This is a genomic window from Picosynechococcus sp. PCC 73109, from assembly GCF_001521855.1.
Taxonomy (GTDB): domain Bacteria; phylum Cyanobacteriota; class Cyanobacteriia; order Cyanobacteriales; family MRBY01; genus MRBY01.
The window spans coordinates 1-57671 of the sequence record NZ_CP013998.1 but is presented as its reverse complement, the minus strand read 5'-3'; the positions used below and the strand labels follow the sequence as shown (position 1 = coordinate 57671).

The 57671-nt window shown below is 50.4% G+C and carries 49 protein-coding genes and 1 other RNA gene (1 of these 50 running past the window's edge); 22 read left to right on the top strand and 28 right to left on the bottom strand.

The window, feature by feature from the left end; genetic code table 11:
* From AWQ23_RS00255 to AWQ23_RS00235, 5 genes are all read right to left on the bottom strand, one after another.
* On the bottom strand, positions 1-621 hold the beginning of the coding sequence (locus AWQ23_RS00255; protein ID WP_062431581.1) for a hybrid sensor histidine kinase/response regulator. It extends 2514 nt beyond the left edge of the window; only the first 621 of its 3135 coding nucleotides appear in the window; its start codon is at positions 619-621; its stop codon lies beyond the left edge, outside the window.
* 120 nt (positions 622-741) lie between these two features.
* A complete protein-coding gene (locus AWQ23_RS00250) occupies positions 742-5139 on the bottom strand; it encodes a GAF domain-containing protein (protein ID WP_232308924.1) in 4398 nt (1465 codons plus the stop codon).
* A gap of 95 nt (positions 5140-5234) precedes the next feature.
* On the bottom strand, positions 5235-5726 hold the full coding sequence (locus tag AWQ23_RS00245) for a chemotaxis protein CheW (RefSeq protein WP_062431577.1): 492 nt from the start codon (positions 5724-5726) through the stop codon (positions 5235-5237).
* Positions 5727-5800: 74 nt separating this feature from the next.
* Positions 5801-6163 carry a response regulator transcription factor gene (locus AWQ23_RS00240; protein WP_030006793.1) on the bottom strand — a complete coding sequence of 121 codons (363 nt, stop codon included), beginning with the start codon at positions 6161-6163 and terminating at the stop codon, positions 5801-5803.
* A gap of 89 nt (positions 6164-6252) precedes the next feature.
* On the bottom strand, positions 6253-7461 hold the full coding sequence (locus tag AWQ23_RS00235; protein WP_030006794.1) for a response regulator: 1209 nt from the start codon (positions 7459-7461) through the stop codon (positions 6253-6255).
* Positions 7462-7940: 479 nt separating this feature from the next.
* Between AWQ23_RS00235 and AWQ23_RS00230 the strand changes: the two genes are divergently transcribed.
* Positions 7941-8618 carry a uracil-DNA glycosylase family protein gene (locus AWQ23_RS00230; protein WP_062431575.1) on the top strand — a complete coding sequence of 226 codons (678 nt, stop codon included), beginning with the start codon at positions 7941-7943 and terminating at the stop codon, positions 8616-8618.
* Positions 8619-8641: 23 nt separating this feature from the next.
* Here AWQ23_RS00230 and AWQ23_RS00225 read toward each other — a convergent pair whose 3' ends face one another.
* On the bottom strand, positions 8642-10183 hold the full coding sequence (locus tag AWQ23_RS00225; RefSeq protein ID WP_062431573.1) for a hypothetical protein: 1542 nt from the start codon (positions 10181-10183) through the stop codon (positions 8642-8644).
* A 268-nt stretch (positions 10184-10451) separates the two neighbouring features.
* Here AWQ23_RS00225 and AWQ23_RS00220 point away from each other — a divergent pair, with 268 nt between their 5' ends.
* The 3 genes from AWQ23_RS00220 to ftsH3 all read left to right on the top strand — a co-directional run bounded on the left by AWQ23_RS00220 (position 10452) and on the right by ftsH3 (position 18899).
* The gene (locus tag AWQ23_RS00220; RefSeq protein WP_062431571.1) at positions 10452-10793 is read left to right on the top strand and encodes a hypothetical protein; all 342 of its coding nucleotides are present in this window, start codon (positions 10452-10454) and stop codon (positions 10791-10793) included.
* Positions 10794-11099: 306 nt separating this feature from the next.
* A complete protein-coding gene (locus AWQ23_RS00215; RefSeq protein WP_062431569.1) occupies positions 11100-16895 on the top strand; it encodes a translocation/assembly module TamB in 5796 nt (1931 codons plus the stop codon).
* A gap of 141 nt (positions 16896-17036) precedes the next feature.
* Complete coding sequence (ftsH3, locus tag AWQ23_RS00210; protein WP_012305681.1) at positions 17037-18899, top strand: ATP-dependent zinc metalloprotease FtsH3; 1863 nt, start codon at positions 17037-17039, stop codon at positions 18897-18899.
* A gap of 79 nt (positions 18900-18978) precedes the next feature.
* Here the strand turns inward: ftsH3 and AWQ23_RS00205 are convergent, their stop codons facing one another.
* From AWQ23_RS00205 to trpS, 3 genes are read right to left on the bottom strand one after another with little or no spacing between them, the layout of a single operon-like run.
* Positions 18979-19881, bottom strand: a complete 903-nt coding sequence (locus AWQ23_RS00205; protein WP_062431567.1) for a PhzF family phenazine biosynthesis protein — start codon at positions 19879-19881, stop codon at positions 18979-18981.
* A 17-nt stretch (positions 19882-19898) separates the two neighbouring features.
* On the bottom strand, positions 19899-20810 hold the full coding sequence (locus AWQ23_RS00200; RefSeq protein ID WP_012305679.1) for a methylenetetrahydrofolate reductase: 912 nt from the start codon (positions 20808-20810) through the stop codon (positions 19899-19901).
* Between the two features lie 43 nt (positions 20811-20853).
* Positions 20854-21864: a tryptophan--tRNA ligase gene (trpS, locus tag AWQ23_RS00195; protein ID WP_062431565.1), complete on the bottom strand. Its 1011-nt coding sequence runs from the start codon at positions 21862-21864 to the stop codon at positions 20854-20856.
* Between the two features lie 209 nt (positions 21865-22073).
* Here trpS and AWQ23_RS00190 point away from each other — a divergent pair, with 209 nt between their 5' ends.
* From AWQ23_RS00190 to AWQ23_RS00175, 4 genes are all read left to right on the top strand, one after another.
* Entirely contained in the window at positions 22074-23072 is a 999-nt protein-coding gene (locus AWQ23_RS00190; protein WP_062431563.1) for a hypothetical protein, read from the top strand.
* An 88-nt stretch (positions 23073-23160) separates the two neighbouring features.
* Positions 23161-24777, top strand: coding sequence for a lysine--tRNA ligase (lysS, locus tag AWQ23_RS00185; RefSeq protein WP_062431561.1), 1617 nt, complete (start codon positions 23161-23163; stop codon positions 24775-24777).
* Positions 24778-24850: 73 nt separating this feature from the next.
* Positions 24851-25696, top strand: a complete 846-nt coding sequence (locus AWQ23_RS00180) for a 3'(2'),5'-bisphosphate nucleotidase CysQ (RefSeq protein ID WP_062431560.1) — start codon at positions 24851-24853, stop codon at positions 25694-25696.
* 210 nt (positions 25697-25906) lie between these two features.
* Positions 25907-27226, top strand: coding sequence for a hemolysin family protein (locus AWQ23_RS00175; RefSeq protein ID WP_062431559.1), 1320 nt, complete (start codon positions 25907-25909; stop codon positions 27224-27226).
* 75 nt (positions 27227-27301) lie between these two features.
* Here AWQ23_RS00175 and ssrA read toward each other — a convergent pair.
* The 3 genes from ssrA to csaB all read right to left on the bottom strand — a co-directional run bounded on the left by ssrA (position 27302) and on the right by csaB (position 29456).
* Positions 27302-27697, bottom strand: a transfer-messenger RNA (tmRNA) gene (gene ssrA / locus AWQ23_RS00170).
* Positions 27698-27795: 98 nt separating this feature from the next.
* Entirely contained in the window at positions 27796-28263 is a 468-nt protein-coding gene (locus AWQ23_RS00165; protein WP_369009151.1) for a Dps family protein, read from the bottom strand.
* 161 nt (positions 28264-28424) lie between these two features.
* Positions 28425-29456, bottom strand: a complete 1032-nt coding sequence (csaB, locus tag AWQ23_RS00160) for a polysaccharide pyruvyl transferase CsaB (protein ID WP_062431557.1) — start codon at positions 29454-29456, stop codon at positions 28425-28427.
* A gap of 131 nt (positions 29457-29587) precedes the next feature.
* On the opposite strand from csaB, the gene AWQ23_RS00155 reads away from it, so the two are divergent.
* On the top strand, positions 29588-30205 hold the full coding sequence (locus AWQ23_RS00155) for a LysE family translocator (RefSeq protein ID WP_062431556.1): 618 nt from the start codon (positions 29588-29590) through the stop codon (positions 30203-30205).
* 25 nt (positions 30206-30230) lie between these two features.
* Here AWQ23_RS00155 and AWQ23_RS00150 read toward each other — a convergent pair whose 3' ends face one another.
* Positions 30231-31310: a hypothetical protein gene (locus tag AWQ23_RS00150; protein ID WP_062431554.1), complete on the bottom strand. Its 1080-nt coding sequence runs from the start codon at positions 31308-31310 to the stop codon at positions 30231-30233.
* A gap of 98 nt (positions 31311-31408) precedes the next feature.
* Between AWQ23_RS00150 and AWQ23_RS00145 the strand changes: the two genes are divergently transcribed.
* Positions 31409-31924 carry a hypothetical protein gene (locus tag AWQ23_RS00145; protein WP_062431553.1) on the top strand — a complete coding sequence of 172 codons (516 nt, stop codon included), beginning with the start codon at positions 31409-31411 and terminating at the stop codon, positions 31922-31924.
* Positions 31925-32062: 138 nt separating this feature from the next.
* Here the strand turns inward: AWQ23_RS00145 and AWQ23_RS00140 are convergent, their stop codons facing one another.
* On the bottom strand, positions 32063-32242 hold the full coding sequence (locus AWQ23_RS00140) for a hypothetical protein (protein ID WP_062431552.1): 180 nt from the start codon (positions 32240-32242) through the stop codon (positions 32063-32065).
* A 153-nt stretch (positions 32243-32395) separates the two neighbouring features.
* Here AWQ23_RS00140 and AWQ23_RS00135 point away from each other — a divergent pair, with 153 nt between their 5' ends.
* A complete protein-coding gene (locus AWQ23_RS00135) occupies positions 32396-33748 on the top strand; it encodes a GTP-binding protein (RefSeq protein WP_062431551.1) in 1353 nt (450 codons plus the stop codon).
* Here the strand turns inward: AWQ23_RS00135 and thiD are convergent.
* From thiD to AWQ23_RS00120, 3 genes are all read right to left on the bottom strand, one after another.
* Positions 33745-34548, bottom strand: a complete 804-nt coding sequence (gene thiD, locus AWQ23_RS00130) for a bifunctional hydroxymethylpyrimidine kinase/phosphomethylpyrimidine kinase (protein WP_062431550.1) — start codon at positions 34546-34548, stop codon at positions 33745-33747. The genes AWQ23_RS00135 and thiD overlap by 4 nt on opposite strands.
* Before the next feature lie 4 nt (positions 34549-34552).
* A complete protein-coding gene (gene ftsZ / locus AWQ23_RS00125; RefSeq protein WP_232309009.1) occupies positions 34553-35701 on the bottom strand; it encodes a cell division protein FtsZ in 1149 nt (382 codons plus the stop codon).
* 259 nt (positions 35702-35960) lie between these two features.
* Entirely contained in the window at positions 35961-36809 is an 849-nt protein-coding gene (locus tag AWQ23_RS00120) for a cell division protein FtsQ/DivIB (RefSeq protein ID WP_071884885.1), read from the bottom strand.
* An 81-nt stretch (positions 36810-36890) separates the two neighbouring features.
* Between AWQ23_RS00120 and AWQ23_RS00115 the strand changes: the two genes are divergently transcribed.
* Both AWQ23_RS00115 and AWQ23_RS00110 read left to right on the top strand, forming a co-directional pair.
* Positions 36891-41045, top strand: a complete 4155-nt coding sequence (locus AWQ23_RS00115) for an eIF2A-related protein (RefSeq protein WP_062431546.1) — start codon at positions 36891-36893, stop codon at positions 41043-41045.
* Positions 41046-41107: 62 nt separating this feature from the next.
* Positions 41108-41995: an alpha/beta fold hydrolase gene (locus AWQ23_RS00110; protein ID WP_062431544.1), complete on the top strand. Its 888-nt coding sequence runs from the start codon at positions 41108-41110 to the stop codon at positions 41993-41995.
* Positions 41996-42084: 89 nt separating this feature from the next.
* Here AWQ23_RS00110 and AWQ23_RS00105 read toward each other — a convergent pair whose 3' ends face one another.
* The 5 genes from AWQ23_RS00105 to AWQ23_RS00085 form a co-directional block, all read right to left on the bottom strand.
* Positions 42085-43377, bottom strand: a complete 1293-nt coding sequence (locus AWQ23_RS00105) for an IS4 family transposase (RefSeq protein ID WP_062431542.1) — start codon at positions 43375-43377, stop codon at positions 42085-42087.
* 168 nt (positions 43378-43545) lie between these two features.
* On the bottom strand, positions 43546-44085 hold the full coding sequence (gene rsmD / locus AWQ23_RS00100) for a 16S rRNA (guanine(966)-N(2))-methyltransferase RsmD (protein WP_062431539.1): 540 nt from the start codon (positions 44083-44085) through the stop codon (positions 43546-43548).
* Between the two features lie 332 nt (positions 44086-44417).
* A complete protein-coding gene (locus tag AWQ23_RS16515) occupies positions 44418-44816 on the bottom strand; it encodes a PadR family transcriptional regulator (protein ID WP_071884883.1) in 399 nt (132 codons plus the stop codon).
* A gap of 216 nt (positions 44817-45032) precedes the next feature.
* The gene (locus AWQ23_RS00090; RefSeq protein WP_062431534.1) at positions 45033-46571 is read right to left on the bottom strand and encodes an AAA family ATPase; all 1539 of its coding nucleotides are present in this window, start codon (positions 46569-46571) and stop codon (positions 45033-45035) included.
* 26 nt (positions 46572-46597) lie between these two features.
* Positions 46598-46828, bottom strand: coding sequence for a hypothetical protein (locus tag AWQ23_RS00085; RefSeq protein WP_030006814.1), 231 nt, complete (start codon positions 46826-46828; stop codon positions 46598-46600).
* Between the two features lie 245 nt (positions 46829-47073).
* On the opposite strand from AWQ23_RS00085, the gene AWQ23_RS00080 reads away from it, so the two are divergent.
* Both AWQ23_RS00080 and AWQ23_RS00075 read left to right on the top strand, forming a co-directional pair.
* Entirely contained in the window at positions 47074-47376 is a 303-nt protein-coding gene (locus AWQ23_RS00080) for a hypothetical protein (protein WP_062431533.1), read from the top strand.
* 82 nt (positions 47377-47458) lie between these two features.
* Positions 47459-47824: a VOC family protein gene (locus AWQ23_RS00075; RefSeq protein WP_397428321.1), complete on the top strand. Its 366-nt coding sequence runs from the start codon at positions 47459-47461 to the stop codon at positions 47822-47824.
* Here AWQ23_RS00075 and AWQ23_RS00070 read toward each other — a convergent pair.
* Positions 47808-48722 carry a TIGR04168 family protein gene (locus tag AWQ23_RS00070; RefSeq protein WP_062431530.1) on the bottom strand — a complete coding sequence of 305 codons (915 nt, stop codon included), beginning with the start codon at positions 48720-48722 and terminating at the stop codon, positions 47808-47810. The genes AWQ23_RS00075 and AWQ23_RS00070 overlap by 17 nt on opposite strands.
* A gap of 19 nt (positions 48723-48741) precedes the next feature.
* Positions 48742-49497, bottom strand: a complete 756-nt coding sequence (locus AWQ23_RS00065; RefSeq protein ID WP_062431529.1) for a DUF1995 family protein — start codon at positions 49495-49497, stop codon at positions 48742-48744.
* A gap of 87 nt (positions 49498-49584) precedes the next feature.
* Between AWQ23_RS00065 and AWQ23_RS00060 the strand changes: the two genes are divergently transcribed.
* The gene (locus tag AWQ23_RS00060; protein WP_062431527.1) at positions 49585-50043 is read left to right on the top strand and encodes a hypothetical protein; all 459 of its coding nucleotides are present in this window, start codon (positions 49585-49587) and stop codon (positions 50041-50043) included.
* 7 nt (positions 50044-50050) lie between these two features.
* Here AWQ23_RS00060 and AWQ23_RS00055 read toward each other — a convergent pair whose 3' ends face one another.
* A complete protein-coding gene (locus AWQ23_RS00055) occupies positions 50051-50620 on the bottom strand; it encodes a Uma2 family endonuclease (protein WP_062431526.1) in 570 nt (189 codons plus the stop codon).
* A gap of 227 nt (positions 50621-50847) precedes the next feature.
* Positions 50848-51930 (bottom strand): class I fructose-bisphosphate aldolase, encoded by a 1083-nt coding sequence (locus AWQ23_RS00050; protein ID WP_198158704.1) that lies wholly within the window; start codon positions 51928-51930, stop codon positions 50848-50850.
* Positions 51931-52040: 110 nt separating this feature from the next.
* Here AWQ23_RS00050 and AWQ23_RS00045 point away from each other — a divergent pair, with 110 nt between their 5' ends.
* From AWQ23_RS00045 to nrtS2, 6 genes are all read left to right on the top strand, one after another.
* Positions 52041-52400, top strand: a complete 360-nt coding sequence (locus tag AWQ23_RS00045) for a Spx/MgsR family RNA polymerase-binding regulatory protein (RefSeq protein ID WP_062431523.1) — start codon at positions 52041-52043, stop codon at positions 52398-52400.
* A gap of 40 nt (positions 52401-52440) precedes the next feature.
* The gene (locus tag AWQ23_RS00040; RefSeq protein ID WP_045442496.1) at positions 52441-52782 is read left to right on the top strand and encodes a phosphomannose isomerase type II C-terminal cupin domain; all 342 of its coding nucleotides are present in this window, start codon (positions 52441-52443) and stop codon (positions 52780-52782) included.
* A gap of 92 nt (positions 52783-52874) precedes the next feature.
* Complete coding sequence (gene purN, locus AWQ23_RS00035) at positions 52875-53519, top strand: phosphoribosylglycinamide formyltransferase (RefSeq protein ID WP_062431519.1); 645 nt, start codon at positions 52875-52877, stop codon at positions 53517-53519.
* A gap of 18 nt (positions 53520-53537) precedes the next feature.
* Positions 53538-54230 carry an N-acetylmannosamine-6-phosphate 2-epimerase gene (locus tag AWQ23_RS00030; RefSeq protein ID WP_062431518.1) on the top strand — a complete coding sequence of 231 codons (693 nt, stop codon included), beginning with the start codon at positions 53538-53540 and terminating at the stop codon, positions 54228-54230.
* A gap of 34 nt (positions 54231-54264) precedes the next feature.
* Complete coding sequence (gene nrtS1 / locus AWQ23_RS00025; protein ID WP_062431516.1) at positions 54265-54519, top strand: nitrate/nitrite transporter NrtS1; 255 nt, start codon at positions 54265-54267, stop codon at positions 54517-54519.
* Positions 54520-54560: 41 nt separating this feature from the next.
* Positions 54561-54839: a nitrate/nitrite transporter NrtS2 gene (gene nrtS2 / locus AWQ23_RS00020; RefSeq protein WP_062431515.1), complete on the top strand. Its 279-nt coding sequence runs from the start codon at positions 54561-54563 to the stop codon at positions 54837-54839.
* Positions 54840-55317: 478 nt separating this feature from the next.
* Here the strand turns inward: nrtS2 and AWQ23_RS00010 are convergent, their stop codons facing one another.
* Together AWQ23_RS00010 and dnaA are read right to left on the bottom strand one after the other, a co-directional pair.
* A complete protein-coding gene (locus tag AWQ23_RS00010) occupies positions 55318-56247 on the bottom strand; it encodes a cobalamin-binding protein (protein WP_062431514.1) in 930 nt (309 codons plus the stop codon).
* A gap of 74 nt (positions 56248-56321) precedes the next feature.
* Positions 56322-57671 (bottom strand): chromosomal replication initiator protein DnaA, encoded by a 1350-nt coding sequence (gene dnaA / locus AWQ23_RS00005; RefSeq protein WP_062431512.1) that lies wholly within the window; start codon positions 57669-57671, stop codon positions 56322-56324.

The following is a 57671-nucleotide window of genomic DNA, read 5'->3' as shown; positions in this document are numbered from 1 at the left end:
GATCGCCGCAAAGCCTTCGAGGTTCAACATATCGCCTAGGGTTGCCAAAACTTCCATTTGGGAAACGAGTTCCCCGTGGGGATTTTTCGTCGGCGGTTTGTTGACGTAATTTTCGAGGCGACCAAGGGCCTGGGGGACTTCTTCTTTGAAAATAAATTCAGTAATATCCCCTTCCATCTGCATTTCCGGCAGTTCTGCCGCTTCATCTAGGGCATGGCCTAACTTTTCTTCTAACTGGCTAAAGATCGGTTTTGCCCGTCCTAAAGCGTGGTCAGGGTCATATTCTCCTTGGTGAATTTGCTGATTGATGGGGTCTTGGAGGGCGTCATAGGCTTCGAGCAACAGGTTTTCCAGCTCCACATCGAATACAGTGTCTTCTTTATAAAGAGCCCGGATGCCGTTTTCTAGATCATGGGCGATCGCTTGGATGGCCATCAAGCCCACACAGGCGGCTCCCCCTTTAATGGAATGGGCGGCCCGCATCAAGCCATGGATTGTCGGCGTTTCGTGGTCTTGGCAGAGATTTATCAAACCCGTTTCGAGGTGCTGCAAAAGCGCCTGTGATTCCTGGACAAAGAATTCATAGGCTTGATCGTTTGTATCAACTGTTTCCTTGGCCATGATTGGATGATGATCCCCTACTCAACCGATGTGATGATGAAAAATAATGTTGCGATTGCGATGCGATATATCTCGACAGGGTGGGGAAAGGGCGATCGCCTCTCCCCTGTGCCCTGACCATTACTGCACCTTAAAGCGAGACACACTCTGTTGCAGTTCTCCGGCCACTCCCAGAAGCTTGGTGAACGATTCCGCCACCTTCACCGATTGGGCAGAAGTTTGATTGGAAACATTGGCCACATCCTGCATTGTTTGGTTCAGCTCATTGGAAATATCAACCTGGGTAGACGCCGAATCCGCAATTTTTTCGACGGTTTGGTTGATACTCATACTGACCTTGGCAAGATCCGTGAGGGCTTGGCGTGTTCCTTTCACCAATTTTGTCCCGATCAAGACTCGCTTCCGGCCCACATCCATGGCTTTAATTACCTCATTGGTTTCCGCCTGGATTTCTTCGATGATCGCCTCAATTTCCTTGGTGGCGTTGGCCGATTGTTCTGCCAGGGTGCGTACTTCATTGGCGACGGCAAATCCCTGTTCTTCTTCCCCGGCGCGAGTTGCCTCCACAGAAGCATTCAGGGCGAGTAAATTGGTTTGGTTGGCCAGTTCGCGGATCAGGTTTAAGACCCGGGAGATCTTCTGGGAAGAATCCGCCAGATTTTTAACCTTGCGGGCCGTTGCTTCAACGGTTTGTTGGATCGCCACAATCCCCTGGACAGTCCGGTTCATGGCCATGTCCCCTGATTGGAGGGTTTTGTTGGCCAATTGGACTTTGGCTTGGGCTTCCTGGGCGTTGCTGGCGACCTCTTGGATGGATCCAGTCATTTTAAAGAGCTTATCGAGGGCCACATTGACGCTTTCGGCTTGGCGCAACGCTTCCGCAGACAGGTTTTGAATCAAGGATTCACTTTCTTGGGCAGTGTCTGACACAATGGTTGTCGATTCCTGTACCCGCTGTACGAGCAGTTGGAGATTTTCGAGGGTGGCGTTGAAAAAGTCAGCGACAGTGCCCATTTCCCCTTCGGTGACCCCAGCCCGCACAGTCAAATCCCCTTCAAAGGACTCTTCGATTTCTTCGAGGAAGTTTTCAATTTGCCCTTGGAGTTGTTCCCGCTGTTGACGCTGTTCTTCGGAAACAATTTCTGCTTGGCGACGGGATGTTTCGACTTCTTCGAGGAGGAGGGCTTGGTCGAGGGCATAGCCCAACTGGATCGCCACCTGACGGAAGGACTCTACCAGGGGAGCTTCCCATTCTCTGGTACTCGAACATTGGTGCGCCCCCAAAAGACCATAAAGCTTTTGGTTAACGAGAATGGGAACCACCACGTTGGCCTTTACCTGCCATTTACCGAGTTGTTCTTCGTGACAAGCGGTGAGGCCCGCTTGGGAGACATCGGGGGTCACTTGCACCCGCCCTTGGCGATAGGGTTCAACGTAATCTTCGGGGAAACAGGGGGCATCGCCGGAAGTCATCATATCTTCGCTGAGTTTGCGCCAACCGGATTTGACAGCTTCATATTTAATCCGGCCATCCCAGTTGTCGTCAAAGCGATAAACTACGACCCGATCGCACTTCATGAGCTTGAGGGCTTCTTCGACGCCAGTCCGGAAGATTCGTTCTAGATCGAGGGATTCACGGATCCGGAAACTGATGAGGTTTACTTGGCGTGTCCGGACGAGTGCCTGCTCCTGTTCCCGGCGGAGGAGGGCCTGGTCGAGGGCATACCCCACCTGTTCTGAGAGTTGACGGAGGATATCAATTTCCGTCTCACTCCAAAGACGGGTGCTGGCACATTGGTGCACAATCAACATGCCATAGAGACGTTGGTTCGCACTAATCCCGGTGGCCATATAACCCTTGACACCATAGGGGGCAAACTCATTCACATGGCAGTCAACAAAATCAGCATTAAAAATATCGGGAATCGCGACGATGTGACCCTTCTGGTAATTTTTTGAGAGCTTTTCTGTGACCCGGGGTTCATTGGTGCGTAAGCCGAGGGTTGTGGGGTAGCCCTGCTCCACCGATTCTGCGGTGATCAGCCCTTTCCAAGAGGAATCAAATTCATAGACAATCGACCGGTCTGTACCCAAAAGATCCTGGGCTTCTTCGACGGCGACATTGAGAATGGCCTCTACCGTCGAGGCGGCCTGGAGTCGCATCCGGGTTTCATTCAGGCGCTTGGCACGGTCTTGTTCTTCCTTGAGGAAAGCCTGCTCTAGAACATAGCCAATCTGCTGGGCAATTTGCTTTAGGGTATTGATCTCTAGGTCAGTCCATTGGCGCGGCCCAGAACATTGATGCACGATCAACATGCCATAGAGCTTTTGGTTAGCGACGATACCAACGGCCATGTAGCCTTTAACGGCATGGGTCGCAAATTCGGTGATGTGACAGTCGATAAAGTCAGCTTCGTAGATGTTGGCATAGGCCGTCACTTTCCCCCGGATGTAGGCCTTGGCAAATTTTTCGGTGACACGGGGTTCGTTGGTTTTTAATCCCAGGATCGACTCAAAACCAGACACAACGGATTCTGCATTGATCAGGCCGCGCCAGTTTTGATCCAAGCGATAGACGATCGCTCGATCGGCGGTGAGGATGTCTCGCGCTTCTTCGACGGCGGCGCTGAGAATTTCTTGGACTTCGAGGGATTCCTGGAGACGGGCGCTCATCTCACTGAGGCGTTGGGCGCGCTCGGCGGTCATCTGCCGCTGTTCAATGAGGCTAATGCGTTCGAGGGCAAAGTTAACTTGGTTGCTAATTTGCTGGAGCAGGTTGCTATCGACCTCTTGCCAGGGGTGGGCACCTTGGCAACGGTGGACGACGATCAGGCCGAAAAGATTGCGTTCGATGGTAATGGGAGCAATCATCATCGCCCGCACCTGGGCCTGGTCGAGGGTTTCTAGTTGGGAGGCACTCAAACCGATGTCGCTGAGGCGATTTAGGACGGTGAGTTTGCCGCGCTGGGCCTGCTTGAGGTAGCGTTCATCGAGGCCACAGTCCTGGAGTGTTTTGCCCATGAGGCTTTTCCAGCGGGGATCGGCAGCTTCGGCGATCGCCAGGGCTTTTTGGGGGCCATCGACCCGGAAAATAAGCACTCGGTCGGCTTGGAGGGCTTCGCGGGCATCGTCCACTGCTGTTTCGAGGATCTCTGCGGTGTCGTTAAAACTACCGAGACGGGACGACAATTCATTGAGAATTTGGGCCTGGAGGGCGGCATTTTCTTGCTGTTGGAGGGCAAAGGCTTGATCGAGGGCAGTGCTGACCTGGGTGGCGGCCTGGCGCAAAATCTCTAGTTCACTATCGGCCCAACGGCGGGGTAGTGAGCATTGGTGCACCATCAAAAAGCCCATGAGTTTTTGGCGGGCGATAATGGGGGCGATCGCACTGGCGCGAATCCCTTTCGCCTTGAGGTGATTGAGCACCGCTTCATCGAGGTTGGCATCGTAGATATCCTCGATGACAGTCACCTGACCCCGGAGATAGGCGTCTTGGTGGGAGGCCTCCAACCAGGGAAGATCGAGTTCTAGGCCCAGGATTGTCGGAAACTGCCGTTCTACAGCTTCGGCGACCACTTGACCCCCAAGGGCATTTTCACCGAGCTGATAGACTACCGTGCGATCGCCCCGGAGCGCAGTTTGCACTTCCTGAACCACCGCCGCAAAAATATCCGCTGGCGTGAGAGATTCCCGGATCCGAGCACTGATTTGGTTTAACCATTGGGCCTGTTCCGCCGCCGCCCGCTGTTGATCTAACAATTGGGCCTGGTCGAGGGCGTAACCCACCTGCACCGCTAACTGCCGGAAAAATTCGATCTCCGACTCTGACCATTCCCTGGCGATCGCACATTGGTGGGCCACCAATAACCCATACAACTCTCCCCCCAAAAGCAGCGGTGCCGTTAAACTTGCCTGGACTTCCAATTGTTGCCATTGATCCAGTTGGGTATCATCCGTTGTCGTTCCGTGGCCGAGATTGTTGAACGCTTCAACCCGACCCTGCTGAAAGAGCCGAATGGCATGGTCTGATAACCCCACTAGAGAATAGGACATTCCCAAAGCGCTGGGCCACCGCCGTTCCACGGACTCGTACATCACTTTGCCGAGCCAATCTGGGTCATCAAAGACATACACCACTACCCGGTCTACATCCAGGGCATTGCGCGCATCCGAGACCGTCGCATTGAGAATATATTCAAAACTTAAGGACTCACGAATGTGGGAAGTCATCGCATTGAGAAGCTCAGCCCGTTCCACTGCCGCCCGTTCCGTGGCCAACAGAGACTGGAGTTCTTCCGTCATCATGTCAATGTTGGAACGAAGATTACTGAGCTCACTAACGAGGGTGCCAGCCTTCGAGGTAAGGGTAGAATGCTTGCCATTGTTGGCATTAGTGGCCTGTACTGGCACAATGGTCACCGTTTCTTCAATGGGTCGTTCTTTGCGGTCATGGCCGAGGGATTGGGGCTGAAGACGGTTGTCTTGGGAGCTGTTGGGGCGGAAGGGAGCTTGAGTCATGGCAGTTTCAGGGAATTTCAATTTAGATAAACGCAGGGAAATGAAAAAATGAGGGGCCAAAACATTGGGCCGATTCATTATTCAGTCTGGAAAAATTAGCCTGGGGATTTGAGGTGATCTAGCAAGGCTTCGAGGTTGATGCTCAAGATGGTTTCCCCCGAAGCCGTCCGAAACTGGCCAGCCACCAAAGCTGAAACCTCAGGGGGGATTTGCCCTGGAGGACCAGGTAATAACTCCAGGCGATCGCCGCGTATGAGATGCTGCACCTCAGCGACGAGAATCCCGAATGTCTGGTGGTTGACCGTAACCCGTAAAACATGGCATTGCGATCGCCCATAATCACCAGCCAATAAAGGAGGCAAACGCAGGGCATAGGCTAAATCCACCAGCCACAGCACATCGCCGCGCCAGCCACAGACCCCCACCACCGCAGGCGGCAAATCTGGCATTTGCACAATGTGTCCCAACTCGACATTGATCGTTTCGACCAATTGAGCCGTGGGCACCATGGCCCGAAAACCATCGGCCAAAAGAATACCAATGTATTGTGTTGTGCTACTTTCCGGGACAGAGGTCACAGGGGCCATAAACAACGCTCCAAATTAAACTTCAGTCAACAAAAGTTGCGCTAGACGGGATGGCAAATCAGGCAGCGCCAAGCTTAAGGGATCCAACGCCGTACCGCGTTTAACAATTCATTTTGGTCAATGGGTTTGGTGACATAATCATTGGCCCCTTGTTTACTGGCCCATTTTTTATCCATTTTTTCAGCTTTGCTAGAGCACATGATGACAGGAATATTTTGGGTTTTTGGATTATTTTTCACCTCACGACAAAAGCCAAAACCGCTTTGGCCCGGCAGCACCACATCCAAGACAATGCCATCGATCATTTTGTGATCCAGGATGGCCCGCGCTGCCTCTGCCGTCGTCACCTTTAGCAAGCTAAACCCGGCATTTTCTAGGCAACTTGTGATAATTTGTGCTTCTGTCGGACTATCTTCAACTAATAATAAAGTTGCCATTACAAACCTCTGGGGAAAATTCAAAATTCAAATTAAATAACAATTTTTGTTTGAGAGCAACCCTTAAGTAAACTTTGAAAAGTCAAATTTTATCGGGTAGAGCTAGAAACTTTTAAGGTGACATCTTCTGTTTCATTATCCTGTGCGGCAACTTCATCTAAATATTTTTCAATTAAGGCAATGGTTTTCTCTGGATCCGGTGGTTTCCCCAAAAAATCTGAAGCCCCCACGAGCTTGGCTCGATTGCGATCAATCAAGGTATCGCGGCTGGTCAAGACAATAATTGGCGTTTTTTCAAACACAGAGGTTTGCCTGAGAAACTTACACACGGTGTAACCACTAGCATTGGGCATTACGAGGTCAAGAATGATCACGTCTGGTTGACTCTCGATGAGCTTGGCAACGCCCCGCATGGGTTCACTAATGCCGATGGTGCGATAACCAGCCCCTTCGAGGATTTTCCGTAGGGTTTGGAGAATCACGGGGCTATCATCAATGCAAGCAATGAGGGCATCACGCTTTTCGGGCGATCTCAGACTGCCGGAGGTGGGGCCATCAGCATCGGTAGATTCTGCAAGATGGCCTAGGGGAGGGGGTAAATCGGCAATTTTTTTCAGTTGAACAATGCGCTTTTTTAATAGGGGAATTAGGGCATTGGCAACGCTATTAACCGATTTACCAAGGCACACAGAAATGTCCCACATGGTGAATTGTCCATTGAGATACTGACCCAAACTGCCAAGGGCACTGGCATCAATACCTGCCTTTAGCACTGGGGCGAGGGTGGGACTCAAGTTACCAAGACCAGCGGCTTGCCATTGTTGTTGGAGTTGCATGACTCGCTTGAGGTCGGGTTCGACTTCTAGGTAAGACAAGGACAAACTGAGGGCGATTTCTGTGGCATTTTTTTGGGTTTCATGGGATTCGATGGTGGCATCGGCATAGCAACCAAGATCGAAGAAGACTTCCTGGGCGATCGCCCGAATAATTGCCTTCGCTTGCATGACCGTCAGTTGTTTGGTTGTGATCCCTTGGTAAAGGAGCTGATATTCCCACATTTGCGAGCTGATCAGTTCTTGGGGATTCGGCGTCCACTGGGGAGCCAGCCGTTGGGTAATGCGGTACCAACGACGGGTAGAGTGGATACCGGCGGTGGCATGGAGAAGACGCCCGGACAGGAGATGAATATGCCCCTGGTATTGACTATTCCCCACAATCAACTCACCCGTAGCCCGGGTTTGGCACAACTGGTTTAGTTGATCGGCGATGAAACTGAGTGTATTGCCTGCAGCAGTCATATTCTGTGTCTAGAGCATTCTCGATTTTAATATACCCATAACATCACGATCACCTAACAAAAACTTTGCAACAATACACAAATCAATTTATTGATTTAAAACCCTAGAAATCAAGCAATTAGCAGCACAATAAACCCAAACAATATTTTCTTTGCATGGGAATTTATTCGCTTTATTTTGATTTTTATTGCCGCACAAGTATTGAGGCGGTTCTTAATTCCGCTGTTGCTTTCTACGTATAAACACTGAAGCTTGTTTTAACTTTTGTGAAGTTCAAGAACATGTTGACTGTGGGACGTTTGAAAGTAATTCTTAAGAAAAAATTATAAAGATTTCTCCTAGACAATTTTGTGAAGATTTGATGTAGCTTTTGCTGTTCTGGGCGAGAAAAAGACGCCGTTAACCATGGTTTGGGTTGACAAAAGGCAGTGGCGATCGCCAACAATGACATAGATTTCTAGCCCTCTCCAGTTGAGACCATGACGGATATTGCGACGTTAATTGCCCAGGTAAAGACAGAGGCAGAGCGGGAACCATTTCCCATTGATGTGCCTGTGTACCAAGCAGCACGCCTTAATCCTACGGAGCCAGTGCTCTATGCGGGGAATCTCAAGGCATCCCTGTGTTTTTTCGGGCGGGATTTGGGACGGGATGAGGTGCACGCCCGCCAACCCCTCTATGGCGCTGCGGGCACCCTGGTACGCCAGGGATTTTATTATGCAGTTCACCACAAAAAAATCCATGATAAGGCGCAATTGGCGACGGTGTGCGATCGCATTTTGCTGACCAATACGGTGCCCTACAAACCACCGGGCAACAAGGCCTATCCGGTGTCGGTTAAGGAACGATTTCGCCCTTTTGTGGAGCGGCTGTTGGTGTTGCACTGGCAGGGAGACCAAATCATCACCCTGGGTACGGAGGCCTTTAAGTGGTTTGACCCCTACGGACGACGGGGAGAGGTAAACGGGTTCTTCCGGCGGGGCGATCGCTTTGAGACATCCTTGCAAGTGACCCTCCGGGCGGTGGACGATCTGGGAATGGAACACCAAAAGATCGTTACTTTGTCGCCTCTGCCCCACCCATCCCCCCTAAATCAACGCTACTACGCCCAGTTTCCTCAGATGCTACAAAATCGTCTGGGGGCGATCGCCTTTTGAGACCTCGCCGTTTCGGGCTGTGCTTAGTCCTGTTCCGTGAGTCCTGCCTGATGAAAATCTTGGCCCGATCCATATTGCCACGCTTCACGCCGTCGTTTGGCCTGGTAACTATCTCCCATGGGCAGACGCTGACTGAGCGCATAGCCTGAGGTGTAGAGACCCAGGGCAAGGTAATGGCGCAACCAATCGGCCAACGCGCCCACCCCCAAATGGGGCAACAGGGGCAACACCGTTTTAAAGTTCACCCTGGGTAATGTCTTCGTTAGGCCTTGGAACTGCACCACATCCTGCAAAAATGGATTGAGGGTATCTTCCCCTAACTGGGCCATCACCCCAAAGACTGCATTTAACAGGTCATTAATCTGATTTGGTGGACAGCTTTGGTTGACCCCCACACTCATCGCTTTTTGGAACAGCCAGGTGACCGAAAGATTCGGTTGGTAGGGTTGTAGCTGGGCGAGGGCTTGGCGATCGCAACAGTCCTGGGTCAGGGCATCATCTAAACCGTTGGTGAGTCGCTCCAGATGCCTCAACATTGCCCCAAAGCCACCAAAACTAACGGGGGATTGGCCGCCACTACTGTCGCCAATGGGCAAAATGCGGTCCCAAGGATAATGCAGAGGACTGCGACGATAGCTCGGGAAAAAGCCAAACAAAAACCGTTGAAAATCTAAGGCCGCTAAATCCACCTGTTGATAGTCAGGCAGTAATTTTAGATATTCCTCCAGGAGGAAAGCTAGGTCAAACCGTTGGGGATGGGCATCGAGATAGGTAAATAGATAAGTAGTGCGGCCATCGTGGGCGGGAAAGGCTTCCCAAAAGTATTGACATTGGTTGCGAATCGGCGTGAATGAATAGATTAAATCTCCCTTACTATTCGCCGCAAACCCCTGGGCGCAGCTTCCCACCACTAGACAGACACCGTCCGGCTTTTGTCCTTGGCGCACCTGTTGGGCAATGGGAGAAAAATGTCCCATGCCATCCAAAATCAAGCGGGTGTGGAACGTAAATTTTTCGGTCTTGGCGATCGCCCCCTGCGGCGAAACCGTAATCCCTGTGCAAGGGTGATTCTCAAAAATCTTGCCACCCCAGGTGAGAAATTTTTCCTTCAAAACCGCCAGCAATCGCCGGGGACTCACACCAATATTTAAAATATCTTTCACCCAGAGGGGATCTCCCCCATGGAACTGGATGCGCAGGGGATTGAATTCCGTGGCGATGACTTCGCGTAGTTCGGTCTCACTGAGCAATTCTAAATCCAGAAGCGTCTGCAACTCACTCCGGGAAATGTTCCATTCCTGAACGCGCCCTTGCAATGGCCCCCGCTCCAAGATAATCACCCGCCAGCCTCGCCGTTGCAGGGCCGCCGCGAGGAGCAAGCCTAAAGTGCCCCCGCAGACGAGCACATCACAATCATAGTCAGGGCAGTCTTCCGTACCAATTTGCACCATCGCCGGAGCGCCAATCTTACCCTGTCGCCAATTTTGCCACCGTTGATCAGCGGCCCGTAGCCCCTTGAGGGGATCCCCTGGCATTGCGCCCAAAATTGTTTTTACCTGACCCATGGCGATTGCCTCTCATTTTTCTGCACACTGTGGCTCTTTTTTATCATTTTCCCTGGGAGTGATGGTTATAAATACTTAAAAAATCTTGAATTTCCGGGATTGCCTTGACTTCATAAAACTTAATCAATAGAATCAGCGTAACTTAACACCGCCAAAATATTCAGGCTTAATCATTTGGTGCGTTGAGTGCTGTTTTAATTCATTTTTAATATTCAGGAGCTTGCCCGTGCTAGGAAAAATTTTAGGAAAAAAGAAAGATAACTTTTTCATGGAATTACCTTCCCAAGGTAACGACACAATCGCCGAAGCGTCCGTTGCGCCCGAAGTGCGTGTACAGGAAACACCTCAGGTAGAAGCCCCTACTACTGAAGCTTCCCAAGAGGCCCCCGCTCCCGTAGCCAGTGCCCCGGCCCCCAATGTTAATGATCCCACCGATGTGATTGTTGCCGCCATTCAAGCTGCAAGCCGAGAAGCCGTACTCGCCCAGACAGTAGAAGTTGGAGCCTTTGCAGAAAACTATCTCCTCAAACCCGGCAACCGTTCCAATCGTCGCCGCCCAGGGGCAAACATGGCTGCTTTTAAAGCAATGGCCCAAAACATCAAATTCTAGAAAGAGGCTTGAGTCAACAGAGTTTCTGTCAGGGACAACGACATCCATTCATGATTTAGGGTTGAGAAAGGGAAGTGATTACTTCTCTTTTTTTGTGACAATTTTGTTGATGCGGCGACGGTCAAAAAATAAATCTTTGACACTGGGGCCATGGGGAATCTGTGCTGCATGGAATCGGTACCAAAATTTTTTTCGCTGACCGTTTGGGGCAGATCCAAAATCTGTGGTAATTAAAAAGCGACAAAAGCCATTGCGATAGGGTCATCCTCTCTATAATGATCGCAACACTTGCAAACTGTTGCCACCATGAGCCAAAACCTTCCCCCTTCTTCCGAAAACTCAGTGCAAGTTCCACCATCCCGTCGGCGTCAACGTCTCATTACGGGGGCGGCTGTGGGCCTTGTGCTAGCCGTGGGAGCGGGCCTAGGCTATGGGCGTTACTACATCTACCAGCGCTTATCACCACAAATTGAGCAGCAGCTTAATAAGCAAATTGATCGCCCCATTAACCTGGGGTCAGTGCAAGGATTTTCCTTAGGGGGATTACGGTTTGGCCCGTCTGAACTGCCACCAACGGCGGCTTCCAATGATCAGCTTCTGGTTGAGGCGATCGCCGTTGATTTTAACCTGTGGACGTTGCTCACCCAGCGGCGCTTAGACCTAAACCTCACCCTGATTAATCCCCAGGTGACCGTTGAGCAAAACCAAGCCCGCAGATGGCTAGATTTGAACATTGCTCCCGATGACCCAGATACCGAAGGTCTCGAAGTCAATATCAATAACATCCGCCTCCGCCGGGGTCAACTGACGTTAATTGCCCGCCAACGTTCCGGCACCCTGAGTCCCCCTGTGCAGTTGGCGATCGCCTCCGGGAAAGGCCGCCTCACGAACCAAAACAAAGTAATCAATTTTGATGTCCAGGGTAAGTTGGCGTCGGGGGGAGACTTAAACATCGAAGGAATCCTCGATTTTGAGCAAGAGACCAGCAATCTCAGGATTCGCGCCCAGAAATTAGACCCTGTCGCCATTTCTAACCTGGTGGTTCCCCCTGTCACCTTTTCCGGTGGTGTAGTAGATGGTGCCATCGAGTTATTCCTAGAAGAAGGCGACCTCAGCGATTGGAATGGGGAGTTAATGGCCGAGGGTTCGACCCTAATCGTTCCGGCCCTTACCAAACCCGTAGAAGATTTTTCCGGCAAAATTGGCTTTCAAAACCAAGAACTTCAATTCCAACAGACGACAGGCCGCCTGGGGACGCTTCCATTTAGTGGCGATCTCAATATCAATTTTGAAACGGGTTTTACGGGGCAAATTGAGACTGCCCCCACAGAAATTGCCCAAATCCTGGACACATTTGAATTAGAATCCCCGGCCTTTCCAGTAGAGGGTCAATTGGCAACGACGGTGACCTTTGGGGGGCCACTGGAACAAATTCAGTTGGCCGTTGCGGCAACGAATGCCAGCCAATTAAAAGTTGATCGCCTGACCCTGGAGCGTTTTCAGGGCGATCTGACCATTACGGGTAATCGTTTTCTGGTTGAGCAGTTCACCGCTCAACCTACCTTGGGGGGCAATATCACCGGCCAAGGGGTGATTCAATTGGCCGATGAAAGTACATCTTCGCCTGGGGCGATCGCAATTGCGGCCCAGGGGGATCAATTACCGACAAATGCCCTGGCCCAACTCTACGAACTCAATTTACCCGTCACTGCCGGGCCGGGCCGCACAGATGTGGTGTTTGAAGCGCCCCTGAACCAAGTCTCAGAATTTGTCGTCTCAGGTACCGCTGTGGTGCCCGTGGCTGGGGGCCTGGTGACAATGCCCAACCTGCGCATTACCCAAACCCAATTCCAAACCCCTGCCCGCGCCCAGGGACTGCGTCTCGCCCAGCTTACGGAACAGGAACTGCCCTCCTTTCTCCAGCGCAGTATCGTCAATGGTGATTTCCAAGTTGCGGGCACCTTTGGCCAGTCAGAACCCCAGGCACAAGCGGGTTCCCTCGACATTACTGGTCAGGCCCGCACCAGTTTTGCCAATGGTCAGGCGATCGCCCGCAATATTCGCGTTGGGGATGGTCGGTGGCGCGCTGACCTGGCTTTAAATAACCTCGATCTTAAAGAAATTTTACCCGCTGTTCCCCGTACCCTAGTGGCGGACTACTCCGGCCAATTCCAGACTGGGGGAACCTTAGCTGAGGTGAACTTAAATACCGTCGAAGCAACGGGTTCCGGACGCCTTACGGTGGGCAATGGTGAGATTCGCACCGAGGGCGTCACCGTCGCTGGGGGGGAATGGTACAGTCGTACCGCCCTAAATAATGTAGATTTAGTGAGCTTTGCCCCCCAGTTGGCCAATGTGGCAAATACAGTCCCCAGCCAAGGTCAGTTTGAGGTACGGGGTAATTTAGAGGATCTCTCAGTAGAGGGGATTTTGGCCCAGGGTTCCCTGAGCGCCAGACTAGCAGGCGGTGTCATTGACGGCGGATTGTTAACGCTCCAGAATGGTCAACTCCAAGGGGATTTCACCGCTCAAAATTTGGCTCTAAATCGCCTCAATAGCAGCCTGGAGGGAATTGGCAGTGGCGCTGTGCAATTAACAGCGGATGTGACCGAGCCAGACCTGAAGAATGTGCGGGCCGAAGGGGATCTGCGCCTCAGTGAAGGGGTCGCCCTGATTAATTCTTCGTTAACCAGTCAATGGGCTTGGAATGGGCAGCAACTGCAAATCCAAAGGGCGATCGCCGAAAATTTCCGGGCCGATGGGGTCTTAACCATTGATAGCGATCGCCTCGGTCGTAATGCAAGCCAAGCGATTACACAATTGGCTCTCAACCTAGAAGCCCAAAACATTGATCTCCAGCAACTGCCTTTACCGGAGGTGGCCCAGGCCCTCGATGTTGTAGGTCAAGGGGATTTTCGGGGCACGATCCAAGGGACGCTCCAGCAGCCCCAGATCAATGGTCAAGTCGCTCTGAATAATGTGCAGTTAGCCGAGTTGACCCTCGACCCCACCCTCCAGGGCACCATTCAAACCCGCAGCGATCGCCGCACCATTATCGCCATCGAAGGGGAAGAAGACCAGATTTTTGCCCGTCTGAATTCCCGTCTCCGCCCAGAACAGGCCGAACTCAAGCTCGATGGCTCGACCCTAGACCTCGCCCTGGAGTACAACCAAGCGGGCCTCGAACCGACCCGACTCCAACTGAGCAGTGGCAACCTCCCCGTCACCTTGATCCAACAGGTGGCCCAGGGACAACCCGCTTTGCAACGGCTTGATTTTCCCCTAGAAACGATGGTCTTGGGGGGAAGACTCTCCAGTGAACTGCGAGCGGATCTCCAGGCGAATTCGGTGTCCGGTCAGGTGGCGATCGCCCAACCGATGCTGGGTTATCTCGCTGGCGATCGCCTCAGTGGAAACTTTTACTTTGCCAACGATACCCTCAGGCTCCAGGATTTCCAATGGGCGCAAAACGGCGGCCTCTACAGCGTCGATAGCACCATTGCCCTAGCCAACGAAAACCGTCCAAGCCCAACCATTCAAACCACGGGCACCATTGAACAAGGCCGGATTGAAGATGTTTTAGCGGCCCTGCAAATTTTCGATTACGGCGATTTCCAAAATCTCGGCAGTTTATCCCTACCGGATTATTTTGGCCGTTCCAGTCGCTTCGATCAGAGCGCCGATCTCTATGCCAACCGTCCCCAGGATCCGCCCCCCATCACCACTGAAATTGAGTCTGTGGCCGTGCCAGCCCAACCCACCCTGGAATTGGCCGATGCCACGCCCCCCGAGCGGGAAAAATATCGTTGTGATACCCTCCTCAACGGCATGGCTGAAGCGACTCCGCCGGAAAATAATGGCGAAAATCCGGCCCTCTACAGCCGTGGCGATCGCCAACAATCCTTTGCCGAAAGAATCGCTCTCCTCAGTTGCGTCCAAAGCCAACTCAATTTAGATGTCGCCGAGAGTAAACCACTCCTGCCCGCAGAATTAGCAGACCTACGGGGGGAATTTAGCGGCGACCTGAGCCTTGCCTACAATGCAGAGACTGGCCTCCAGGCGGACTTTGATCTCACTGGCGGATACCGCGAAGTGGCCGTATTTGGCGAATCACAGATTGTCGGTTCCCCTTGGCAGTGGGGCGAAATCACGATGCCCCAAATTATCGCGCGGGGTGTGCTGCGGGATCGGGTCTTAACGTTGCGGCCCGTGGGCATTCGTCTCTCGGAACAAGATGGCGGGGGACGCCTAAGCTTTATTGGTAGCTTTGGGGGCGATACCCAAACGGGACAATTGCGCCTCACCGAAGTCCCTGTAGCCTTTTTAGAAAAATTTGTGGACTTACCTGAGGCGGTGGCGATCGACGGTTTTATTAACGCCAATGCCGCCCTTGCGGGAACTCCTGATGATCCCTCGGCCCGGGGTGAAATGACCATGGCCAATGCCAGCATCAATGACACGCCGATCAATAGCGTCAAGGGGAACTTCACCTATGATGATGCCCGCCTCAATTTCATTGTTGATAGTGAACTGGTGGCCGAGGCTGACCCCCTCCAAATTACAGGTAGTATTCCTTACCAACTGCCCAATGCCACAGTTGTCCCAGAGAGTAACGCCCTCAATCTCACGTTTAACCTTGAGAATGAAGGATTTGCCCTCTTAAATATTTTGACGCGGGGTCAAGTGGCATGGCTGGGGGGTGAAGGGGAAGTGGATCTGTCCATTGACGGAGAAATTGATCCCGATACGGGGCGGCCAGTGGATCTGGTGGCGGATGGTCAGGTGGCGATCGCCGCAGCGGAAATCCAAGCCAAGGTTCTACCTGATGCCCCCTTGACCAATGTCCATGGACAAATTGATTTCAATCTAGATACCCTAACGATCCAAGAACTTACCGGTGATTTTAGTGGTGGCCAGGTGGCAATTTCTGGACAACTGCCCCTCGCCAAGCGGATGACCGAGAATCAAACCCTCGATGTGCGCCTAGAAGATCTCAACTTTGAGCTGCCTGATCTCTACCAAGGGGGCGTTGCGGGCAACCTGATCATTGCTGGTACCAGCCTAGAGCCGACCATTGGGGGCGATTTAACCCTCCGAGAAGGGCGTATTTCGCTGGCAGGGAACCAAGAAAATGGCAATGGTAATGGTAACTCAACCACAGCCATAGACCAACAAACCACGGCCGGGAATAAACAGCTTGACCCAGGGACATCCCCAACACCGAAACGCGTTTCCAATGTCGATCTGCGGGCGATCACAGAGTTTAAAGACCTGAAGATTACCCTTGGCGATCGCGTGCAAATTACCCGGCAACCGATTCTGAATTTCCTCGCAACGGGGGATTTAACCCTCAATGGCACCCTCAATGATTTGCGTCCTGCCGGGGTGATTCAGTTAGATCGAGGTCAGGTCAATCTCTTTGCTGCCCAACTGCGGCTTGCGGGCAATCGTAATACCGCGACCTTTACCCCCAACTTTGGCCTCGACCCAGAGCTTGACATCACCCTAGAGACTTCTCTGTTGGAAAATTCCCGGTCATTTCTTGCCACTACCGATCCCCTTTCTGCTGAAATTCGTGACAATAGCGTCTTTGGCCCCAGCCAGATCGGCACCGTCGAAACCATCCGTATCCAAGCCAATGTGCGGGGACGGGCGAGCAATTTAGATGAAAATATTGAATTGACCAGTAGTCCGCCCCGTAGTGAAACGGAGTTGATTTCTCTCTTAGGGGGATCTTTCTTAGAAAACTTCACCGGGGGCAGCACCAACGAAACCCTAGCTTTGGCTAACTTAGCTGGTTCCGCCCTTTTGAGTAATATCCAAGATGTCATTGGCAATGCCCTTGGTTTGAGCGAGCTACGCCTCTTCCCCACGGTGATTACAGAAGATGAAGATGAGAGCAGTTCAACCTTGGGACTGGGGGCAGAACTCAGTGCCAACATCAGCCCAGATTTGTCCCTGTCGGTGCTGCAAATTCTAAATAGTAGCCAGCCCGCTCAGTTTGGTCTCCGGTATCGGGTCAACGATGAGATTTTTGTCCGAGGCTCAACGGATCTCAACAACGATAATCGTTTTTCTGTCGAATATGACCTGCGATTTTAGACACAAAAGCAGAAAATTTAACAATCTTTCCTGAGAAACGTTAACATTATTTAATAACCAACCTGAAACACAGGATAAGACGCTCTTTTAAGAATCGCATAATTATTCTGCTTATCCTCAAATCCTAGGAGGCTCTCAGTAGTGAACAAAAATAACAAAAAATGGCGCAGTACCGGGCTTTACGCCCTATTGGCGATCGTCGTGATCTCCTTAGCTGTGTCTTTCTTGGATCAGCAACCCCAAAGTCGAGAGACCTGGCGTTATAGTCAGTTCCTCCAAGAAGTCCAGCAGGGCAATATCGAAAGTGTCAAAATCAGTGGCGATCGCACTAAAGCTTTTGTCCCAGCCCAGGATGGCACGCCTATCCTCGTCAACCTCCCCCCCGGTGATACGGAGTTAATCGACATCCTCAGCGAAAACAATGTCGATATTGCCGTGTTGCCCCAGAGTGACGACAATTGGATTTTCCGCGCCCTCAGTACACTCATTTTCCCAATCCTACTACTCGTGGGGTTATTCTTCCTGCTCCGGCGCGCCCAGAGTGGCCCCGGTTCCCAGGCTATGAACTTTGGCAAATCAAAGGCACGGGTTCAAATGGAACCCCAGACCCAAGTCACCTTTGGTGATGTGGCAGGGATTGAGCAGGCCAAACTTGAGTTAACCGAAGTTGTTGACTTCTTGAAAAACGCTGATCGGTTCACTGCAATCGGTGCAAAAATTCCCAAAGGGGTGCTCCTCGTTGGCCCTCCCGGAACCGGTAAAACGCTCTTGGCAAAAGCCGTTGCTGGGGAGGCTGGTGTACCTTTCTTCTCCATCTCTGGTTCTGAATTCGTCGAAATGTTCGTCGGGGTCGGTGCTTCCCGTGTCCGCGATCTTTTTGAACAGGCCAAACAAAATGCCCCTTGTATCGTCTTTATCGATGAAATTGACGCCGTGGGTCGCTCCCGTGGTGCGGGCCTCGGTGGCGGTAACGATGAACGGGAACAAACCCTAAACCAGCTCCTGACAGAAATGGATGGTTTTGAAGGCAACACTGGCATCATTATCATTGCTGCGACTAACCGTCCCGATGTCTTGGATGCGGCGTTAATGCGTCCCGGTCGCTTTGACCGTCAAGTGGTCGTCGATCGCCCCGACTATTCCGGTCGTTTAGAAATTCTCAATGTCCATGCCCGGGGTAAAACCCTCTCGAAGGATGTGGATCTCGAAAAAATTGCCCGTCGGACTCCCGGCTTCACCGGTGCAGATTTGTCGAACCTCCTAAACGAGGCAGCAATTCTGGCAGCCCGTCGCAATTTGACGGAAATTTCCATGGACGAAGTGAACGATGCAATTGATCGCGTCCTCGCTGGCCCTGAGAAGAAAAACCGCGTCATGAGTGAAAAGCGCAAAACCCTTGTTGCTTACCACGAAGCAGGCCATGCCCTCGTTGGTGCCTTGATGCCCGACTATGACCCAGTCCAAAAAATTAGCATTATCCCCCGGGGTCGTGCTGGCGGTTTGACTTGGTTCACCCCCAGTGAAGATCGCATGGATTCTGGTCTATACTCCCGTGCCTATTTACAAAACCAGATGGCCGTTGCCCTCGGTGGCCGCATCGCTGAAGAAATTATCTTCGGTGAAGAAGAAGTGACCACGGGTGCTTCTAATGACTTGCAGCAGGTCGCTAATGTTGCCCGTCAAATGATTACCCGCTTCGGGATGAGCGATCGCCTGGGGCCTGTAGCCTTGGGTCGCCAAAACGGTAACGTTTTCATGGGTCGTGACATTGCCTCTGATCGGGACTTCTCCGATGAAACAGCCGCTGTGATTGACGAAGAAGTCCGGGGCCTCGTGGAAGAAGCCTACAAGCGCGCGAAAGATGTGCTTGTCGGTAACCGCAGTGTCCTCGATAAATTAGCAGCGATGCTCGTCGAAAAAGAGACCGTTGACGCTGAGGAGTTACAAACCCTACTCATGGAAAGTGACGTGCAAATGGCCGCTTTCTCTAGTACCGCAGCTTAAGCGACTCGGAAAATTGAATTATTGCTAATCACTACGGTGAGAAACGAGATCCCTAAAACAATTAGGGATCTTTTTTTGTCTAAAACGTTGGCACATTAATGTGGCCGACACTGACGAGCACAGAAGACCCGCCCACAGCGATCTCCGTCAATTCCCCTTTTTGCTGTTGCATGGTCAGCATGAGCTGACTGGGCCGCCCCATTTGAATGCCTTGGTAAATTTGCCAAGTTTGTAATGTCGCCTGGCTGGGTAGGTAGCGATGTAGATAACCCGCCAAACTCGTGGCCGCTGAACCCGTTGCCGGATCTTCAGCAATGCCCAAGCCGGGAGCGAACATCCGCGCATAAATTTGATTGTCTTCGGTTACGACAAAGGGATAGATGTGGGCCGTCAATTGATGTTGGTATGCTTCTTCCCAAAAGGTGCGGTTGAGGGAGCAGCGGCTCAGGGCGTCTAGATCCTTGAGGGGCAGATATAAAAAGGGCAGTCCACAGGAAATCACCGCCGGCTTTAGCACCGGGTGTAAGTCGTGGGCCGGGAGATTTACCAGGGAAGCGTAATCGATGGGCTGCGATCGCTCAATAAACTGGGGCAACTGGGCCGCACTTAGGGCAGTGGTACGAACTTGATCCTGTTCCCAATAGATAGAGACAGGGACAGTCCCCACTTCTTCTTGGAAGCGCACAAGCTGACAATTTGCAGGTAGATAACCGAGATGGGCCAGAAGGTAGGCAGTTCCCACGGTGGGATGGCCCGCAAAGGGAATCTCGGCAGCGGGCGTAAAAATTCGCAGTTGAAAGTCCGTATCAGGATCTTTTGTGGGAAAAACAAAGACAGTTTCTGAAAGGTTAAGCTCTTTGGCGATCGCCTGCATTTGATTCGAACTTAACCCTTGGGCCTGGGGGAACACCGCCAGGGGATTACCCCCGAAAATTTGCTCTGTAAACACATCGAGGGTATGAAAAGTATAGGTTTGTGACATATAGGTTAAAAATAAACTTAAACTAAGGCCGGTGCCGTGGAGATTTGAATAGAAACATCCGCTAAATCAAGAATTTGCGGAATCAGATCTTCTTTTTTGACGGCCATCATATGGACACCGTGGCAGAGATTTTTGGCAATTTTTACTTGCTCCGCCGCAATTTTGAGACCCTCTTCGAGGGGATTTTCAGCTTGGGCTAGGCGCTCAATAATCGCATCGGGAATTTGCGCCCCCGGTACACAACGGTTGATAAATTGAGCATTTTTTGCCGATTTCAACAGAAAAATTCCCGCAAACACGGGCACATCATATTGACTAGCCACCCGGTTCATAAATTCTTCGAGTCGCTGGAAATCCGTAATCATTTGCGACTGGAAAAACTGCGCCCCTGCTTCTACTTTTCGGGCAAAGCGAGATTCAATGGTGTACCAACTCTTCAGCTGGGGATCCACTGCGCCCCCAGGGAACAAATCCAGGGGGCCATCGGGCATTTTTTTGTCGTTAAAGTCTTGGCCGTTATTTAATTTGGTGATCAGTTTTAACAGACGCACCGATTCGAGATCGAAAACCGCCTTGGCTTTGGGGTGATCGCCCGCTTTGACGGGATCCCCCGTGAGGGCCAACACATTCCGTAAACCGAGGGCATGGGCGCCCATTAAATCTGCTTGGAGACCAATGACATTGCGATCGCGGCAGGCCACCTGAAAAATTGGGTCGATACCGTTTTGCAAGAGTAAAGTTGAGGCGGCAATGGACGACATGCGCATCACAGCCCGGCTCCCATCGGTCACATTCACCCCATGGACGCGATCGCCAAGCAATTTTGCCATCCGCAGCATTTTCGTGGGGTCACCCCCCTTTGGAGGCGCAACCTCAGCCGTAACGACAAAGTCTCGATTTTCGATGGCACGACGCAGACGGGTGGTCATGGAAGCAGTTTTAGGGTTAAAAAATCACAGGTAATGAACCATTCTACAGGGACGGCAGAAAACCAAGGGCGTCTTTTACCTGCTTGAGGGTCGCATTTGCAACAGTGTCAGCTTTTTCCCGGCCTTCCCGCAACACCTGATCGAGGTAATCGGGGTTCGCCATAATGTCATGGTATTTCGTTTGGATTGGCTCTAGGGCGGCAATGACGGTCTCTGTGAGGAGGGGTTTAAATTGACCCCAGCCCATATCGGCACATTCGACGGCTACGGTTTCTTTGGGTTTACCGCTGAGCAGAGCATACAACCCCAGCAGGTTATTACATTCCGGGCGGTTCGGATTGTCAAACTCTAGGCCCCGTTCGGGATCGGTCTTGCACTTTTTAATTTTTTTCGTCAGGACATCGGGGGGATCCAAAAGATTAATCCGGCTCAGTTCTGAGGGATCGGACTTGGACATTTTTTTGGTGCCGTCGGTGAGACTCATCACCCTAGCGCCCGTCGTCCGAATCAGCGGATCCGGCATTTTCAGCACAGGGTTTTTCTTCGTGCCAAATTTGTCGTTAATGCGAATCACAATGTCGCGGGTCAGCTCTAAATGTTGTTTTTGGTCTTCGCCCACGGGCACTTTATCGGCATCATACAGGAGAATATCAGCGGCCATTAGCACCGGATAATCGAGCAGGCCAACGCTGACGTTTTCCCCTTGTTTTTGGGCTTTTTCCTTGAACTGAATCATCCGCTCTAACCAGTTCAGGGGCGTCACACAATTTAACAACCAGGCCAATTCGCTATGGGCTTTAACGTGGGATTGAACAAAAATCGTGGAGTGGGTCAAGTCAATGCCACAGGCGAGATACAACGCGGCGATCGCCTTTGTATTATTTGCTAGAACCTTGGGGTCATGGGGCACCGTAATCGCGTGGAGATCCACCACACAGAAAAAACTGTCATAGTCCTGTTGAATTTCCACCCAGTTTTGGATCGCCCCAAGATAGTTGCCGAGGTGAAGATTACCGGTGGGTTGTACCCCAGAGAGAATGCGCTGTTTCGCCATGGATCGCTACGGTGTGGAATGCCCCAATGATTATCGGCCAAATGTTTCAGACTGTAAAGTTGCCTGACAAAGCCCAGGGGCGATCGCCTTCCTTTTAGCGAGATCTATCACCAAGAGGTCAGATTACAATAGAGATACAGGATCCTAAAATTTGCCCCTTTTTTCCCGTTAATTTTAAAGGCGCAATTTTTGAAATTTCCTGCGGTCATTTGCGCCAGTATTGTCTTGCGGCCCATGCCATGAAAATTCTTTGTCTTACGGTTTTTCCCGATGAGTTTCTTGCGCTCCAAAGGGCGATCCATCACCCCTGGCAGGAAACCTTAACCCCTTGTGGTACTCCCTACCTCGCCACCAACTACAACGGGTTACAACTCGCCCTTGTGCATCTTTCTGCCAAATCCCTTGCTAATCCCCAGCGTCTTATTTCCCTAGGCGACCATCTAAAGCCGCAGTTAGTTGTGATGGTTGGCATCTGTCGCGGCAATCCGGCCAAAGTTGTTTTAGGGGATATTATCGTTGCCCAGAAAATTTTCACGCTACCAACGGCAAACCGCACCAGTGACTCCGATTACATCCTTGCCCAACCTTGGCAAACGCGACTCCTGGGGCAATCTAGCGCTTGGCAACAGCAAATCCAAACGCCGCGTCCTAAATCAAGCTTGCACCAGCGGGGTTGGTTACTCCACACCCTCTACGACCACGAACTCAAGCCTGACCATTGCCCCCCACCCCAGGCCCACCCTGAACGCCGCCACCACTGCCCTGACTGGCCTTTGATTCTCGAGCAATTAGTCACCGAAAAATTACTCACTGCCGACCCGGTTCGTCTCACGGCCCTGGCCATCGATTTAATCCGTGATAATCACGCGCTCCATTTAGCGACGGGTTTCCCCCATGATCCAGCGGTTCCAGCAGTCCACCTAGGGGCGATCGCCGATGTGACCCATACCAATTTCCAGACCGAAGAGGATCCTTTTGCGGCCCAGACTCACCTATTTGGCCTAGATATCGGCAGTGCCGCCGCCACAACCCTGGCTACTGCAATAGACTGTCCTGCCATTGTGATCAAAGCGGTGCAGAGCTACGGAAATCCTCAACCCCCCCTGCCCTTCCGTGCCTATGCCACCGAAGCGGCGGCCCAATTTTTCCTCGGCTTCCTCCGGCACCTTACACCCCAAATTCCCCTGAGCTATTCTCGCTCCCCGTGAGTTAAAGGCCGTGGCGGTTCTGTTTTGAGAACGAAGCCGTTATAATAACCGAGTTCTGCGACGAGCCTTCACAGTCTTTAATTTTCCCATGTCTGAGTCTAGCCATTCCTCCCTCGATGACATTCGTGCTACCCGATTAGAAAAGGTTGATCAACTCAAAGCGATCGCCATGAATCCCTACGCCTACAAATGGGAGATCAGCCACCACACCGCCGAACTACAGGACAAATATAAAGACATCGAAGCTGGAGAAGAAGTCGAAGACACCGTATCCATTGCTGGGAGAATTCTCGCCCGTCGTGTCTTCGGTAAACTTGCGTTTTTTAGCCTCCAGGACGAAACTGGCACGATCCAGCTTTACCTCGATAAGAAATTAATTAATGCCGGAATGCCCGACCTCGAAGGCGCATTCAACCACCTCAAAAAACTCACCGACGTCGGCGATATCATCGGTGTCAAAGGCATTATCAAGCGCACCGAAAAAGGGGAACTCTCCATTAAAGTGAGTCAATTTGCCATGCTCACCAAATCCCTGCTGCCTCTCCCTGACAAATGGCACGGTCTTACCGACATCGAAAAACGCTACCGTCAGCGTTACGTCGATCTGATTATTAACCCCCAAGTAAAAGAGACATTCCGCCGTCGCGCCAAAATTACTGCCGCCATCCGCCGTTATCTTGAAGACCGCGATTTCCTCGAAATTGAAACCCCCGTCCTCCAAGCCGAAGCTGGCGGCGCAGAAGCCCGTCCTTTCATTACCCACCACAACACCCTTGATATGCCGCTCTATTTGCGGATCGCCACGGAATTACATTTAAAGCGATTAGTGGTCGGTGGCTTTGAGCGGGTCTTTGAACTGGGGCGCATTTTTCGCAATGAGGGCGTTTCCACTAAGCACAACCCCGAATTTACCTCCATCGAAGTCTACCAAGCCTATGGTGACTATTTCGACATGATGGATCTCACAGAAGATCTAATTCGTACCCTTGCTAAGGATGTCGTCGGAAAGGCGCAACTGCCCTATGGTGAGGTGATCGTTGATGTGGGTACTCCCTGGCGCCGGGAAACGATGCAAAACCTCGTTCAGGAAGCTACCGGGATCGATTTCCTCAGCTTTGATGACTTTAACGCCGCAAAGCAAGCCGCTGAATCTGTAGGAATGCACATTCCCGAAAAATGTAAAACCATTGGGCAATTACTGAATGAAGCCTTCGAGCAAAAAGTGGAAGCAACTCTGATTCAGCCCACCTTTGTGACGGAATATCCCGTCGAAGTCTCACCCCTCGCCAAGCCCCACCGCGATAAACCGGGTTTAACGGAGCGCTTTGAATTGTTTATTGTGGGCCGAGAACTTGCCAATGGTTTCTCTGAGTTAACGGATCCCGTCGATCAACGGGAACGGTTGGAAGAACAAGCGGCTAAGAAAGCAGCGGGGGACGAGGAAGCCTGTGATGTGGATGAGGATTTTGTCACAGCACTAGAATACGGCATGCCTCCCACGGTTGGTCTAGGAATTGGGATTGATCGCCTAGTGATGTTGTTGACTAATGCCGAAAGTATCCGCGATGTGATTGCTTTTCCACTGCTTAAGGATCGTTTTCGTGGAATACGAGATGAGACGCTTTCTGGTGATAGGGGCCTCAAACTCTCTGACATCGCTGAAGATAAGAAACTTCCTCAGGTTTCTGACCTTGGTGAAATGTAAGCGGATACTCTTTATTTTTTGAACAAAAACCTTCTTCATTCTAGGCAATATTTAAACTTATTCCTGCGGAATTATGGATCAGCAAAAGTTAACGGAAGTTTTGGCGATCGCCCGACAAATCGGTTGGGGTGCAGGGGATGTTCTCCAAAGTTATTACAAAGGAGATATTAAAAATATTTCTGATAAAAAAGATGGCCCTGTCACCAAGGCAGATTTAGCAGCAAACCACTATATTCTGGAAGCGTTTCAAGAAAAGTTAGGCACTGAAGATTTTGCCTATCTCAGCGAAGAAACCTACGACGGTAACAAAGTTGAACATCCTTGGGTATGGATTATTGATCCCCTCGACGGCACGCGGGATTTTATTGACCAAACGGGAGAATATGCCGTCCACATTTGTTTAGTTCACGAAGGTCGCCCGGTCATTGCAGTGGTGGTCGTCCCCGAAGCAGAAAAACTTTACTTCGCGTCGAAAGGTAATGGCACTTTTGTGGAAACTCGTGATGGCACTGTTGCCCCGATTAAAGTTTCTGAGCGCCATCAGACAGAAGATCTATATCTAGTCGCCAGCCGTACCCACCGGGATCAACGTTTTCAAGATCTATTAGATCGGCTGCCATTTAAAGACCGTAATTACGTCGGAAGTGTGGGCTGTAAAATTGCCCATATTCTCGAACAAAAATCTGACGTTTATATTTCTCTATCGGGGAAATCAGCGGCGAAGGATTGGGATTTTGCCGCACCGGAATTGATCCTCACGGAAGCAGGTGGAAAATTTAGCTACTTTGAGGGCAATGAAGTGCTCTATAACCAAGGTGATGTGGTGAAATGGGGCGGCATTATGGCTTCCAATGGGTCATGTCATACAGAACTCTGTGAACAGGCGATCACCATTCTGGCGGAATTAGATCGGGCATAGTTTTGTCACCATGGCCAAAATGCAAACAGCACAAGCTCTAAGCTCAACTTTATCCATTTAGGGGGCGATCGCCAAAAGCAAGGATACTTTGGGATCAATCAAGGGGTCATGACCCATCTCAACGACGGCGAGGGTTAAACCAAGAATTTACACCTTTTCCTACAATCAACCCTTATGCTAAAGAGACTCATTTGTTCTTGATTTGTCACCATGTCTTCGAGTGTCCTTGAAATTTTGGTCATTCTTCTGCTAACTATCCTGAATGGAATCTTTTCCGGTTCAGAGATTGCCGTCGTTTCTGCCCGAAAAATCCGTCTAGAGCAATTGTTGGAGCAAGGAAATGTAAAAGCGAGAGCAGCGCTGAAATTAGCGAATAATCCGAATGAATTTCTCTCGACTGTACAAATTGGCATTACCTTAATCGGTATCCTAAGCGGCGCAGTAGGTGGTGCAACCATTGCCCAACGCCTCAGACCTGCCTTTGAGAATATCCCACGCTTACAACCCTACAGTGAAGCCATTAGTGTCGTGATCGTGGTGACAATTATCACCTATCTATCCCTCGTCATTGGGGAATTAGTGCCAAAACGGATTGCCCTTAATGCTCCGGAAAAAATTGCCTGTACTGTCGCTAAGCCCATGCGCTGGCTGTCTCGTTTAACAACGCCATTAGTGCGGATCTTGGGCAGTTCAACGGAGGCTCTGTTACATCTTTTGGGGATTCAGGATTCCAATGAACCGGATATTACAGAAGAAGAAATTAAGGTTTTGATTCGTCAAGGGGCAGAATCTGGTCTCTTTGAAGCGGCGGAGCATGACATTGTTCAACGGGTTTTTCGACTAGGCGATCGCCCCATTAAAGCCATGATGACCCCCCGCACAGATATTGTGTGGTTAGATATCACTGCTCCCCTAGAAGAAAACCTCAAAGAAGTGATGGAGAGTAACCATTCCCGGTTTCCTGTAGGTCGCGACACCCTTGACCATTGCCTGGGGACAGTGCGAGGGACAGCCCTATTGAGTGCGCAACTATCGGGTCAGCCCATCGATATACAAGCGATGCTCCAACCTCCCCTTTACATTTCCGAAGGAACGCGCACCCTGAGTGTGATTGAACAATTCAAAGCCACAGGGATTCACATTGCTTTGGTCACAGATGAATATGGCGGAATCGAAGGTGTGGTGACGTTGAATGACCTGATGGAGGCGATCGTTGGGGACTTGCCCTCTATGGAACATGATGAGGAACCGATGATTATTCAGCGGGATGACAATTCCTGGCTATTAGATGGACTTTTAGACATTGATGAATTGAAAGCCTTGTTGGAAAAGAAAGCGCTTCCCGATGAAGAGACAGGAGCATTCCATACTTTAGGCGGATTTATGACGCACCTCCTAAACCATATTCCCCAATCGGGTGAGCATTTTGAGTGGAGTGGGATCCGCTTTGAGGTGGTGGACATGGACGGCGCAAGGGTAGACAAAGTTTTGGTTTCGCTGCTGGATTCCAAGGAACTTGACCAAGCTTAAAATTCGCTAGGCTTTAAGGCAAAACAAAACCCCCTCGTTTAATTTAGGGGGCTTTTTGTTGTAACTGATTAAAAGAAATGGAGCCGAGCAGAGTCGAACTGCTGTCCAAACTGGGTATTCACCCCTAGCTCATTCACAGGTTTAGTCCTTCTAATCCTCAGAACGGGAACGACTGCTTGTTCCGAGTCGCCAAGAATCTCTGGTCTAGTCTTAGCTCTAGTGCAAACCAGATGTATTCCTAGAGAGCATCCGTTGGGGGTTTAGTCATAATCCTTAACGGAGTCGAATTATGAATGCTCGAACCTAAGTTAAGGTGTTCTTATTAAGCTACAGCAGCAGCTTTGCGAGCGAAAGGAACGATGTTGTTCGCAGTTACATTTTGTTTGGATCTTTGATTTGCGAGAGGAGACCCACTCTCGACCTGCATCACAGTGGAAGCTTTCGCCAACCTGTCGAAACCGTTGCGGCCCCGTGCAATGTATTTAGTATAGCATTGGGCCTTGGTTCTTAGGGGGGGAAAACCCGCTATCAAGTTCGCGATCGCCTCCCATTATTTTTCGTAAGAGGTTCTAGCCCAACAAACTCCGGAGCATCCAGGCATTTTTTTCGTGAACCTGCATCCGTTGGGTAAGCAGATCGGCGGTGGGTTCGTCGTTGGCCTTGTCCACGGTGGGGAAGATGGAGCGGGCAGTGCGGACAACGGTTTCTTGGCCTTCTACCAAAAGACGAATCATTTCTTCGGCAGTGGGGACCCCTGTGCCTTCGGGGATGGCGGAGAGTTCGGCAAATTCTTGGTAGGTACCGGGGGCCGGTACACCCAGGGCGCGGATGCGTTCGGCAATGAGATCTACGGCCAGGGCGAGTTCGTTGTACTGGGTTTCAAAGAGGAGGTGGAGGGTCTGGAACATTGGCCCAGTGACGTTCCAGTGGAAATTATGGGTTTTGAGATAGAGGGTGTAAGTGTCGGCGAGGAGGTGGCTTAAGCCTTTGGCGATCGCCTCTCGATCGGCTTCGCTAATGCCAGTGTTGATGGGCATCGGGCCAGAGACAGTGCTCATGGCTACTTCTTCTTTGGCTTTGGTCTTAGTTTTGGATTTACTACCCATTATGTGAGGATTTTCCAATTAGAGTACTTTTACGCCCATTATCAACAATTTTTTCGGCGATCGCATCCTAGGCGTTAAAACCGAGTGCATTTTTAAAGAAAGATTGTCAGTATTTCCTGATGGGTCTGTACCTGGGATTGAATCGTTTGCTGCTGGGTTGGGGTCAGCTTTTCGGCGGTTTGCAAAGCGGCTGTCCACTGTTCGGTAATCTCAGTTGCATCGCGGGGGAGTTGATCCAGATCAAGGCCAGGGAGGTGACATTGTTGCTGGAGCTGGGCCACCTTGGGATCGTAGCTCAGGGCAAAGCAGGGACAAGCGGCGGCGGCGAGGATCAAACTATGGAGGCGCATCCCAATCAGAAAATCTACTTGGGCAAAGAGGCTTTTGTACTGTTGCGGTTGCAATGGGGCAATAATTGCCTTGGGTTCTGCCAATTCGTCGTAAAGTTGCTTGGCGATCGCCTCATCCTGGCTTTTTTGAAACGGCACAAGAATCACACTGGCCTGGTGCTGCCGTTGAAATTGTTTGAGGGCTTCCCCCAGAACGGCAATTTTGGGGGGTGTTAAAGTGCGGTGGGAGCGCAGATTAATCGCAATGCGGGGACGGGGTAAATCTGGCATTTCCAGAAAAGATTTTGCTGCTAAAGCCCACACCGGATCCGGGGCGAGCCTGTGGGAAATCTGCCAATTTTTTAATAAATCTGCCGAAGCTTGATCCCGCACGGTGATTTCTGTGCAACCCCGGAGAACAAAGCGCGTAATCTGATTCGCCAAACTAGACTGTAACGGGCCGATGCCCTGGCCCCAGGCGATGGTCTTTTTTCCTAGGAGTTGCGCCCATTTCATCAAACCAGCGTAATATAGCAGGCTTCCTAAACTCGTGACATCCTGCAACAAACTGCCGCCCCCAAAAATAAAACCATCTGCTTTGGCGATCGCCTTGAGGGTTGCCCAGGATTTGTGGGGAATTGCGGTCACACCATAGGCTTGGGTGGTAGCGGTGGGATTGTGGGAGAGGACAATGGGCGTCACCCCAGGGGGCAACATCTGCAACAGAGTCAATAGCAGGGCTTCATCCCCGGCATTTCCCTGACCGTAATAGCCACACAGAACAACATTTGGCATTGTGTCGTTAACGAAAAGATAGGCTTTATTATATCGGCGTGTTTGATTGCGCCCAATTATCCGCCTAAAGTTGAGTGACGAGCTATGTCCCCCTAGAAACAAAAATCTTCAACAGAGGCTTGAATGCGTCCATGGACTATTTAAATTTTGTTTACTTCTTTACAACAATGATCGCGTTGGCGGCACTGCCTAGTACCAGTGTTGCCCTTGTTGTGACCCGTTCTGCGACGGCAGGCTTTCGCAATGGCTTGGCTGTGGCCTCTGGGATTGTCGCTGGAGATTTAGTCTTTGTCTGCCTTGCTTTGTTGGGGTTGAGTGCGTTAGCGCAACAACTCGGCTCAGTATTTACCCTCATTAAAATCATGGGGGGACTTTACCTAATTTGGCTGGGGATCTGCTTAATTCGGACAAAACAGACTTTTGAATTCAAGGTAAACAATCAACGTCGCACAAATTTTTTGGAAAGTTTTCTGAGTGGGTTTGCTCTTACCCTTGGGGATCTTAAGGCTATTTTTTTCTATGCCAGCTTATTTCCGGCAATCGTTGATCTGAAAACTCTTGGATCTTCTGAAGCAATCACTATTGTGCTTACCACCATTGTGACGGTGGGAGGAGTCAAAGCTGTGTACGCTTATTTTGCAGAACAATTAGTCAAGCGAGTCAAATCACCCAAGGCTCAAAAAGCAGGTAGGGTCGCGGCAGGAACAGCAATGGTTTGTGGTGGCACTTATCTGATTTTCAAGCAGTGATTTTTGCCAACAACCCATGTTGAATCTAGCGAGGGAAAAGAGAAACTGACTTTAAATCGCTGGGGTGATAGATTTTGTGGGGGCGATGGGCGGCATCAATTTCAATCACCAGATCTGTCCAATGGGGATTTTGGGTGAGGGGCTGGATAAAGAGTTCTGGGTGGAGCGATCGCCAAAAATAATCCACAAACTGATCAATTTCTGCATCACTCATTCCCGTTTTACCCTGGGCGATCATTTGGTGTTCTGCATCCTTGCGCCACTGTTTACTCAGACGATAATCTTCCGGGGAGAGCACCAACAACCGATCCAGCTTTTCCCACAGGGGAACATATTCTGCTAAAGCCTCGTTAATGCTTCGTGCAAAAAGGCGATCGCCTTCAGTTGAAATCGGCTCTGGGGCTGTGTCAAAAACTTCCGGAGCAACGGGCCGACAACCCACAAACCAGCCTTCAAAAAGCACAATTTCTACCGGATCAATCCACTCCGGCCCAAGGCGATCGCCCGCACCATTATGTAAGGACTTATCAAAGCGGGGAATGGCAATTTTATCCCCCAGGTTGGCTCGTTGTAGTTGCGTTAAAACTTCTAAGCCCAGGTCTACATCGTGGGTACCGGGGGGGCCACGCCAAATTAGTTCCGGCTGAGTTTTTCGTAAATCCTGACGTTCGGCATAGGTTTTGTAAAGATCATCAATGGAAATCGCCACACAGGGATATTGCCACTGCGCCAGAATCGTTTGCAACACCCGACAGAGGGTCGTTTTGCCTGTGCCTTGGCCGCCGAGGATGCCGTAGATTAGCGGTTGATCCTGCTGTTGGCGAGCGGTACGAATTTGTTGGGCCAGGGGCAACCATAGTTCCCAGAGGGTTTTGAGAATTGCGCCTTGATCATGGAATTTGAGAGTCTTACAAAGCTGGAGAATTTCCGGGGCGATCGCCAAAAAATCCTTAGCCCGATGGGTAATGCCGGCCAGACTCAGATCATAATCGAGGGCTGCAGCTTGGTTTGGATCCGCTTGGGCTTGTGCCAGCAGGTAGGGAAAGTCTGTCTGTTGGGGTTTCTGTGCCGTGAGCCAATTGTTTAAGATCGTTTCTAGTTGCATACTTTAGAATATACTCATTGCTTTATGATTTTTTACTCTTAGCTTAAATGCAAATCTTAAAAATTAGAGTTCATCTTCTACTTTCGTGTTTGTAATAATTGACAAAAATCAAATCTAAAATTCTAAAATCTATTTTTATAATTAAAATGAAGAATGTTTTTCTTTGTACTCTATTCGGATGTTTTTTATTACTACAGTCATGTACTTCTGAACCTGTAAATGAGCAAGAAGTCAGCACATCTACATCTAATACTGCCAGCGATCAGGAAAACAATACACTCTCTATTTCTGATAAAGCAACCTCTCTGTCTCTTGGCATGACGTATGAAGAAGTTTTAGAGTTATTAGGTGGTCAGCCAGATACGGTTCTTAATGACGATATCAGACAAGAAATTGGGGAGCCAGTTCAAGGGTTTGATTTAATCACCTTTAATTGGCGGAATGATAAGCCAAACTGTAGCTATATATCTGTAGATTTTGATCTCATAGAAAAAACTGTTACAGGTTGGAATGACGGGAGCTTTTGTATGGATGATGCAACATTAATTTTAACGGAGCCTATAGGCAAATCATGTAGTGAAACAAACCTTTGTGAGCAACCTTTCCAAGAATAACCTTAAAATAATATTTCGGCTTTTTTGAGACAAATCAAGTGCAAGCAATGAAAATCTCAAACTTAAAACTCTAGGTCACTTACCTTGGATTACCTCTGTGCAAAAATGTCCAAAATAAATATTAATTTGCAAGCATTGTCAATGTCGAGAAATTGTATAAACTCTTTGAAATTTTGGTTCAGCATTGTATTGCCATTGATGATACTCTTTGCGGATATTTTCTAGGGCGGCTAATCGTTCTAAATAAGATTTTTTCAGCCAAAATTGCCGATCGTTTTTTCTTTCATATAAGGAAACTTTTTTAATAACTTTTTCCATATTTTTGTCATAATTTCAAGTTATTTTAATTTTAACTGGTGGCAAATCCGGTTCAGCGATCGCCCAATGGCTTTATTCGTCATTCTATGATGATCACTGTGTAGATAAACCGTAAATCATGGAAAATAGGAAAGGTAGTTTCTTGTGTCACCGATGGATAGTCAACAACAGGAAAGGCACTTTACCCTGGCGCGGGCCAGTCTCCAGCAGGCCCTGGCTTGGTATGGCAACACCCGCCGCCATTGGCACTATCCCCCCGACCCAGCATTAAAAGCGGCTGTGTGGCCTGAATTGCAACAACTCCAAACGGCGATCGCCAAACTCGATCAAAATCTCCTGCGCATTGCCACCTTTGGCCTGGTCAGTCGCGGCAAATCAGCGGTGATCAATGCCCTCATTGGCGAAAAAATGCTCGAAACTGGCCCCCTCCACGGGGTAACCCAATATCCACGGGCGGTGCGTTGGCCCCTGACAACGGAAAAACTCAAAATTGAATTAGTCGATACCCCAGGCCTCGATGAAATTGCCGGGGAAGCCCGCACAAAAATGGCGGCAGAAGTGGCGGCAAACTCTGACTTGATTTTGTTTATCATCGCCGGCGATATTACCCGCACCGAATATGAATCTCTCTACGAACTGCGCCAACAGCACAAACCACTGCTCGTGGTATTTAACAAAATTGATCTCTATCCCGACTGCGATCGCCAAAGTATTTTCCGGCAACTCCAACAACTGAGCCAAGAATCAACGGGCACCCAGTTTCCCCTCAGTCCCGAAGAAATTGTCATGGTTGCCGCCGAACCCCAACCCCTCGCCGTCCGCATTGAACATCCCGATGGCCGTGTCGAAGAAGCTTGGGAAACTCCCGACGCCCAGATTGATCCCCTACGGGAAAAGATTTTTACGATCCTCAGCCGTGAAGGAAAATCTTTGATGGCTGTCCATGCGCTCGTCCAGGCGCGTCACTTGCAAACGGCGATCGCCCAAAAAACGCTTTCCCATCGCCAAACTGAAGCCGAAGAATTGATCTGGAACTATGCCAAAACCAAAGGTGCGGCGATCGCCCTAAATCCCATTGGCTTTTTGGATCTCCTTGGGGGGACCTTTGCTGATTTAGCCTTGATCCGTGCCCTCGCCCGTTTGTATGGATTGCCAATGACCAGCCACGAGGCAGCCAAACTCTGGCGCAATATTCTAATCAGTGCGGGAATTTTATTTGTGGCGGAACTGGGTAGCGGTGTCTTTCTGGGTTTAGGCAAAACAGCCCTCAGTTTTGAATCTCTAACCAATCCGAGTACCCTCGGTCTCTATGGCACCGCTGCCCTCGCCCAGGGGGGAATTGCTGCCTATGGTAGCTATGTGATCGGAAAAGTGACCCAGACCTATCTGCAAAATGGCTGCAGTTGGGGAAATCTGGGGGCAAGTACGACGATCAAAGAAATTCTCGCCCAGTGCGATCGCCAAACCCTGCTATATCGACTACAAGCAGAGATCGCCGCAGTTTAGGGCAAAATCGGATAAAAATGGCCCACTGGCCCCGTCCCCTGACCAATGGCTAGGCTATGTTTTAGGGCTTCTGTGACGTAGGTCTTTGCCTTGTTAACGGCTTGGAATGGAGGATCTCCCAGGGCTAAGCGAGCGGCGATCGCCGCCGAAAGGGTACAACCAGTGCCGTGGGTGTGGGGGGTCTGGATACATTCCGTTTTTAAAATTTCAAGCCGTTCACCATCGAACCACACATCCACCCCTTGCAACGTCCCGGTCATCGCTCCCCCTTTCACAAGCACTGCCCCACAACCAAGCTGGTGAATTTTTTGGGCTGCCTGTTCCATGGTAGCGAGATCGGTAATTTCTAGACCGCTGAGAATCTCTGCCTCGTAACGGTTTGGCGTGAGGATCTGGGCGAGAGGGATTAATTGCTTTTGCAAAAAGGCGATCGCCCCGTCGTCGATGAGCTGTACCCCCGTGCGGGAAACCATCACCGGATCCAAAACCCAGTTGGGGAGCCTACCGATTGCTGCAGCCGTCAAAACCGCCGCCATGATCTTTTCGTTCAGGAGCATCCCTGTTTTCACCGCTTGGACGCCAATATCCTTGACCACCGCCTCAATTTGCGCAGTCACCATGGCCGAATTCAAGGCCACTACATCGGTGACGCCAATGGTATTTTGGGCCGTGATACAGGTGATCGCACTGGTGCCATGGACACCGTGGAAGGCAAAGGTTTTGAGATCGGCTTGGATGCCTGCCCCACCACCACTATCGGAGCCGGCAATGGTTAAGGCGATCGCCGGAGTGATCACCATCGACCTACTGCTTAGAACGATTAGAACGACGCATCAAAAAGTCAGGAATATCCGGGAAACCATTCCGGGGTGCGGGGGGCTGCTGGGCCTGGGGTGGTGTAGCAGGACGGGGTCTAGGGGTTTCTGGCGCTGGTGGAACCTGGGAAAGGTCCGGCTGGGGAACCGCCTGCATCCGTCGCTGTTGGGGTAAAGGCTGGGGCGTTTCTGCGGCTTGGGACTCTACAGCAAACCCAGTGGCAATGACCGTAATTTTGATTTCCCCTTGGAGATGTTCGTCGATCACCGCCCCGAAAATAATGTTGGCATTGGGATCGACCACTTCGTAAACGGCCTCCGCAGCATCATTGACTTCATGCAAGGTCAGATCGTGGCCCCCGGTAATATTCAGGACAACGCCTTGGGCTCCCTCAATGGACGACTCCATCAGTGGCGAAGAAATAGCCATCAAGGCTGCTTCCCGTGCTCTGGATTTACCAGAACCGACACCAATCCCCATCAGGGCAGAACCAGCATCGGCCATTACCGCCCGCACATCGGCAAAGTCTACATTCACCAGGCCAGAGATGGTAATAATATCGGAAATCCCTTGTACCCCTTGGCGGAGCACTTCATCGGCAGCACGCAGGGCTTCGGACATCGACGTTTCCTGGGGGATCATATCCAGGAGCTTTGTATTGGGGATAACCAAAAGGGTATCGACGCGGCTCTGGAGTTCTTTGATCCCTTCTTCGGCTTGGTTCGAGCGGCGGCGGCCTTCAAATTTAAAGGGTCGGGTCACCACCGCAACGGTGAGACAACCTAAATCTTTTGCGACTTCGGCGACGATGGGGGCGGCGCCAGTGCCGGTACCGCCCCCCATGCCAGCGGTAATAAAGACGAGATCTGCGCCTTCGAGGGCCTGGGCGATTTCATCTCGAGATTCTTCGGCGGCTTTGCGACCAATGGCTGAGTTACCACCAGCCCCAAGGCCCCTGGTGATTTTTTGACCAATTTGCAGGCGCTTTTTCGCTTTGGAGTTGGTTAGGGCCTGGGCATCGGTATTAATCGCCCAAAAGTCGATACTCGACATGCCTCCTTCAATCATCCGATTCACCGCATTACAGCCACCACCACCCACACCGATGACTTTGATTTGAGCAACGCTGCTGGGCATGATCGGAAATTGCGACGCGGTTTCTTCGGCGCTGGCGGAATGATTTCCAGTCGCATCGAAGGAGGCGTTATGGGATTGGAATAGATGGTTTTGGCTCACGGTCACAAAAAAAGTGTGATGGATATGAATATTTAAGTTTAGTCGTTTAACAGGATTTATTAAGTATCTTTTGGGAGAAATTTCTTAGATCATAAGACCTTCAAGCTTTTTTAGACTGCCAGATTTTGGGAGATGTTGCTGTTACAGGGGCATCATTTTTTTAGGTTTGGGGGGTTTCGGGCTGGGAGGCTGGGGGAACGATGGGTTTGTTGCTCTGGATAATCGGCTCGTCAGGATTTTGCAGATCGATGTATTGGATATCCTGGGCGGGAATGGTTGTGCCGAGGGTTTGTTGGAGCTTGGCGATCGCCTCTAATTGGGCCTCGAGTTGCGTCAGATCTGGCCCCAGGTGAAAACTACCAAGTTCGGTGTTCAAAATCAAATTGTTGGAGTCTTGCCAGTTGATGCTCAAAATTTCAACGGGCGATCGCCCTAGGGTGCGATAGAGTTCGGGCCAGAGGGGCAGTTGTAGTTCTCGAATTCCGGTCACTTCGAGGGTCGGTAAGGGCTGATATTCACTGAGGGGTTCGTAGACTGCGGCGGGAAACCATTGCCCTTCGGCATCTAGGTATCCCGGTTCGAGGGGGCGATCGCCTTGGCTAGAGATGGGCGTTTGGGAGCGGGCGACGGGGAAGCGTTCTTGGACTTGGATCGCCAGACTGGGGGGCACCAGACGACGGGAAACCAGGGCTTCGGCGATCGCCCCTTGGGCTTCAATGGCTTGCTCTAGTTCCTGGGGTTTGAGGGTTAGGATCGGTTGGGGATAGGTGAGGGGGATCAGGGGACGAATCCGCTCTGAGGGAAGGACTTGATTGCCTTCAATGGTGATTTGGGCGGCACTTTTGATAATCCAATCGGGTCGGTCTAAGACCCAGAATGCTCCATAGGCCAACCCTATCAAGGCCAGCGATCGCCATAGACCCTGGAACCAGCGGAGGGTACGCTGTCGTTGTTTTTGCTTCCGTTGTTCCCGGAGCTGCTCCCGTGTTGCCATGGTGATTTCTGCCATAGGTGACGTTAAAACCGACACAATGTATGACTATCTTACTGAAGTTAGTTCTCTTTCCTGGAAATTACCCTTGGATTTGCCATGATCAATCGCCCTGGCCCGCCATTTCCCACGTCCCGCCCCATTGTGCAGCGGTTGGCCGACCGATTGTGGTCTTCTCCCCGTCGTGATGCTCAACCAGGACTTTATCTCGTTCGCTGCAACTATCAAGCCCAAGAACAGGAACTTCTGGCACAACTCCAGGGCAATCTAAAACTGCGATGGCACCAAGTTTTTTCTCAGTTTACGGCGGCATACTACAGTGACCAGGCGTTGGCAGATTTAGAAAAAAAGGCGAAGGGGCTACTTTGTCTGTGGTTAGAACCCCAGGCCGATGATCTAGGAGCGATTTTAAATTTGTTAGAGACAACCCTAACCAATCTGGGCATCCAGCCTTCTCACATCAATGGCGCCATGGTTTTTGGGTTAACCCCAGCCATTAACTTGACTGCGGCAACGTTTCAAAGCCAAATTGCCCCCTGGATTGTGACGCTACCAACGGCAAATTATCAACAACGACAAGTTCCTGATGGGCTGGCAACCGCAACGGATTTGGGAGAAATCACCTGGTCTTCCCAAGCGCTTCAGGATTTTTGGCAACGTACAGAACAGGACTATTTTCAAAAACTAGCCGCCGCTGGCCCCCTAATTTTTCTCGATCATCGCCACTGGAATTTAGCGCCCGATCAACGGGGTTATCGAGAATTAGAGTTAGCCACCAAGACCCTGGGTGACGGCGCGGGTTTGCTCTGTTTTATCCAGGGACGACAGGCCCACCAAGATCAGCAATGGCAAACAGCCCGGCAAGCCTATCAGGAGAGTTTACGCCACTATTGCCGTGGGGAGCAGGGGATCGATTGGCTCAAGGTGCTGCGGGACAACCCAAATTCGCCGTTGCTAGAGCAGTTATCGCGTTCTCAGGGTCAACAACTAGCTCTGATTTTGTTTCATTTGGGTCTACTCCTAGGCGATCGCCCCCAGCATTATCAGGCCCCCAGTCCAGAAGGAGAACAGGCCCTCTATTATCTCCGCCTGAGCCGTTGCCTCTGGGAACGACAGGAACAATGGGCTTGGGTTGGTCAACTGAGTTTACTGATCGGTGTATTTTTACAGCAGTGGCAGCGCAGGTCAGCCCTAGGGGATTTGGCTTGGTCACTCCTCAAGGGGGTTCAGGAGCCTTGGCCACCCGAACTACTAGCCCAGCATTACGGTCTGATGGCGGCGATCGCCCTACAGGAACAACAATGGCACAAAGCCCAAACCCTCGCCCAAACAGCCCTAGAACATTGCCAAGCCCTAGATGAAGCGCCCCCAGTGGTGGTCAGAGCTTGGAGCGCCCTTATTTTGGCCCAAGCAAATCAAGCCCTTGGTCAATTTGCCCAGGCGATCGCCACCCTAGAAGAAATTCTGCCGCCCAGCCGCAGCCAACTTACAACGCCCAAAACATCACCTATTCCCTGGGGCCACTGGCAACAACGGCTCTATGATCAGATTTTTGCTTGTCTGGGTGATCTTTACCGACAAGGTAAGGACTATCGCCAGGCCTTTGACCTCGCCTGGGAACGCCAGCAATACGAACAAAGCTGGGGTTGGCGGCCTTTTGTGGGGACTCAACCCCTACCAGATCAGCAGCGACACAACCTGTATTCGCCCCCTGAGCCCCTTAATCTGGTGATGCTCCGGGGTTCCCAACGGGATCGGGATCTCCAGGCCTTGATCGCCCGGTTGCAGCGCCCCCAACCCAACCTGATTTTGCTCCATGGGGCTACCGCTGTGGGAAAAACATCTCTCCTCCGAGCGGGATTGATCCCCAGGCTCCAAAGCCAGCTCCTAGATGGACGGCCAGTACAGGTCATTTATTTTAAAAATTATGGTCAGTGGGCCCGCCGCCTAGTGCAACAACTCCATGGCGATCGCCCCTTTTGTCCCTGGCCCAATCCCCCCAGCTTAGATCCCCTCGTTCACCTCCAACAGCAGCAAGATTTTGCCCCTTTGACGGTGTTGATCTTTGATCAATTTGAGCAGTTTTTCTTGCAATATCCCAACCCGGAAGAGCGTCAGGATTTTTTACGCTTTTTGGCCCAGAGTCTCCGGCTACCGACCGTGAAAGTAATTCTGTCCTGTCGTAATGAGGCCCTAGCGCCCCTTTTGGATTGGGAAGCAGGGGCGGATCTGGGGGAGGCGAACCACAATCTTTTTGACCACCGTCTCCGCCATCGCCTGGGAAATCTCCGTCCCGATGCGGCGATCGCCCTTTTAGAACGGGTGGCAACCTGGGCCAAACTGCCCCTAGATAAAGCGTTAATACAGCAACTAATTCAGGATCTGCAGGATGGCCACGGGGAAATTCGCCCCCTCGAACTCCAGGTCATCGGTGCGCAACTGCACCAGGATCATCTTTATACCAGGGAAGAATATTTAGGGTTGGGCTTTCCGCCTAAATTGCTGCTGTTGGAACGATCGCTGCTGGGGATCATTCGGTACTGCGGCGATGAAAACCGTGATTTGGCCTGGCAATTTCTCCATTACTTTACGGATTTGCGCCATAGTCAACTGGTGCTCACCAAGGCGGATATCCTCCAACTGGGTCGTCAATTCCTTGGCGATCGCCGCCTGGGGGAAGAAAAAGCAGAACTCATTTTGCATATTTTTAAAACAACGGGGCTAATTCGCGCTCAACTCTATGGTGGCCAAGAATCCTACCAACTGGCTCGGCCCGATCTCGTGGAACCCATTCGACACCACTACCAAGCCTTTCAGTCCCAACAATGGCTCCAACGCATCACTGGCCGGGAACGGGAAATGCTCTGGCGGCGCTGGTGGAAGCTGTCTGTAGGCACCGTTTGGCGCTTGGGTCTGGTGGCGATCGCCTTGGGGTTTGGGCTGCGCTGGGTGGAACTGCAACGGTACCAACGGTGGCAAGGGGCGCAAAACGCCATTTTGATGAAATTGGCCGAGGCTGCCAAGGTGCTCCAGGATGGTGCCCAACCTGTCGAGGCTCTCCGGGAAAGTATCCGGGCGGCGGTGGTCTTGCAACAACTGGATGATAAGGACGATGATGTCGTTACCCCCGCAACCAGACTTAAGGTGCTCCTTGCCCTAGAACAAAATTTCAGCACCCTCGCCGCATCGACTACTGCAACAACGGTGCGGGACTTTAGTCAAAATTTTATTCCGGCAGTTTTTCGGCCCCCAGGCGATCGCCAAACCATGACCCCAGATGTGCCCATTACGGACTTTGCCTTTGTGGGGAATAGTTTCCAGCTTCTGTTCGCCCAGCCCAACCAACCTTTACGGCAGTGGCCCCACCAGGATCAAGTCTTAAAATCCAGCAATGAGTCGATTACCAGTCTCACCTGGCAACCACGGGGTCACCACTTCGCCACCGGAGGAGAAGATCGCCAGGTTAAGCTCCGTCAAAGAAATGGACAGATTGTCCGAACTCTGGGGGGCTTCCAGGAAAAAATTAACGTCGTTACCTGGAGTCGTGATGGCAAAATGTTCGCGGCGGGCAGCCAGGATCAAACGGTGCGTCTCTGGACAGAAACTGGGGAACTGTTGCAAATTTTGACGGAACATCAGGGGCCGATCACCGCCCTACAATTTAGTCCCGACGGCAAACTATTGGCGACGGCGGCGGGCGATCGCACCGTGCAGATTTGGCAGCGGCGACGGAATAATTCTTTCTTCCTTGTGACCCAATTTCCTCCCTTTGCCACGGAAATCATGGATCTCCAGTTTGGGGCGGATAGTCGCCATCTCGGCTTAACGGGGCGGGATCATCAGGTGTTCGTTTACCCAATGACCTACGAAAATAATAATCCCGTCTTTGGGGAACCCATTGCCATCAACCACCAAAGCAATGGCCCCGACCGCATCGGTTTTTATGGTGCTTTACCTTTGCTGATCACCAATACAGAAAACCATCATCTGCAATTTTGGCAACTGGATGGCACCTACCTCGGGAGCCTCACGGGGCACCAAGCTCCGATCACGCAACTCCACTGGCAGCCCCAAGGAAAGGCGATCGCCACTTTAGATCAAAACAATCAACTCATTCTCTGGAACCTCGATCTCGATGAATTACTCCAGAAAAGTTGCCGACTACTAATCTATGGCGATTTAAAAATTTCTCCCAGCCAACGCCCAGGCGATCGCCAATTGTGTACGGCCCTCCTCGACCTCCCACCGGAGTAGCACGTTATACTCACAAAAGTAAATCATTCACTTCATTACACCGATTTCATTTCGCAAAAACCATGACCCAGGCCGTCACTCCTCTTTCCGCCCTAACGCCCCTCGATTGGACTTGGCGCGACCAGCAAATCCGCTACACCGTCCAAGGGGAAGGTCAACCCCTCTTATTGATCCATGGGTTTGGCGCTTCGATCGGTCACTGGAAACACAACATTCCCACCCTTGCGGCCCAGGGTTATCAAGTTTTTGCTTTAGATTTATTAGGCTTCGGCGCTTCGGCGAAACCCGCCTGGGACTATAACCTCGACCTATGGCAAGATTTACTCCGCGATTTTTGGCAAGCGAAAATCCAGCAACCCACGGTATTTGTGGGCAATTCCATCGGCGGTCTGCTCAGTTTGGCAATGTTGGCGAATTATCCTGAACTCTGTGCGGGGGGCGTGTTAATTAACTGCGCTGGCGGCCTCAACCATCGCCCCGATGAACTGGCTCTACCGTTACGGGTGGTGATGGGTACTTTCGCGAAATTGGTTAGTTCGCAGTTAACAGGGCCATTTATTTTTAATCAGGTGCGTCAAAAATCGCGCATCAAAAATACCCTTTATCAAGTCTATGGCGATCGCCAAGCCGTCACCGATGAATTGGTCGAGATGCTCTACGAACCCTCCTGTGATCCAGGGGCGCAACAGGTCTTTGCCTCGGTGATTACGGCTCCCCCTGGGGATAGCCCGACGGAACTTTTACCAAAACGGCAACATTCTTTACTGGTGCTTTGGGGCGATCGCGATCCCTGGACACCGATCAAAGGCTCGCAAATTTACCAAGATCTCGCCGCGCAAAATGCCGGGGTTGAATTCCACCCGATTCCGGGGGCGGGCCACTGTCCCCACGACGAAAATCCCAGTTTGGTTAATTCTTTGATCCTTGATTGGTTGCAACGTTTGGGGTAGCACCCTTCCACCCTCCGGCTTCGCCACCTCCCTCTAGGGAGGATGTTAGGGACTTTCCAGAACACCCACAAACCATTCCCCTCTTGAGCTTATCTTGTAGGGTTTTGAAGGGGAGAAACCTTAGACTGTTCAAAACCCTGTTTAATGAAATAAAAACGTTCTAGGGCTTGCCCTACGACTTTAGTTCCAGGCAAAGGTTGTCGTTTTGACGGTGCAAAACCCACTAGTTTCCCTAACGCCACCATTACATCTTTCGCTGTCCCGACTTTTCGCCTTGTTACTCTCTCCAGCAATGCCACTTCTTCTTCTGGTAGTACCTCTGTCGCTACTTGCTCTGGGTTTTCCCTTACTTGATAGGTGATGGCCATTATCTGCCACGCTATCACAGAGTAGAAACTTAAAGCATTAGTCAGGGTATGCACATCGTCAAACTGTAATTTCTCTACCCTTAACCCTCCTGATTTCAACGTGAAATGAAATTGCTCAATGCGCCAACGCATGGCATAAAACTCCACTACTCTTTCCACCTCCTCCCGATTGCCCACAGCTAGACTCGTCAGTAATAACCAAGATGTGCCTGCGGCCTCTTGCTCCACTCTCTCCTGAGTTTTGACATCCACACAGTCGATTTCCTCTGCTATCACGACCGATAACCCTTGAGTTTTATGCCTTGCTGGACTCAAGTCCGCCCGGGGATATACATTCACCTCCCCTGCTTTTAGCCTTACTCTCACTGCTACTTCTCGATTCTTGCGTCGTACCTGTACTGTTTTTTCCCCATATTCCGGCAGATATTGACTCAACTCTGGCAACGATGTCACCCTACCATCCCTGACCAATTCCAGCTTTCTCGGTTCATGCACCCTGACTAATAGTTCTATTTTGTCGCCTCGTTCCGCTTTGAAAAAGTCAAATATATCTGCCTCTCTGTCTTCCACTAGCACTATCTTGTGTTCTACCTCGGTGGTTTCCTCTCTCAAGGCCTCTAATCCTTTAAACCATTTTTCACTTTCTTTTTCCCCCTCTGCCAAGTCCATACTGCCTCCTTTTCTTGTCCAATATTCCTGATAGAACACCCCTAACGGCATCCCTTGTTGATTGAGCAGCATGAGGTTGTGTTGTAATAAACCCTTGATTTTTCCTTGGATTTTGCCAATGCCTGACAGTTGTTGATGTCCCGTATAGTTGTAATAGGTCGTATCTTGGACAGCGATGATGTACTCACCCTCACTCTTGACTGCCCGTTTGATTGTCTCCTGTTGATGACCTGATAGCATGACCTTTGGCGTGAGTTGGTTTCGAGCGAATATCCCTGCAATTGTTTGCCGAAAGCCATTTCCCAAGGCTTGGGAGAATGATAAGCCTGCTTGATTGGTAATCAACTGGCAAGCCCGATGGAGGCTTTTTTTATCTGGGGTCTGAGTTGGGTCAAGGTAAGGTTAAATTCCATTTTTGCTCTTATTATCTTTTTGTTGACGTCATTTTTCTCTTTTGGGCTTTGTGTTTTTAAACCCCTACAAGATAAGCTCTTGAGAGGGGTCAGGGGAGTGTCAATCAGCAGGACAGTAAAAGGCGATCGCCGTTTTGCCGTAGTTTTTTTCCTTGAATAGCTCTAGTCCCGGCAATTCAAGGGGTTGCCAGAGTTTCGGGTCGTATTCCACGGCCAATTCTCCGCTGGGAGCGAGCAATTCTAAATCAACAATTTTGGCTAAAACTCGGTCGTAGAGTTTCGCGGCGTAGGGCGGGTCGAAATAAATCAAATCAAAGGTTTCACCCCCTAAATTTTCTACGCGCTTGAGGAGATCACCTTTTAAAATTTGGTATTCCTGGTCAACTTTAGCCACTTTCTGCCAATTTTCTTGAATAATGCGGCAAGCCTGGGAATTTTTCTCAATGCCGACAACTTTCACTGCGCCGCGACATAATGCTTCAGCCCCCATGGAGCCAGAACCCGCACAAAGATCCAGCCAGCGGCAGCCAGACACCTGTCCTTGCCAAATATTAAAAATTGCCTCCCGCACCTTTGCTAAGGTGGGCCGCGTTAGTTCGCCAGGAAGGGTTTTGATTTGTCGATTGCCATAGATGCGCATGTTTGACATAGTAGTCACTCCAGAACACAGTAAACACTTCCACGAAGACGTAATTCGTAAAGTAACTTATTCTGGACGCCACTTAAAAAAATTAGAAAATCCTAATTTTGTCTAACCATACTTCGAGCTTTTCAATCAATGGATGATTTAGGATCGTACAGATTAGGTAATCAAAACCTCTCAAAAGCCAAATTGCGTTTACGAAGCGACTGTTTTCGTGACCTCGTGATCTGATTTCTGCTTTGATCGTATCGATAACTTCAAACTGCTTTTCTATGTCATTGTTCTCCAGTGCCAGCACCAAAAATTCACAAAGAGTTTGTCCCCAAGAGTTAGACTGCGTGGGATAGCTCTCGATCTTCTGGGGACAACTCAATTCCTTCGGCGAGGCGCTGCTCGAATTCAAGGCATTGATTAAGAAAATCTCGCCCTTGCTCAGTAAGACTGTAGTATCTTCGGTCTGTAGCTCCACTGAAAGCTGGATTTGCTCTGGTTTCAGCTCTGACAAATCCATTTCTTTCGAGTTTTCGTAAGGTCGGATAAAGCGAACCGATTCGGATTTCGTAATGCCCTCTGCTGGCTTTTTTGACAACGTCGGGGATTTCCCGTCCATATAACTCTTTCGGTTGAAGAACTCGGAGCAGAATACTTTCAAGCTTGTAGCTATGTTTGAAATCATAAACATAATGAAGGCTTGGGCCTCTAATTTTTTTGTTTGTGCAGGTAGCCATGGTTTCTCCAATAATCAATGCGAGTATATTAATGTTCAATTTCAAGTTGTGGATTGGAAGTGTTGATTTTTTTAGGTTGGTAATTTAAGCATGATTTTATTTTTATTTTGACTACAAATACATCCTAGCGTATTTTTTTACACATAGCAGCGAGAAAATGTTTTCTAAGGGTCTTGTGACAAATTTTTCTAAAAAATGAGGCTTCGCTTATAGACGCTAACGCGCTGACACAAAACGTTCCGAGGCGATCGCCCGTAATTTTTCCACATCTTCCCGCCGCGACACCGACAGGGGCACCGTACTTTTCATCTGGGCCACCAGCGCATCCGTCGTTAAGGGAGTTTGGGCGTAGAGAGCCTGGTATAACCCGGCAATTATTGCCTGTTCAATCTCTGCGCCACTATAACCCGCCGCCGCCGTCACCAAGATGCGCAGATCAAAATCTTGGACATTTTGTCGATGGCGCGCCAGGTGAATCGAAAAGATCGCCGCCCGCTCTTGGGCATTAGGCAAGTCCACAAAGAAAATTTCATCGAAGCGGCCTTTCCGCAGTAGTTCCGGCGGCAGTTGCAATAGATCATTGGCCGTTGCAACAACAAAAACTTCCTGGGATTTCTCCTGAAGCCAGGTCAAAAACGAACCAAACAAACGTAAACTCAGACCCCCATCGCCCTCACCGCTGGGATTACCAAAGCTTTTTTCAATTTCATCGATCCACAACACCGCCGGAGCCATGGATTCAGCCAGTTTGATTGCTTGGCGGAAATTTTTCTCCGATTCACCGACAAATTTGTTGTACAGGCGGCCCGCATCCAGTTTTAACAAGGGCAGTTGCCATTCTCTGGCAATGGTTTTCGCCGCGAGGGATTTCCCGCAACCCTGCACCCCGACGATTAAAATCCCCTTCGGAGCCGGGAGGTTCACCCGTTTTGCCGCCGAGCTAAAGCCCACTTGAGCCCGTTTGAGCCATTGTTTGAGACCCACAAAGCCCCCCAATTTCGCCGTATTTTCTTCCACGGGAAAGAGTTCCAGGAGAGATTCTTCCCGGAGGATCTGGGCCTTGCGGTGGATCACCTTGAGGATGTCGGCCCCGTTGAGTTCCCCGTCGATCAAGGCAGCATAGGCGATCGCCTGGCGGGCCTGCTTGAGGGTCATCCCACTGAGGGCATGGACAAATTGATTCAGTTCTTCCCCCTGGAGCGTAATGGCTAGCTTGTGGCGCACCTTGAGTTCCCGCATCACCTCCGACAGGGTTTGGTACAGTTCGTCCCCATCCGGGAGGGTCAGTTCAAAATACACCGCATCGTGGGCGATCGCCTTTGGTAAAGTGATCGACTCCCCCGTCAGCACCATCGCCGAATTCACAACCCCATAAATCTCAGCCAACTCCCGTACTTCCCGGATGACTTTGGGATCCTCCAGGTGGGACGCAAAATCCTTGAGCCAAAAAATGCCATTGCGTTCAATCTGGCCCATATATTTCAGTACATCGAGGGGATCTGCCGTATTTTCAAAGGCGATCGGTTTGTTCGCCCCAGGCCGGGCATAGTCATTGGTGCGGGGCGCATATTTTGTCCCTGGGGTCGGGGCCAGTCCCAAATTCACTGTCCATTCAAATAAGGGCATATGTAAATCCTTGACCACTTCCCGCAGGAGCGCCTCTACCCGTTCCTCTTCGACAGTCTCAATGACGATGATCGGATGAAACGCACAGATGAAGGTTTTTAAACTGTGAATGTTATCCAAAAAGCCCATGGTTCTCCCCAAACTCCCGACCCGACTTAGAGTAAATTGCGATAGAGCAAACGGAGTTCCTCGACTGTCTGGAGGTGATAAAGTTGATTCTCAATCATTTTGAGGCCGTGCAGACTGGGAATTTGTTGAATATCGGCAAAAATGCGATCTGCATCCTGGGGAAATTTGATGTCAAGGCCGTGGCGAATTTGATTCAGGAGACCCCGTCTCACACTACGATCAATTCCCTTTTTGACCAGCCGATTAAACTCAACCATTGAGGTTCCCCACAAAAACATTGGCCGTGAAAAGAAAACGGTATTTTGATCTTACGTTATTTTTCTAAACCGCTTCTAAATTTACGCTTTCGCCCCTGGCCCAACAAAAATACAGGGACATTTCTTCACATATTGTCATGCTCAATTCACAAAGATAAAAATTCTAACGCCTGCCCCCACAGCTCCAAAGCAACCCTTAAGGTAAAAGAAGAAGCCAGCGTTTTGTCATCAACGACAATCCCCCTATGAACCACCAACCTTTTTCGACCCAAGGTAGTAGTGCTGCCTTTGAAAAAGAAGCTTTAGAACGCTTTCGTCAACTCACGGCCCTGCTTCCGAGTCGGTGCCAAATTTATCGTGAAGTCTGGGGCGAATCTACTGTCTTAACCCTAGATTTTGAGGCCTGCCCAACCCAACTGACGACCGTAAAAGACCAGGCAATGATGTTGTTGTTAGTCGCTGATCATTTAGGGTTAGCCCAATCTCTATTGTTTCGCCTCGGGCCTAAAATTGAAGGCTGGATTAATTTTGCAACTACGGATTCCTAGGGAGTTGTCTCCCCTTGAATTTAGGAAACGTGAGCAGTCAAACTAAGCATCAAGCAAGCAATTCAGTATGGTAACGCCTCAGATTCAAGTAACCCATTGTCTACATACAGCAATTTTGGTGACAGATGTGCAGCGGGCAGCGGCCTTTTATGATCGACTGCTGGGGCTGCCAAAGGTGGAACGACCCTTTAACTACGGTGGCGTGTGGTACCAATTACCCCAGATGCAGGTTCATCTGATTGAAGATCCGACGTTCCAGGCGAAATTAGCCAATCCAGAAAAGTTAGGTCGGAATCCCCACATTGCTTTCGGTGTGAAGGATCTGAACGCAGTGCGATCGCAGTTGGACGGAGAAAATTACCCCTATGAGATGAGCGCATCGGGGCGACGAGCCTTATTTTTGCAAGACCCAGACGGCAACGTGATCGAGGTTACGGAAGAGAGTTGAGGGGCTGCGACCAGAGGGTTTCCCTCGTTTGCTGCTGGCTGATTGGATTGACCCACACCAGTTCGGCTTTCGTCGGTCGGCCTTGGGTGAGGGTAATCACAGAAAAACTATGGTGGCGATCGCCATTGTTATAGGTTTGAATTCTGGGGACGCGGGCGGCATTGAAATAGAGGGTTTCGTCTGAAAATTGGCATTGGGTGCGTAGGCGATCCTTGCGGTGGCGGAGGCTGTGGTGCATGTGGCCAAAGGTGACTAGGGGAATTGTTTTGTTCTGACGGCGGGCGATCGCCAGGGCCTGGGCAAAATCCGGATCACCAAAATCACCCCCCAGGGGATTCCAATCGCGACCACACATATCTTCTGGTTCCGAACCCAATCCGGTAGGGCCATTATGTCCGAGAAAGATCAGGGTTTCGTACTGACAGGCCGCAATATTTTTCTCAATTAACGCGGTGGATTCCGTAAAGTCATGGACGCCATAGCGATCGCCATAGAATTTCTCATTCTTCCACTTTTCTCCTCCCCAACTAAAGGGCCGCGCCCCGACCACCGAAAGCTGAAATTCCGGTAAATCTAAATGGCCGTACCCCACATGGGTTTCTCCTAGAATCTCTAGCTGGGCTTGCACACGGTCTTCTTTGGCATGGTCGTAGGGGGCTTTTTTGCGACCCCAATCAGAGGCGGTGTACCAGGCGTCATGGTTCCCTAAAATCACGGCTTTCGGGAAAGGAAGATCCGCCACTTGTTGCACCAATTTCACCGCTTCGTTGCCGAAATCCCCGACAAACAACACGAGATCTACCCCAAGAATCTCTAGGGCTTGGCGATCGCCAACGGCATCCCATTGATCATGGACATCTCCCACCACGGCAATGGTTAGTGAACGGTTATCAATCATCGGTTATGCGGTCTCAAACTTAATCGCTGAGGGCTTTTAGGAAGTTTTGCAGACCCCCAAGCAGTCCTGTTTTCTTAATTTTCGGTGCGTTGGGATTTGCTGCTTCCCCCGCTTCGGGTTCCACCGCCGCCAACAGCAGCCGCTCTAAATATTCGCCGAGGGGTTTGGTCGTTTCGCTCGCAATCAGTTCGTACTGGTCTTCCTCTTTTTCGAGATACACTTCCCACGCCGAGGGATAAGAACGCCAAACCATCGCGCTTTCGTAGGGTCGGATGTAGTAGGCGGTTTCGAGGGTGCTGATAAACCGTTCCCGCAGTTGCCGCGCCGCATAGCCAATCCCGACAATGGACACATCCTCCAGTTGGGGAATCAGCATAATCACCGGGCGATCGCCTGCAAAATTACAGAGCTTTTCGACCTGGGCAACTTCCACCGCCGACGGGCAGACAATAATAAAAATTTGGTCATCATCACCGATTTTATTCTCAATCGGCGATCGCGACGTGCCGATATCCGTCACCTTAAAGGGAATTTCGCCCCAATCCCGCCGGGCCAAAGCTGCGGCGCCCGTATCCGGAAAGAAGATTTTCAGTCCCGAACCATACTCCTCCACAAACAGTTGCGCCCAATTCCACGCCAAGGCCTGGGCCTGTAGGGCAATCTCAGGAAAGCACAATTCAATTAAAATCCGCCCACAGCCTGCTTCTAAACTGTTTAGGGTTGCGGCTTTCGCTTGTTCGAGGGTTTCTTCAAAGGATTGGGGCAGATTGGACATGGTTTACCGCTGGGCATTCTAAAATTTAAGACGTAACTCTCGATTTATTATTAAGCCTCAGGGCAAAGTTCGTCAAAGTATAATGCGATGGCATTACCTAATAGAAAAACCAAAGAAATCATTACGTCAATTGATCAACTTATCCAACCCAAAGATCAGCGTTATGGACGATTATTAAACTGGCAAAATCCGGGCGATCCCTTTTGGCACTATGGTATAGGTCTGTCAAATACCCATATTTTTGATACAGGGAAGAGTTGGATCGGCTTTCGTAATGAAAATGCAAAATTAGTGATTGGCTGTGAAGACATTCATTTAGACCCCTCAGAAGTCATGCAAAGACTGAGAAAAGCTATTTGTGTTTTTGCGGATTGGGAATATAATTTTGTCGGCTGGAATTGTGAACATTTAGCAAGACTAATTACAACAGATCAAGCCCGCAGTTATCAAAGTCAACCGATTTGGTTTCTTTGTAATTTAACCGGTAAAGGTGATCACAAAACAGCCAAGCAAGTCTTTGATAATTATCCGACTATTTTCTTTTAAGAATTTTTTATAAAAATCTTAGTCCTTGGTAAGCTTGCTCAATAGAAAAAGTGAGGTTAATACTTTCTAGGGTGACCATATCTCCGGCTTGATAGTTAGTGATCAGCCATTCTCCTGATTTATTCTTATGATACAAATCCATCTCAATGGCAGTAGAACTCACCAGTAAATAATCTTTTAAGACCGGATTTTGGCGATAGAGTCTAAATTTGCCACCCCGATCATAAGCCTCAGTGCTTTTTGATAAAACTTCGACAACCAGACAAGGATATGTAATGAATTGGGTGGTGGACTGATCTCGCTCATCGCAGGTGACGCTGATATCTGGATAGGTATAGTTATGGCTGTTGGGAATTTTGATTTTGAGATCAGAATTTCCGGTTTCGCAACCGCTACCATCCAGATGATTAAAAAATAAACTCGACAGCCTCACGGCAATTAGACTATGGTTTTTGTTGCCGCCCCCCATGGCATAGATTTGACCATCGATATATTCGTATTTTTCGGCTTGCTGTTCCTCCCAACGTAAATATTCATCAGGAGTGAATCGGGGAAATTTTTCTTCAGCAATAACCATATAGTCTTTCTTGCAATCGGGATATTCACCGTTATAGCATTTCTGGAATCAAAGATACTTAAGCGGTATTAGATGACGAGCTAAGGGTGCTTTTGACAGGCTAAAAAACGCGCATAATTGTCTTTTGCTTAAACCTGCTAAAAAATGCCATGGCAATCATTACTGAGAACTGAGACTTGATCAATATTTAAAGAACAGTCCTCCTTTACCCCAGGACGACATCTTCTTTAAGCGATGGTGATTTCAGAATCAAGATAGACATCTTGGATGAGGTGAAAGAGTTTAACCCCTTCTGCCATGGGTCGTTGGAAGGTTTTACGACCAGAAATCAAACCACAACCACCCGCGCGTTTATTGATCACAGCAGTGCGAATTGCTTGGGCAAAATCGTTTTCGCCGGAGGAGCCACCGGAATTAATTAAGCCAGCTCGTCCGGCATAACAGTTCAACACTTGGTAACGGGTGAGATCGATGGGGTGATCGCTGGTGAGCTCGTCGTAAATCTTGGGGTGGGTTCTGCCGTATTTTTTGCCCGTTGCTTTGGCGATCGCCCCGTAGCCGTTATTAGTTTCTGGTAATTTTTGTTTGATAATATCCGCCTCGATAGTTACGCCCATGTGGTTCGCTTGTCCCGTCAAATCCGCCGCCAAATGGTAATCCTTGTCCTGTTTAAACACATCGTTGCGCAGATAACACCAGAGAATCGTCGCCATTCCTAGCTCGTGGGCGCGGGCAAAGGCACGGCTAACCTCTTGAATTTGTCGGCTCGATTCTGGGGAGCCAAAATAAATCGTTGCACCGACGGCGATCGCCCCCAAATTCCAAGCCTGTTCCACTGTCGCAAACATAATTTGATCCGCACCGTTGGGATAAGTCAGCAGTTCATTGTGGTTCAGTTTGACGATAAACGGGATGCGGTGGGCATATTTGCGGGACATCATCCCCAACACACCGAGGGTCGTCGCCACGCCGTTACACCCCCCTTCCATCGCCAGACGGATAATGTTTTCGGGGTCAAAATAAATCGGGTTTGGGGCAAAGGAGGCTGCACCGGAATGTTCAATGCCTTGATCAACGGGCAAAATTGACAAATAACCCGTATTCGCCAACCGTCCCGTACCGAACAGTTGTTGCAAGGAACGTAAGACTGGAGTGGGGCGATCGCTCTGGGCATAGACCCGTTCCACGATATCCGCCCCGGGGAGGGTGAGCAGATTTTGATTAATTTTCGCGCTGTGACCCAAGAGACTTTCTGCTTCCTCTCCAAGCCAAGCTGCAATTGATTTTTCGGCAGAAATGGTCGTCATGATGAAAAATGTTGGGACTTGCTACAGTTCCGTTGTAACACTTCTGCCAAAGTGGGCCGCCCTGAGGATCATGGATAATAAACGAAGTTATCTTTTGTTTAACCGATCACAAAATGGCCCTGCAAGTTTACGGCATTCCCACCTGCAACACCTGTAAAAAAGCCTTGAAATGGCTAGAAACAGCCGGAATTTCCTACGAATTTATCAATACCAAAGAGCAACCTCCCAGCAGAGAGGCGATCGCCCAATGGGTCAAAACACTCGGCAGCAAACCGATGCGCAATACTTCTGGGCAATCCTATCGGGCCTTGGGAGAAGAAAAGAAAACCTGGGATGATAACCAGTGGATCGAGGCTTTTAGTCAAGATGCTATGCTTTTAAAACGGCCTTTGTTCGTGCGGGATAACAAAGCGGTCTTGGTGGGATTTCGGGCCAGTGAAACAGAACTAAGCGATCGCCTCGGTACTCAGTAAGCCTTTAAAATAATCTTGAAATCTCACTGGACTTATCCCTATGCTTGAAACCCGCACACCCCCCTGGGGCAAAGTCACGATTCTCGAAGAAGGCGATCGCTACCGGATCAACCGCATCGAAGTGAAGCCCGGTCACCACATCAGCACCCAAATGCACTACCATCGCAGCGAGCATTGGGTCGTCGTTTCCGGGACAGCGAAGGTGATTTGCAACGACCAAGAAATTATTCTGACCCCCCGCCAATCTACCTATGTCCCGATGAATACCAGGCACCGGGTCGAAAATCCGGGGGTAATTGATCTGGTGATGATCGAAATTCAAAACGGCGAATTTTTGGGAGACGAAGATATTATTCGTTTCGAAGATCGAGATTCTGCCTAGCCCTACCCCGATGCCACCGAGCAAAAATATCTGACTTTCGACTAGGGAACCGATATGCTTAGTGGTTGTACTTCCGAGGATTACCGCGATTGATGGGTAATGTTACGCTAAATTCTGCTTTAATTTCTCCCCCTGTGACCCTGGCGGATGTGCCCTTATCCCGTCCGGTAAAGTTGGGAGTCTTGGCCTCCGGTAGCGGCAGTAACTACGGGGCGATCGCCAAGGCCATGATCGCCAAAGAACTTAACGCAGAGATCCCGATTCTGATTTACAACAACCCCAAGGCGAAGGTGTTAGAACGGGCCGCAACATTTGGCACGAAAACCCAACTGATTAACCACCGCGATTTTGCCTCCCGCGAAGCCTGTGATCAAGCGATTTTAGAAGTCTTGCGATCGCATGGGGTGGAGTGGGTCATCATGGCGGGTTGGATGCGCATCGTTACGGATGTTTTGCTCACTGGCTACGAAAATCGCATCCTGAATATTCACCCCAGTTTGTTACCCAGCTTTAAAGGGATTCGCGCTGTGGAACAGGCTTTAGATGCTGGCGTAAAAGTGACGGGCTGTTCGGTACATTTTGCCAGCCCAGAAGTAGACAGCGGCAACATTATTATGCAGGCGGTGGTGCCGATTTTGGCCGATGATACTCCTGAAACGCTCCATCGCCGTATTCAAGTGCAAGAACACCGCATTTTTCCAGCGGCGATCGCCTTAGCTGTGTCCCAATATTCCTAGAAATTTCCCATCAAGCCCATGTCTGATCTGATTGCCCAGTTTAAAAATCGCCTAATTATTTCCTGCCAAGCTCCCGTTGATTCTCCCCTCCATGACCCTGAAATGATTGCGGCGATCGCCCAAGCTTGCGTCAATCAAGGAGCCGTTGGGGTGCGCATCGATAGCCCCGACCACATCCGCGCTGTGCGGGCCAAATTACCCCAGATCCCGATTATCGGTCTATGGAAACGTACTTTTCCCGAATCAGATGTTTACATTACCCCCCGGTTAGAGGATGCCCTGGCGGTGGTGGAAGCGGGAGCCGATATTGTTGCCGTTGATGCCACGGCCCGCCCCCGCCCGAACGGAGAAACCCTCGCGGATCTGATCGCCGGGATTCACCAGCAAACAGGTAAATTAGTGATGGCGGATCTCGACACCGACGAAAATGCTCAATGGGCCGCCCAAGCTGGTGCTGATATTTTGGGGACGACCCTCTACGGCTACACGGGGAAAACCAAAGATTTAACGCCCCCTGGTTTTGGGTTGCTTGAAAAACTTGCCCAGGATTTTGACCAACCGATCATCTGCGAAGGAGGCATCCACACCCCAGAAATGCTACAAAAAGCCTTTCGACTGGGGGCTGATAGCGTCGTTGTTGGGACAGCGATTACTGGTGTTGATCTCTTGGCACAAAAATTTTGTCAGGCGATCGCCCCAGGCCGCCCATGAGTAAAATTCAGATATACAAATTAGAGGTTCACCGATGGGCCTAAAAAGTTATCTTCAAACCCTGGGCGATCGCACCCTCCACAGCACTGCCATCCGCGTCGCCCTAATTGTGGGCACTGTGATTTTTTGCATCAACCACGGTAGTGCCTTTCTCCATGGGGTGATGACCCGGACCCGTTGGACGTCTGTGGTTTTGACCTACTTTGTGCCTTACTGCGTTAACCTCCATGGCCAAATAGCCAGCCGGATGCGCCAGCAAGCCAAAGCCCACCCCTCTTCCGAGCCATAAAGATCTAGAGCCACTTTTTTATTAGTTTGGGGATTGCACCGATGCGCTTGACAATCTATTTCCGGGCCTTAGGCGATCGCACCTTTCGACCAACGGCGATCCGGGTTGCCCTGTTTGTGGGGACTGTCCACTTTTGTATTAACCATGGTGTTGCTGTGTTGAATGGCACCATGACCAGTACCCGCTGGCTGGCGGCGGCCATAACCTACTGTGTGCCCTACTGTGTCAATGTCCATGGCCAATTGGTCAGCCGACTGCGAGCCGAAGCTGAAGCGGCCCAGGAGAGTTCCCAAGCAGATCCCCAAAAATTGACGTCGTAACTGGCATCAAAGTTAAGAGATTAATAGGTATGTTGGCCTTTATTGGCCGCTTCTTTTTGCCAGCATTTTTCTAACAGGTTGATTTTATAGAGATACCAAAACCGATTCGGGTTCCATACGGTATGCCGATCTGTGTGTCCCACGGGTTGATTGAGATATTGAAATACAGGATCGACTAGGTGCCTAATTTTGAGCCACATAGACAGCATCCTCACCTTAGATAATATTTTTTGAATCGAAAAGCGGCGGTACATCACGAAACGCCTGCCCTCAAAATCTTGCTATGTCTTTAATGTGCCAAATTCCCAGGCGAAGCCAAAGGGATGCTTTTTTGAGGAGGATGCTCATTTTTGCGAAAATATCCCCTAATTTGTCCTAATAATTCCTTTTTTGCCAACATAAACTTGATAGAAAATGTTGTAAAACTAGGCCTAGATGTAATATTTCTTTGGATAGTTACTATTTGTTGAAATATTACTTATTCGAGCAAAGAGAGTTTTTGCCAGGCAGTTTTTGGATAAAGGCGATCGCCAGTCGATTGCAAAATTTCCGTGAGAATTTCTAGGGAATCCACAAGGCGCGGCCCTGGTCGGTTGAAATAAGCGTTGCCATCACAGATAAATAACTGATCATTTTGCACAGCTCGTAATTGTTTCCACTCAGGGTGCAACTCCAAGTTGGCGAGCATTTCCTGGCGGGTACGTTCGAGGTCAAAGCCGCAGGGCATCACCACCACCACATCGGGATCACTGGCCAGGAGGGTTTCCCAACTGATGTAGGGGGAATGTTTGCCCGGTTTGCCTAAAATATTCTCGCTGCCCGCGAGTTCAATGAGTTCCGGGAGCCAATTACCGCCGCCCATGAGGGGATCAATCCATTCAATGGCCGCCACCCGGGGCCGTTTTGCTAAAGTCTTGCCTCGTTTTTGGCAAGCTTGTACCCGCTGTTGTAGATCCTGCAAAACGGGTTGGGGATCACGGTTAAACTGCTGGGCAACACGGCGAATATCTTGGTAAACGTCCGCTAGGGTATTGGGCTGGAGCGAAATCAACTGCGGCGGATGATCACTCAACTGGGCGATCGCCTTTTGCACATCGGCCAGGGTGACGGCACAAACATCGCACTGATCTTGGGTGACAATGTGGGTGGGTTGTAGGGCTTGCAAGACATCGAGCTTCACTTCATAGATCCCCAAGGCTCCTTGGAGCAACGCCAAAACTTCTTGGTCAATTTCGCCGCTGGGACGTTCTGAATCGAGGCGGGCAGCGGTACACACGGGGCGATCGCCAATCTCTGGGGGATAGTCGCATTCGTGGCTCCGGCCCACCACGTCCGGAGTTAAACCCAGACAATCTAAAATTTCGGTGGCACTGGGCAAGAGCGAAACAATCCGGTAGGAAGCAACCATGAATAAAACACAATCGATGAACTACTGCTCATTGTAGCGGTGTCTTTTTTTGGCACGATGTGAGCCGCTTGTCCCTAGAGGTTTTGGTGGTGGTGGTTAATGCGATCGCTAATTTGGCTCACCAATTGGGAGATTTTTTGATTTTTCGTCAGTAACTGACCAATTTTGTCGCAACTGTACATCACCGTAGTGTGGTCTTTGCCACCGAACAGTTCACCAATGCGAGGCAAGCTGAGATCGGTGTGTTGGCGCATCAAATACATTGCAATTTGCCGGGCCGTACTAATTTCCCGTCGTCGAGAAGCCCCCTTCAAATCCTCAATGCTCACCCCCGTGGCTTCGGCGGCAATTTGCAAGATCACATCCGGGGCCGCCGGAGCATATTCCACCGTCGGGTTCAAAATGGGGGCGAGGTTTTCCACCGTCATCGGCAACCCAGAGATCGCAATGTGGGTCACTGCCCGCAGGAGCGCCCCCTCCAATTCGCGGATATTCGCCGTGTAGTGGGTGGCGATATATTCAATCACCGAGCGCGATAAGTTTAAATTTTCCGCCTCAGCCTTTTTCTGGAGAATCGCCATCCGGGTTTCTAGGTCGGGGGGTTGGATGTCAGCAATCAGACCCATCGAGAAACGGGAAGATAGCCGTTGTTGCAAGCCTGGAATTTGGTGCGGGGGGCGATCGCTCGCGAGGACAATTTGTTTACCCGCTTCGTGGAGAGTATTAAAGGTATAGAAAAATTCTTCTTGGGTGTATTCTTTCCCCTCGATGAACTGAATGTCGTCTACCAGTAAAATATCGGCGGTGCGGTAATGCTCCCGGAACGTTTGCAGACTATCCTTGCGAATCGCAACAATTAAATCATTGGTAAATTGCTCCGTGGAAACATAGAAAATCTTCGCATCCGGCTGGGTATCCAAACGGTAATGGCCGATCGCCTGCATCAGGTGCGTTTTTCCCAGACCTACCCCCCCACAGAGCACCAGGGGATTAAAATCCCGCCCCGGTGATTCCGCCACCGCTAGAGCTGCAGCATGGGCCATGCGATTGGTTGGGCCAACCACAAACCGTGAAAACGTATATTTCGAGTTGAGTTCTGGGGTCTTTTTGCCTGGACGGGTCGATTGGCCACTGCGGGAACTATAAAAACTCTGGGTCGCTGCGAGGGTATTCCCTTCTGGAGAAGTGAGGCGTACCTTAACGGGCTGCTGCAATAATTCGGCGATGGTTTCGGTGATCAACGCACCATAGTATTTCTGGATATGGTTCAGGACAAAGGCATTTGGGGCACAGAGTACGATTTCATCCTCTCGCCACTGTTGGATCGCCGTCGGCTGAATCCAAGTTTCGTAGGTGGGGCGACTCAGTTGTTGTTCAAGTTTTGTCAGGACTTCTTGCCAAAGCCATTGGGGATCTTGCGCCAC

Coding starts and splice junctions, on each gene's coding strand:
- AWQ23_RS00230 (WP_062431575.1), top strand. CDS start 7,941: ATGACGGATATTGCGACGTTAATTGCCCAGGTAAAGACAGAGGCAGAG.
- thiD (WP_062431550.1), bottom strand. CDS start 34,548: ATGGTGATCACTCCGGCGATCGCCTTAACCATTGCCGGCTCCGATAGT.
- AWQ23_RS00200 (WP_012305679.1), bottom strand. CDS start 20,810: ATGACCACCCGTCTGCGTCGTGCCATCGAAAATCGAGACTTTGTCGTT.
- AWQ23_RS00010 (WP_062431514.1), bottom strand. CDS start 56,247: ATGGTTGCTTCCTACCGGATTGTTTCGCTCTTGCCCAGTGCCACCGAA.
- AWQ23_RS00235 (WP_030006794.1), bottom strand. CDS start 7,461: ATGACTGCTGCAGGCAATACACTCAGTTTCATCGCCGATCAACTAAAC.
- AWQ23_RS00040 (WP_045442496.1), top strand. CDS start 52,441: ATGCTTGAAACCCGCACACCCCCCTGGGGCAAAGTCACGATTCTCGAA.
- AWQ23_RS00220 (WP_062431571.1), top strand. CDS start 10,452: ATGGAATTACCTTCCCAAGGTAACGACACAATCGCCGAAGCGTCCGTT.
- lysS (WP_062431561.1), top strand. CDS start 23,161: ATGTCTGAGTCTAGCCATTCCTCCCTCGATGACATTCGTGCTACCCGA.
- nrtS1 (WP_062431516.1), top strand. CDS start 54,265: ATGGGCCTAAAAAGTTATCTTCAAACCCTGGGCGATCGCACCCTCCAC.
- nrtS2 (WP_062431515.1), top strand. CDS start 54,561: ATGCGCTTGACAATCTATTTCCGGGCCTTAGGCGATCGCACCTTTCGA.
- AWQ23_RS00080 (WP_062431533.1), top strand. CDS start 47,074: ATGAACCACCAACCTTTTTCGACCCAAGGTAGTAGTGCTGCCTTTGAA.
- AWQ23_RS00165 (WP_369009151.1), bottom strand. CDS start 28,263: ATGCCCATCAACACTGGCATTAGCGAAGCCGATCGAGAGGCGATCGCC.
- AWQ23_RS00135 (WP_062431551.1), top strand. CDS start 32,396: ATGGATAGTCAACAACAGGAAAGGCACTTTACCCTGGCGCGGGCCAGT.
- AWQ23_RS00155 (WP_062431556.1), top strand. CDS start 29,588: ATGGACTATTTAAATTTTGTTTACTTCTTTACAACAATGATCGCGTTG.
- AWQ23_RS00150 (WP_062431554.1), bottom strand. CDS start 31,310: ATGCAACTAGAAACGATCTTAAACAATTGGCTCACGGCACAGAAACCC.
- purN (WP_062431519.1), top strand. CDS start 52,875: ATGGGTAATGTTACGCTAAATTCTGCTTTAATTTCTCCCCCTGTGACC.
- AWQ23_RS00225 (WP_062431573.1), bottom strand. CDS start 10,183: ATGGGTCAGGTAAAAACAATTTTGGGCGCAATGCCAGGGGATCCCCTC.
- AWQ23_RS00140 (WP_062431552.1), bottom strand. CDS start 32,242: ATGGAAAAAGTTATTAAAAAAGTTTCCTTATATGAAAGAAAAAACGAT.
- ftsZ (WP_232309009.1), bottom strand. CDS start 35,701: ATGCCCAGCAGCGTTGCTCAAATCAAAGTCATCGGTGTGGGTGGTGGT.
- AWQ23_RS00055 (WP_062431526.1), bottom strand. CDS start 50,620: ATGGTTATTGCTGAAGAAAAATTTCCCCGATTCACTCCTGATGAATAT.
- csaB (WP_062431557.1), bottom strand. CDS start 29,456: ATGCCAAATGTTGTTCTGTGTGGCTATTACGGTCAGGGAAATGCCGGG.
- AWQ23_RS00175 (WP_062431559.1), top strand. CDS start 25,907: ATGTCTTCGAGTGTCCTTGAAATTTTGGTCATTCTTCTGCTAACTATC.
- AWQ23_RS00065 (WP_062431529.1), bottom strand. CDS start 49,497: ATGTCCAATCTGCCCCAATCCTTTGAAGAAACCCTCGAACAAGCGAAA.
- AWQ23_RS00250 (WP_232308924.1), bottom strand. CDS start 5,139: ATGACTCAAGCTCCCTTCCGCCCCAACAGCTCCCAAGACAACCGTCTT.
- rsmD (WP_062431539.1), bottom strand. CDS start 44,085: ATGCGCATCTATGGCAATCGACAAATCAAAACCCTTCCTGGCGAACTA.
- AWQ23_RS00240 (WP_030006793.1), bottom strand. CDS start 6,163: ATGGCAACTTTATTATTAGTTGAAGATAGTCCGACAGAAGCACAAATT.
- AWQ23_RS00090 (WP_062431534.1), bottom strand. CDS start 46,571: ATGGGCTTTTTGGATAACATTCACAGTTTAAAAACCTTCATCTGTGCG.
- AWQ23_RS00115 (WP_062431546.1), top strand. CDS start 36,891: ATGATCAATCGCCCTGGCCCGCCATTTCCCACGTCCCGCCCCATTGTG.
- AWQ23_RS00245 (WP_062431577.1), bottom strand. CDS start 5,726: ATGGCCCCTGTGACCTCTGTCCCGGAAAGTAGCACAACACAATACATT.
- AWQ23_RS00180 (WP_062431560.1), top strand. CDS start 24,851: ATGGATCAGCAAAAGTTAACGGAAGTTTTGGCGATCGCCCGACAAATC.
- AWQ23_RS00085 (WP_030006814.1), bottom strand. CDS start 46,828: ATGGTTGAGTTTAATCGGCTGGTCAAAAAGGGAATTGATCGTAGTGTG.
- trpS (WP_062431565.1), bottom strand. CDS start 21,864: ATGGCGAAACAGCGCATTCTCTCTGGGGTACAACCCACCGGTAATCTT.
- AWQ23_RS00045 (WP_062431523.1), top strand. CDS start 52,041: ATGGCCCTGCAAGTTTACGGCATTCCCACCTGCAACACCTGTAAAAAA.
- AWQ23_RS00205 (WP_062431567.1), bottom strand. CDS start 19,881: ATGTCACAAACCTATACTTTTCATACCCTCGATGTGTTTACAGAGCAA.
- AWQ23_RS00110 (WP_062431544.1), top strand. CDS start 41,108: ATGACCCAGGCCGTCACTCCTCTTTCCGCCCTAACGCCCCTCGATTGG.
- AWQ23_RS00060 (WP_062431527.1), top strand. CDS start 49,585: ATGGCATTACCTAATAGAAAAACCAAAGAAATCATTACGTCAATTGAT.
- AWQ23_RS00030 (WP_062431518.1), top strand. CDS start 53,538: ATGTCTGATCTGATTGCCCAGTTTAAAAATCGCCTAATTATTTCCTGC.
- AWQ23_RS00120 (WP_071884885.1), bottom strand. CDS start 36,809: ATGGCAGAAATCACCATGGCAACACGGGAGCAGCTCCGGGAACAACGG.
- AWQ23_RS16515 (WP_071884883.1), bottom strand. CDS start 44,816: ATGGCTACCTGCACAAACAAAAAAATTAGAGGCCCAAGCCTTCATTAT.
- AWQ23_RS00070 (WP_062431530.1), bottom strand. CDS start 48,722: ATGATTGATAACCGTTCACTAACCATTGCCGTGGTGGGAGATGTCCAT.
- AWQ23_RS00215 (WP_062431569.1), top strand. CDS start 11,100: ATGAGCCAAAACCTTCCCCCTTCTTCCGAAAACTCAGTGCAAGTTCCA.